Consider the following 57,671-nt stretch of genomic DNA (forward strand, 5'->3'; position numbering starts at 1 on the left):
CTGCTCATGCTATTTACTCCTTGATTTGCTGGTAACAAACCGAGGCAGTATTTAGCATGGGCATTCTACGGGCAAAGCCCCACATGAACGATCACCACCTCCATAGGAGGTGGTTTAAGATTGATAATAAAAAAGGGCCAGCCAACCGGCCAGCCCTTTCTAACAGGATGTCGCCTGAGCGATATCTTAGTTAAGACGCTCTTTGATACGAGCAGCCTTACCAGTACGCTCACGCAGGTAGTACAGTTTAGCTTTACGAACGGCACCACGACGTTTAACAGCAATGCTGTCAACAACCGGAGAGTGAGTCTGGAAGACACGCTCAACGCCTTCGCCGTTGGAAATTTTACGAACAGTGAATGCAGAGTGCAGACCGCGGTTACGAATAGCGATAACCACGCCCTCGAATGCCTGCAGACGTTTCTTGGAACCTTCAACAACCCATACTTTCACTTCCACGGTATCACCCGGACGGAAGGAAGGTACGTCCTGCTTCATCTGCTCTTGTTCAAGTTGCTTAATAATGTTGCTCATAATTTAATCTCTTATCCTGGGTAAACTGATAATCGGGAGCGTTTTTACGCTTGCCCATCATGTTTATGTTGCTGTTGCGCGTGTTCCGCTTTGAACTCCGCCAGCAACCTTGCTTGCTCTTCAGTCAGAGCCAGGTTTTCCAGAAGTTCAGGTCTTCTAAGCCAGGTGCGACCCAGCGACTGTTTTAAGCGCCAGCGACGTATCTCAGCATGGTTTCCTGACAGTAACACTGCCGGGACGTCCATCTCTTCTAACACTTCAGGCCGGGTATAGTGCGGACAATCCAGCAATCCATCAGCAAAGGAATCTTCCGTTGCCGATGCCTCATGACCCAGAACCCCCGGAATAAACCGGGACACGGAGTCAATCAGTACCATTGCAGGTAACTCTCCACCGCTGAGAACGTAATCGCCGATTGACCATTCTTCGTCAATTTCGGTCTGAATTACGCGCTCATCTATGCCTTCGTAGCGACCACACACCAGAATCAGCTTTTGATTCGTGGCCAGTTCGCTGACGCCCGCTTGATCAAGCTTGCGTCCCTGAGGTGACAGATAAATCACCTTAGCGCCTTCACCCGCCGCGCTTTTTGCTGCATGAATGGCATCCCGTAAAGGTTGCACCATCATTAACATCCCCGGTCCGCCGCCGTATGGACGATCGTCCACGGTACGGTGCCGGTCATGCGTGAAGTCACGAGGACTCCAGCTCTGGATGTTCAGCAGGCCATTTTTAACAGCCCGGCCAGTTACCCCGTAATCGGTAATTGCACGAAACATTTCTGGAAACAGGCTAACGATACCTATAAACACAGCCAATCCCCATCACGCCGTCATTTACCGCTTATCCGGTGGTTTAAAAACCAGGATCCCAATCTACTTCGATAGTTCGCGTAGTGAGATCGACTTTCTTGATAACCTGCCCATCGAGGAACGGCACGAGGCGTTCCTTGATACCAAACGCATCTTTCAGGTTTGCCTTAATGACGATCACGTCATTCGATCCGGTTTCCATCATATCGACGACTTTACCGAGATCGTAGCCTTCCGTTGTCACTACCTGGCAGCCCATCAGGTCTTTCCAGTAATAGTCACCTTCGGCAAGCGCAGGCAGTTGCGTAGAATCTACGACAATTTCGCAATTGGTCAGCAGATTCGCAGCATCACGATCGTCAACGCCTTCCAGCTTGATGATCAGATCCTGATTGTGGTGCTTCCAGCTTTCCAGCTGGACTTGCTGCCACTGACCCGCCTTCTGGATAAACCAGGGCTGATAGTCAAAAATGCTTTCGGCGTCTTCAGTGGAAGAAAACACTCTGAGCCAACCACGAATACCGTAAGACGATCCCATTTTCCCTAAAACAATCGGGTCAACGGGTGCTTGCGCGGTGAGTTGCTTGCTCATCATGACCACCGTGACAGATTAAGCTGCTTTATTTACTTCTTTGATCAGCGTAGCTACGCGATCAGAAATGGTTGCGCCCTGGCCAACCCAGTGAGCGATGCGATCCAGATCCAGGCGAGTGCCTTCTTCTTTTTCGCTAGCGATTGGGTTAAAGAAGCCAACGCGCTCAATGAAGCGACCGTTACGTGCGTTACGGCTGTCAGTAACAACAACCTGGTAGAACGGACGCTTTTTAGCGCCGTGACGAGCTAAACGAATAGTTACCATAACATCCTCTTGTGTGAATAAAACAACCGGGCCCCATCGAGGAACGGAGCCCGGTGTCATATTAAAAGCCCGAAAATTTTACTGATTTCTGGGGAAATTGCAATCAGCAGTTAATAACACTGTGGCAAAAGGCCGTCGGCGGTGCAGCCAGTTCGGCACCGGCGTGCGCGCAGCCACCGGAGCGTACACGCAGTACGTGAGGATGGCGAGCACACCCCGGTGCCGAAATGGCAAATGAGCCAGGCCTTAAAGATTAGCGGCCCGGGAACCCTGGAGGCATCATCCCCTTCATACTTCTCATCATTTTTGCCATCCCGCCCTTCTTCATTTTCTTCATCATGCGCTGCATGTCGTCGAACTGTTTGAGAAGGCGGTTAACGTCCTGCACCTGCATGCCGCAGCCTTGCGCGATACGGCGTTTACGGGAGCCTTTAATGATTTCCGGTTTCGCGCGCTCTTTCAGCGTCATTGAATTGATGATCGCCTCCATCCGCACCAGCACTTTATCGTCCATCTGCGACTTCACGTTATCCGGAATCTGGCCCATGCCCGGCAGCTTGCCCATCAGGCTTGCCATACCGCCCATGTTTTTCATCTGGCGTAACTGTTCCAGGAAGTCGGTCAGGTCAAAACCGTCGCCCTTCTTCAGCTTCGTTGCCAGTTTCTCCGCCTGGGCGCGGTCAACTTTGCTTTCGATATCCTCGATCAGCGACAGCACGTCGCCCATACCAAGAATACGTGACGCGATACGGTCCGGGTGGAACGGCTCCAGCGCGTCGGTTTTCTCGCCAACGCCGAGGAATTTGATCGGCTTGCCGGTAATGTGGCGAATGGACAGCGCGGCACCGCCGCGAGCGTCACCGTCGACTTTCGTCAACACCACGCCGGTCAGCGGCAGCGCTTCATTAAACGCTTTCGCGGTATTCGCCGCGTCCTGACCGGTCATCGCATCGACCACAAACAGGGTTTCTACCGGATTGATAGACGCATGAACCTGTTTGATTTCGTCCATCATCGCTTCATCAACGTGCAAACGACCAGCGGTATCCACCAGTAGCACGTCGTAGAATTTGAGTTTGGCCTCTTTCAGCGCGGCATTCACAATATCGACCGGCTTTTGCCCAACATCGGACGGGAAGAAATCAACGCCAACCTGCTCGGCCAGCGTTTCCAGTTGTTTGATCGCCGCCGGGCGATACACGTCGGCAGAGACGACCAGCACTTTCTTCTTGTGCTTCTCACGCAGAAACTTCCCGAGCTTCCCGACGCTGGTCGTTTTACCTGCCCCTTGCAAACCCGCCATCAGCACCACGGCTGGCGGCTGTGCGGCCAGGTTCAGGCTCTGGTTCTCTTCGCCCATCGCCGCCACAAGTTCGTTGCGAACAATTTTGACGAACTCCTGGCCTGGCGTCAGGCTTTTATTAACTTCATGTCCAACCGCTTTCTCTTTTACGCGATTGATAAACTCTCGCACTACCGGCAGCGCAACGTCAGCCTCCAGCAGCGCCATGCGCACTTCGCGCAGCGTCTCTTTAACGTTGTCTTCAGTAAGGCGTCCACGGCCACTGATGTTGCGCAGCGTGCGCGACAAACGATCGGTTAAATTATCAAACATTGTCTCTCGCCTGGGGTGGAAACGGTTGGTCGCAGGTGCGACACATGAACAGAATTTTGTCGCAGTATAACATGAAGCCGCCTTTGTTGTTATGCAACGGTTGGAGCCGCGGTCACGTAACGTTATACTGCTTCTCTTTCTCACTGGCCAATTGTCGACCCTACTATGCCCGTTTTTGCCTTGCTCGCTCTTGTCGCCTATTCCGTCAGCCTTGCGCTGATTATTCCCGCGCTGTTGCAAAAAAACAGCGGCTGGCGGCGTATGGCTATTCTCTCTGCGGTAATCGCGCTGGTGTGCCACGCCTTCGCTCTGGAAGCCCGCATTCTGCCGGGGGGCGACAGTGGACAAAACCTGAGTCTGCTGAACGTCGGTTCGCTGGTCAGCCTGATGATCTGTACGGTGATGACGATTGTCGCCTCACGCAACCGCGGCTGGCTGTTGCTGCCGGTGGTGTATGCCTTTGCGTTGATCAATCTGGCTTTTGCGACCTTTATGCCGAACGAGTACATCACGCATCTTGAAGCCACGCCGGGAATGATGATCCATATCGGATTGTCGCTGTTCTCGTATGCAACGCTGATTATCGCAGCCCTGTATGCACTGCAACTGGCGTGGATCGATTATCAGTTAAAAAACAAAAAGCTGGCATTCAACAATGAGATGCCGCCGTTGATGAGCATTGAGCGCAAAATGTTTCATATCACGCAGATTGGCGTGGTGCTGCTGACGCTCACACTGTGTACCGGCCTGTTTTACATGCACAACCTGTTCAGCATGGAAAATATCGACAAAGCCGTGCTCTCCATCGTCGCATGGTTTGTCTATATTGTTCTGTTGTGGGGGCATTATCATGAAGGCTGGCGCGGTCGTCGTGTTGTGTGGTTTAACGTCGCGGGCGCAGGCATCCTGACTCTGGCCTATTTTGGCAGTCGGATATTGCAGCAGTTGGTCAGTTAAGCCTTAAAGGAGGCGCCCCTGGAACACATATCCACCACCACGCTGATCGTTACCCTGATCATCATGGTGGTCATCTCAGCCTATTTTTCCGGTTCCGAAACCGGAATGATGACCCTTAATCGCTACCGCTTACGCCACCTGGCCAAACAGGGTAATCGTCCGGCAAAACGCGTTGAAAAACTGCTGCGTAAACCCGATCGCCTGATAAGCCTGGTATTGATTGGCAACAACCTGGTCAATATCCTTGCCTCCGCGCTCGGCACCATTGTCGGTATGCGTTTATATGGCGATGCGGGCGTCGCCATCGCCACTGGCGTGCTGACTTTCGTGGTGCTGGTTTTCGCGGAAGTGCTGCCTAAAACCATCGCGGCGCTGTATCCGGAAAAAGTGGCTTATCCCAGCAGCTTTCTGCTGGCGCCGTTGCAAATTCTGATGATGCCGCTGGTCTGGCTGCTTAACACCATTACCCGATTATTAATGCGCATGATGGGGATTAAAACCGATATCGTGGTCAGCGGATCGTTGAGTAAAGACGAACTCCGTACCATCGTGAATGAATCCCGCTCGCAAATCTCCCGGCGTAACCAGGACATGTTGCTGTCGGTACTCGATCTCGAAAAAGTCAGCGTGGATGACATTATGGTGCCGCGCAATGAAATCATCGGCATTGATATCAACGCTGACTGGAAGTCTATCGTGCGCCAGTTGTCGCACTCCCCGCACGGACGTATTGTGCTGTACCGCGATTCGCTGGACGATGCCATCAGTATGCTGCGCGTGCGTGAAGCCTGGCGGCTGATGTCAGAAAAGAAAGAGTTCACCAAAGAGACCATGCTGCGCGCCGCCGATGAGATTTACTTCGTCCCGGAAGGCACACCGCTCAGCACGCAGCTCATCAAATTTCAGCGCAATAAAAAGAAAGTCGGCCTCGTGGTCAACGAATACGGCGATATTCAGGGGCTGGTGACGGTTGAAGATATTCTTGAAGAGATTGTCGGCGACTTTACCACCTCAATGTCACCCACGCTCGCAGAGGAAGTAACGCCGCAAAATGACGGTTCAGTGATTATCGATGGCAGCGCCAACGTGCGGGAAATCAATAAAGCGTTTAACTGGCATTTGCCGGAAGACGATGCAAGAACTGTCAATGGCGTGATTCTGGAAGCGCTGGAAGAGATACCGATTGCGGGTACGCGGGTACGCATCGGCCAGTATGATATCGATATTCTGGATGTTCAGGAGAATATGATTAAACAGGTCAAAGTCATCCCGGTAAAACCTCTGCGGGAAAGCGTCGCGGAATAACAACAACGGCCCGCAGACTCTGCAACGGGCCGTAATCCGGACAGGCGTCAGCGCCATCCGGCAATATCAATAGCCCAAATCAGCCTTTCGCTTTCGCAACGGTCACCATCGCAGCGCGGATCGTACGGCCGTTCAGCGTATAACCCTTCTGCATAATACCCAGCACGTTGCCCGGTGCGACATCTTCAGATTCGACCATCGCGATAGCCTGGTGGACGTTCGGATCCAGCGCAACGTTGGTTTCCGCGATCACCTCAACACCGAACTTACGCACAACATCCAGCATGGATTTGAGCGTCAGCTCAATGCCCTCCACCATTGCTGTCATGTCCGGATTGGTTTTATCCGCCACTTCAAGTGCGCGATCCAGACTATCAATGACCGGCAACAGTTCGTTGACGAATTTTTCCAGCGCGAACTTGTGCGCTTTCTCAACGTCCAGCTCGGTACGACGGCGCAGGTTTTCCATCTCCGCTTTCATGCGCAACAGGCTGTCACGTTCACGGGTCTCTGCTTCAGCAAGCTGCGCTTCCAGATTCGCAATTTTTTCATCGCGCGGATCCACCTGCTCAGCAGAAGCGTCTGACTCAACCGCCTCAACTTCTTCGTGCTGATCCATGATAATTTCTTCCGGGGCTTGCCCCTCAGGCGTTTTCTGTTCTTTACTACTCATGAATTTCTCCGCGTTTTTTTTCGCATTCATCTCGCTAACTTCGCTTATTATGGGGATCAGATTCAGGGTTTCAAGGGAAGCACTCACATTGTCATCAATCTTCGTCACAAGGACCTCGAAAAAATGAATAATCATTTCAAGTGTATCGGCATTGTGGGACATCCACGTCATCCCACTGCACTCACGACACATGAAATGCTCTACCGTTGGCTCTGCACCAAAGGCTATGAGGTCATTGTCGAGCAGCAGATCGCTCACGAGTTACAGTTGAAGAATGTGAAAACCGGCACCCTGGCGGAGATTGGCCAGCAGGCGGATCTGGCAGTTGTTGTCGGCGGTGACGGCAACATGCTCGGCGCAGCGCGCACGCTGGCGCGCTATGATATTAAAGTGATCGGCATCAACCGTGGCAATCTGGGCTTTCTGACCGATCTTGATCCTGACAATGCACAACAACAGCTCGCTGACGTATTAGAAGGCCATTACATTTCAGAGAAACGCTTTCTTCTGGAGGCGCAAGTATGCCAGCAGGACTGCCAGAAGCGCATCAGCACCGCTATCAATGAAGTTGTCCTGCATCCGGGCAAAGTCGCCCACATGATAGAATTTGAAGTCTATATTGATGAAAATTTTGCCTTCTCCCAGCGTTCCGATGGTCTGATCATCTCAACCCCAACCGGTTCAACGGCCTATTCCCTGTCGGCGGGCGGCCCGATTCTCACCCCCTCTCTGGACGCCATTACGCTGGTGCCGATGTTCCCGCATACGCTGTCTGCACGCCCGCTGGTCATCAACAGCAGCAGCACCATTCGCCTGCGTTTTTCGCATCGTCGAAACGATCTCGAAATCAGCTGCGACAGCCAAATCGCACTGCCTATTCAGGAAGGCGAAGATGTCCTGATCCGGCGCTGTGATTACCATCTGAATCTTATTCACCCGAAAGATTACAGTTATTTCAATACCTTAAGCACGAAACTGGGGTGGTCAAAAAAATTATTCTAATTTAACGCCAGCCTCTTTACTGTACAAAAAACCCGTTTATACTGTATGTAATTACAGTTATGGTTTTTCATACAGGAAAACAGCTATGTTGGCACAACTGACCATCAGCAATTTTGCTATCGTTCGTGAACTTGAAATTGATTTTCAGAGTGGAATGACCGTTATCACCGGTGAAACCGGGGCCGGTAAGTCCATTGCGATTGATGCGCTCGGCCTGTGTCTCGGTGGTCGTGCTGAAGCCGACATGGTTCGGGCCGGCGCCAGTCGTGCCGATCTGTGCGCCCGTTTTTCGCTGAAAGATACGCCTGCCGCCCTGCGCTGGCTGGAAGAAAATCAGCTTGAAGACGGACGTGAGTGTTTACTTCGCCGCGTGATCAGTAGCGACGGGCGTTCCCGTGGCTTTATCAACGGCACCGCCGTCCCTCTCTCACAGCTTCGCGACCTCGGTCAGTTGCTGATCCAAATTCATGGGCAGCACGCACATCAGCTCTTGACCAAAACTGAGCATCAAAAATCCCTGCTTGATGGCTACGCAAACCAATCCTCGTTGGTTCAGGAAATGGTTACCAGCTATCAGCGCTGGCACCAGAGCTGCCGTGATTTAGCGCACCACCAGCAGCAGAGCCAGGAACGTGCCGCACGTGCCGAGTTGCTGCAGTATCAGCTTAAAGAGTTAACCGAGTTTACCCCACAGGCGGGTGAGTTTGAGCAGATTGATGAAGAGTACAAGCGGCTGGCAAACAGCGGTCAGCTTCTCTCCACCAGCCAGAATGCCCTGGCGCTGATGGCTGACGGAGAGGATGTCAATCTGCAAAGTCAGTTACATACCGCGAAACAACTGGTCAGCGAGCTGGTCGGAATGGACGGCAAACTCTCTGGCATCCTTGATATGCTGGAAGAAGCGACAATTCAGATTACGGAAGCCAGCGACGAACTGCGCCACTACTGTGACCGTCTGGATTTAGATCCCAACCGTCTGTTCGAACTGGAGCAACGTATCTCTAAACAAATATCGCTTGCCCGTAAACATCACGTCAGCCCGGAAGCGTTGCCAGAGTATTATCAATCTTTACTGGACGAGCAACAGCAGCTCGACGATCAGGCCGATTCACTGGAAACGCTGACGCTGGCGGTTAACAAGCAGCGTCAACAGGCGCTGGAAGCGGCAAAAGCGCTGCACGAACAGCGCCAGCACTATGCGCAAGAATTGAGTGACCTGATTACCGAGAGTATGCACTCACTCTCTATGCCACACGGTCGTTTCACCATTGATGTAACATTTGATGAACACCATTTGAACCAGGATGGTGCGGACCGCGTTGAGTTTAAAGTGACAACGAACCCGGGTCAGCCCATGCAACCTATTGCAAAAGTCGCTTCTGGTGGTGAACTGTCGCGTATCGCCCTCGCCATTCAGGTGATTACGGCACGTAAGATGGAAACCCCAGCGCTGATTTTTGATGAGGTTGATGTTGGTATCAGTGGCCCAACCGCTGCGGTGGTCGGTAAACTGCTGCGCCAGCTTGGCGAGTCCACGCAGGTCATGTGCGTCACACACCTTCCGCAAGTGGCAGGATGCGGACATCAGCATTTCTTTGTCAGCAAAGAGACGGACGGTGAAATGACTGAAACGCATATGCAATGCCTGGATAAACGCGCGCGTTTACAGGAACTCGCTCGTCTGCTCGGCGGTAGCGAAGTGACGCGCAATACCCTTGCTAATGCGAAAGAACTGCTGGCGGCGTAAACTTTTTTGCACCTTCACGGTCAGAGTAGACAACAAAACGCCGTCGGACCCGTAAGCAAAAGGTTTTAAAGTGATGAAAGGTCTATTATCATCGGCATATTACAGATGAGCCACGTACTGCTCGGGCCCGAAAAGGAATCAAATCACTATGCGCTGTAAAACGCTGACTGCTGCCGCAGCAGTACTATTGATGTTGACCGCAGGCTGTTCCACTCTGGAGCGAGTGGTTTACCGCCCTGATATCAACCAGGGGAACTATCTGACGGCGAACGATGTATCCAAAATCCGCACAGGTATGACGCAACAGCAGGTCGCTTATGCTCTGGGTACACCGTTGATGTCTGATCCATTTGGCACCAACACCTGGTTCTATGTGTTCCGTCAACAGCCAGGTCATGAAGGCGTCACGCAGCAAACGCTGACGTTAACCTTCAACAGCAGTGGTGTACTGACCAACATCGATAACAAACCTGCGTTGACTGACAACAAGTAAGCTTGTTTCTGGAATTTAAAAAGGTGCTCATTGAGCACCTTTTTGTTATCCGCTATTTGTTCGCCGATTTCTCCGCCCGCTGTCTGCGTAACGCTTTCGGATCGGCAATCAATGGTCGATAAATTTCTACCCGATCCCCATCCTGTAACGTATCCGCCAGCTTAACCGGACGGCTATAGATACCCACTTTGTTTTTCGTCAGATCGATGTCGGTACGCAACTCCAGTAAACCCGACGCACGAATCGCCTCTTCAACCGTTGCCCCTTCCTGCAATATCACGCGTTGCAGGTATTGCTTCTCAGGCAGCGCATAGGCCACCTCAACCACAATTTTAGGCGACACGGTAAACCTCTTTCGCACGAACGGTAAAGGCTTGCACCATATTGGCAGCCAGATCTTTGAAGATGCGGCCAAACGCCAGTTCTATCAGCTTGTTGGTAAACTCGAAATCAAGATGAAACTCAATGCGGCACGCCTCGCTACTCAGGGGCGTAAATTTCCAACCGCCTATCAGTTTTTTGAAAGGGCCATCAACCAGATGCATCAGGATACTCTGATTATCGGTTAACTGATTTCGCGTGGTGAATGTCTTGCTGATTCCCGCTTTAGACACATCAACCGCCGCAGTCATCTGTCCTGGCGTGGACTCAAGAACGCGGCTGCCGGTGCAACCCGGTAAAAACTGGGGATAGGACTGAACATCATTCACTAACTGATACATCTGTTCCGCACTGTAAGGGACTAACGCGGTTCGACTAATCTGCGGCATAGCTATTTCCATCAACAAAAATCGAACAAATAATACCATTTATCCCCGGGTAAAAAAAACGCTATCCCACAAGAGGGTATAACCTTGTTCATGCTAAGATATCCCCTTGCACCCCGGAGGAGGAAATGGGGTGTTTTTCGATTCCAGATTACCTATACTGAGCGGCACTATGACGAAGAAAAAAGCACACAAACCTGGCTCAGCCACCATCGCGCTTAACAAACGCGCTCGACACGAATACTTTATCGAAGAAGAGTTCGAAGCGGGACTCGCGCTGCAAGGCTGGGAAGTGAAATCCCTGCGTGCAGGTAAAGCCAATATTGGCGACAGCTATGTGATCCTGAAAGATGGCGAAGCTTACCTGTTTGGCGCCAACTTTACGCCGATGGCAGTCGCCTCCACGCACGTGGTCTGCGACCCCACTCGTACCCGCAAGTTGTTGCTCAACCAGCGTGAACTTGACTCGCTATATGGCCGCGTTAATCGTGAGGGGTATACCGTTGTCGCCCTGTCCCTGTACTGGAAAAATGCCTGGTGCAAAGTCAAAATTGGCGTGGCGAAAGGTAAAAAACAACACGATAAACGTTCAGATCTGAAAGAACGTGAATGGCAGTTGGATAAAGCGCGCATTATGAAAAATGCTGGACGCTAGTGGTATAGACGTGATCGGCCTCGCATTCCGGGGCTGATCATAATTATCTACTTATTGAATCTTCAAAAATATATTCTCCCCTTAGCGCTCACCATTAAGCTGAATCGTTAAAACGTGCAAGAATATATCCTCAGACATTACTTCCATTCTTTCTTAGCTCAAATACCGCATACTTCAAATAAATATTTTTTCCATTACCAATGAATCATAAATAACAATACACTTTGTAGCCGTAATTAACTCCCTTTTCATTCATAAAAACAAAACCCTATACTTAACAATCAATTAGAAATAACAAATATTATCCAGTTTAAGAACCGCACCAACACATAACGCAAATCAATATATATTTAGTGAGACTAACAGGTTCTGTAATAAGGCTTAAGTTGCAGAAAACGTTCTTTCTGACTATATCATCTAATACAAAAGTACCAGTGGGTCTCTAAAACAAAGGGTTATTCAGCACAGCACAAACAGCCAACTTCGCGACCTGTACAGTGAAATCACCAATAAACATTCATCGACATGATGAACGGGAGCGCTCGTCCCGCATTTTCCCCGAAAGGTGGTTTTAAAGAATAAATGCACTGAGCAAGCCATCAGGAGTAAACATATGCGTCTTCTCGCCGTTGTATCTAAATTGACGGGCGTTTCCACCCATGTCGAAACCTCTGAAGTCACACTGAATACCCCCTCTATTGTGAAATTATCCGCACAACGAGAGGAAATCAGCCAGCTTGCTCGTGTCAATCAGGATTTAGTCATTACCTTCAGTTCAGGTGAAAAACTCACCATCAAAAATTTCTATGTGACCAATGACCTGGGCTCAAGCCAGTTGGTGCTGGAAGACGCTAACGGCGCTCTGTGGTGGGTGGAAAATCCAGAAACCGGACTGCACTTTGAGCAAATCTCCAGTATTGACGATCTGCTGGTCACAGCGGGCGGCTCTCACGAAGGCGGCGCGATCTGGCCATGGGTGCTGGGAGGCGTCGTTGCCGCAGGCGGCATCGCAGCGATTGCGTCTTCAGGCGGTGGTGGCGGAGGCGGTCATCATGACAGCGATAGTCGTAATTCCGGCTCTGGCAACGGTTCCGGTTCCGGTTCCGGTTCCGGCAGTACACCCGATCAGGGATCGGTTAATGGAGGGAGTAACACCAGTGGGGGCAATAACGGGGGAGGCGAACCCGGCACCAACCCGCCGGACATGGGAAACACAACCCCACCAGCCACGCCCGTTATTACTGGGGCAACGGATGCCGTCGCATCCATTACCGGCGCAATTCAGGAAAACCAGCCCACGAACGACGGCCAGCCAGTCATTACAGGGACAGGGCAAGCAGGCGCCATCATCACCCTCTATGACAATGGACAGGAAATTGGCATCACTATTGTCGATGAAATGGGTAACTGGAGTTATAAGCCTGACGTTCCACTTTCACAAGGTGAGCATGTCCTGACCGCTACCGCCACGGATGACAATGGCATTACCAGCGGCGTATCCGGTGGCTTCACCTTTACCGTGGATACCATTGCTCCAGATGAGGTTACCGGATTAACCATTACCGAAGACGGATTATGGGTCTCAGGTATCGCCGAAGCTGGCTGCGTCGTCACTATCTATGACAGCCAGCGCAACGTTCTTGCCACCCTCCTGGTTGATGACACGGGAACATTTACCGTTCGCCTCAGCTCAGCACAAACGAATTCGGAACAACTCTTTGCTGACATTTCTGACGCCGCCGGTAACGCAGGTGCCGAAGCTGACTTCACCGGTTCCGACTCAGGTTTCCCTGATGCCCCAATGATTACCGGCATTATTGATGATACCAGACCCACTGCCGTCACCTTAAGCAGTGGTCAGTTTACGAAAGACACAACACCAACGCTGACCGGGACGGCGCTAGTGGGCGCAGTGGTCACCATTTATGAAAATGGGACAGCGATCGGTAGCGCTATTGCCGCTGATGGCACCTGGACATATCCGCTGAGTAATGTTCCGGAAGGGTTACACAGCTACACGGCGACGCAAACCACGCTGGACGGCGTCAGCGGCTACACGGTGGGATTTGCAGTCATCGTCGATACCACACCGCCAGGCGCCCCCACCGATCTGCTCGTGTCACAAAACGGGACCGTACTCAACGGTAGCGCAGAAGCCGGTAGCACAGTCACTATCAAGGACAGCAACGGCTCCACGCTCGGCACTGCCACGGCAGACAGCACAGGAAAATTTAGCTTCCCGCTCAATCCGGCCCTCGTAAACGGCGAAGTGTTGACCGCCATTGCGACTGACAGGGCGGGAAATGACAGCGCATCAGCCAACGTCACAGCGCCGGATACCACTCCCCCGCTGGCTGCGGGCAATCTGGACGTTTCTGACGATGGGACAACGGTAACCGGGACAGCGGAACCTGGCACGACCGTGACCATTTACGGCAGCGACAATACACCGCTGGGATCGGCGCTAGTGCAACCTGATGGTTCGTTTACCGTCACGCTGAATACGCCACAAACCAACGGCGAAATTATCACCGCCATCGTGAAAGATACCGCGAATCTGACCAGTCCTCCCGCCACGGCCATCGCCCCGGATACGACGCCTCCACAGCCCGCAGCCAACCTGGATGTCTCAGATGACGGCACCACGGTGACCGGCACTGCCGAACCTGGCAGTACGGTGACGATTCGCGATCCGGGCGGTAGCCCTATCGGCAATGCCAAAGCCGATAGCGGGGGGAATTTCACCGTCACACTGGACACACCGCAGACTAATGGCGAAACGCTGACCGCCATCGTCACCGACCCGGCGAACCAAAACAGCCCCCCCGCCCCGGTCACCGCCCCGGACATCACCGCGCCGCAACCGCCGACGGCGGTGATTGCGGTAGACGGCAGTACACTGACCGTCACTGCTGAACCCGGTAGCGTGATCACGGTGAAAGACAGTGACGGCGCTACTCTCGTGGTTTCCGGACAGGTTCCGCAGAATGGCACCCTCATCATTCCACTGGTTCCCCCTCAGGCCAACGGGGAAACGTTAACCGTCACCGCGACAGATGGTGCAAACAACATTAGTCAGCCCACTAACGTCGTGGCACCGGATATCACAGCACCGGATGCCCCCGTCATCAATGCGATCATTGATGATGTCGGCACGCAAAAAGGCAATCTGAGTGACGGACAGCGAACTGACGACAACCAACTGACGTTCAGCGGTACCGGCGAACCGGGCGCCACCATCACCCTGCTGGATGGAGGAACGCCGCTGGCGGGCAGTATCACCGTTGGTAGCGATGGTAAATGGACGCTGACTACCCCTGTGCTGGGTGACGGCGACCATACTTTCACCGTCACGGCAACCGATGCGGCAAACCAGACCAGCACACCTTCAGCCCCTGTGACGATTACGGTCGATACAACGCCGCCGGCCATCCCGGTGGTAACGATTACCGATAACACAGGCAGCAATGCGGGTGATGTACTTGCCAACAACGCCGTCACCGACGCCACACAGCCGGTGTTGAGCGGAACCGGCACTGTCGGAGATACCATTACGGTATACGACGGGACAACCGTCATCGGTACGACACAGGTGATTGCAGGCGGAACCTGGAGCTTTACCCCTAATCCTGCGCTGGGCGAAGGCGCTCACACCTTAAGCGTCACCGCCAGCGATCCGTTGGGCAACACCAGTCTGAAATCCACCGCCATCACCATTACGGTGGACACCACGGCGCCAGATACGCCAGTGCTCACGCTGAAAGACAGCGCGGATGCCCCTCTGACCAACGGCCAGGCCACCAACGAAACCCAGCCGGTTCTGAGCGGCACCGGCGTGAATGGCGATACCATCAGCATTTACGATAATGGCGTGTTGGTCACGACCGTCCCGGTGACCAACGGCATCTGGAGCTACACGCCAGGCGCGCTTGGTGAAGGCAATCATGTCTTTACCATCACCAGTACCGATCCGGCGGGAAATATTAGCGATCCTTCTGCGCCAGTCGGCATTCTGGTGGATACGACACCCCCTGGCGTGCCTAACCTGACCATTACCGATAACGTCGGCAGCCAGACGGGGACCCTGGATAACGCACAGTTCACTGACGATACGTTACCGCTACTGAGCGGAAGCGGTACGCCAGGAGATACCATCACCATCACTATTGATGGCGTTAACCTGCCGCCACTACTGATTGATAACTCAGGAAACTGGAGTTTCCAGACCACAGCGCCCCTGTCACCAGGCGATCACATCGTGACCGTGACCGCAACCGATCCAGCCGGAAACAGCACGACCTCGCCGGATCGGATCGTTCGCGTGGATACCCAGGCGCCGACTACGCCAACGCTTGCCGTCAATGATGACGGCGGGCCACTCAGCGACGGCGCACAAACGAACGATACCACCCCCACCCTGAGCGGAGCGGGTGAAACGGGCAGCATTGTCAGCATCTTGAATAACGGTGTTGAGATAGGCACCGCCGAAGTGATCGGTGGCGTCTGGAGTTTTACGCCAGACCCTGCCCTGACAGAAGGCAACTACAATTTTACCGTGACGGCGAAAGATGCTGCCGGGAACACCAGCCAGCCGTCGCAAGCCATTGGCTTAACCATTGATACCACTGTACCCGCCGCGCCGTTTATCACCTCGCCAGGCAACCCGGCAGTGACAAATCAGACGGAATTGCCTGTCAGCGGTACCGGCGAACCGGGTAGCACCATCACGCTGTTAAATGGCAGCACGGTGATCGGCACCGCCGTGGTCGCACCGAACGGGAGATGGACCATTACCCCCAACTCGCCGCTTATCGAAGGAAGCTATACCCTGACGGCGACAGCAACCGATCCGGCAGGAAACGTCAGCCCACCGTCTGCGTCTATTACGCTACAGGTTGATCTCACTGCACCCGATGCACCGGATAACGTCACGATCTCGCCTGATGGCGCAACGGTTAGCGGCAGCGCAGAAATCGGCAGCACGGTCACCATTCGCGATACCAACGGGAATGTTATCGGTACAGGCGTGGCGACGACGGACAGCACGTTCCAGATTCAGGTCACACCAGCCCAAACCGGCAACAACGCACTCAGCGCAACGGCGCAAGACGCAGCGGGTAATAACAGTTCACCCACGGCTTTCACGGGCTCCGGTACCGGGCTACCGGTTATCAGCGCCATTGTCGATGATGCTGGCACCGTGCAGGGCGATCTGAGAAGTGGTCAAACGACGGACGATACCCTGCCGGGACTGCGCGGCGTTTCGACACCGAACACCACGGTCAACGTTCTGGTGGATGGCGTGGTCGTCGCATCAAATGTTCCTGTCGATGGCAATGGTGACTGGAGCTGGACCGCAACCACTGCGTTAACCGAAGGGCTTCACACCTTCCAGGTTGTCGATAGCGTGGATGGCAGTAAAGCCTCCGCGGTGGTCAACATCACCGTTGATCTCACGCCGCCGGCGCAACCTGCCATTGGCAGCGTGACAGATGATGTCGCACCCGGTACGGGCACGCTCACCAACGGGCAAACGACCAATGATACTCGCCCAACGCTGAATGGCACAGGCACCAACGGGGACACCATCACCGTTTACGATGGGAGTACGCCCATTGGCCAGGCGCTGGTCGTTAACGGCGTATGGAGTGTTACGCCGACGAGCGCGCTTGGCGAAGGCAGCCACACTCTGACAATCACCGCCACCGATGCAGCAGGGAACACCAGCGTACCGTCGCAGCCCTTTGTGGTCGTAGTGGATACCACGCCACCGAACGCCCCCGCGATAACCACTGCGGTAGATAACAGCGCTCCGCAGACCGGCGTTATCAGTAACGGCGGCAGCACCAATGACACCACGCCCGACTTTAGCGGCAGCGGTGAAGAAGGCAGCACGATCACCGTCTACGACAACGGGGTAAAAATCGGGACTACCCAGGTCATCAACGGGCTCTGGAGCTTCACTTCACCGGCCCTCGCCGCGGGTTCACATACCGTTACCGTGACGGCGACTGACGCAATGGGTAACGTCAGCGCGCCCTCTACGGCCTATACAGTGATCGTCGATACCACCGCCCCGGGAGCGCCAGTGCTCCAGAGCGTTACCGATGATACCAGTCCGGTATCCGGCGTTCTGGCTAACGGGCAGAGCACCAATGATACGCAGCCCACCTTCCAGGGTACGGCGGAACCTGGCGCCACCGTCACGCTGTATGACGGTGCCCTGGCCGTGGGTAGCGTAGTGGCGGGAACTGACGGAAGCTGGTCGCTCACGCCGAATACCCCATTAGATAGCGGTCTGCACAACCTGACCGTTACCGCAACGGATGCGGCGGGGAATGAAGGTCCGGCAGCCTCCTTCTCGCTGAACGTGGATACGCAGGCACCCACGGTTCCCGTCATCACGTCAGTCACCGATGACGTCGCCGCCAACACCGGCACATTGAACAACGGACAAAGCACCAACGACACGCGCCCCACTCTTTCCGGGACCGCCGAAGCCAACAGCACCGTCAGCGTTTATGACGGGACAACGCTGCTGGGGACGGTTCAGGCGGATGGACTGGGGGCATGGACCTTTACTCCCACCACCGCACTGGGCAACGGTTCGCACACATTCAACGTCACCGCTTCGGACGCGGCCGGTAACGTCAGCGCAGGCGCGACCTTTAGCGTTGTGGTTGATACCATTGCGCCCGTCGCGCCCGTCATCGTCAGCGTCACCGATAACGTCACGCCGGGAACCGGCAATCTGACCAACGGGCAAAGCACCAACGATACCCGCCCAGTGATAACCGGTAGCGGCGAACCCGGCGGCACCATTAACGTCTACGATGGCAATGTTCTGCTGGGTACGACCACGGTAACAGAAGGCGGAAGCTGGACTTACCAGCCTGCCGGACTTTCTCAGGGCGCTCACACGCTCAGAGTGACGGCGACAGACAGCGCAGGCAATACCGGTCCGGCGTCAACAGATTTTACGCTGACCGTCGATACCGTTTCGCCCGGCGCACCGGTTATCAGTAGCGTGACGGATGACGTTGGCCCTGTCACCGGTAGTCTGAGCAGCGGTCAAACCACTAATGACGCCCGCCCCACCTTTACCGGTACCGGCGAGCCAGGGGCCATCATCAGCGTTGCCGATAACGGCCTCTTCATCGGTAGCACCACGGTTGCAGCCAACGGGACCTGGACCTTTACGCCCACCAGCGATCTCAGCCAGGGCAATCATCCACTGACTTTCACCGTAACGGACGCAGCAGGTAATGTGGGGCCGGCAGCCAGTTTCGCCGTCACTGTCGATACCATCGCACCGCTGACTCCGGTGATCGTTTCGGTCGTCGATGACAGCGCGCCGCAGACCGGCAATCTGTCACCAGGCCAAAGTAGCAACGATACCCGCCCGACGCTTAACGGCACAGCGGAGCCGGGCACGACGCTGACCTTTACCGATAACGGTACGGTAATTGGCAGTCTTGTTGTCGGTACCGACAGCAACTGGACCTTTACCCCAACCACAGCGTTAAGCAATGGGCTGCATACCCTCGCCGTCACAGCGACAGACAACGCAGGTAACGTCAGCCCCGCCGCCAGTTTCGGCGTCACGGTAGATACCCTTGCGCCAAACGCGCCGGTGATCACCACCATTCTTGATGATGTCAATAACATCACCGGCCCTGTCGGTAGTGGGCAAAGCACAAATGACTCGCGACCAGAACTGCGCGGTACCAGCGAACCGGGCGCATTCATCACCCTCTACGACGGCGCAACGCTGCTTACGCCAACCCCCATTCAGGCGGACGCCAGCGGCGCATGGAGCTTTACCCCGTCCACTGCACTGACAGAAGGTTCACATTCATTTACCGCCAAAGCCACGGATGCCGCGGGCAACGTCAGCGCATCATCGGCAACGACCACCATCATAGTGGATACCACCCCGCCCGGCACACCGGGTAACCTGGCAGTGGTGAGCAACGGCAACTACGTGACCGGCACCGCGGAAGCGGGCAGCACGGTGACCATCACCAGCAGCAACGGCACCGTGCTGGGAACCGGCGTCGCGGATGGGACTACCGGTAGCTTTACGATTCTGATAACACCGGCGCAGGTCGGCGGTGAAACGCTGCAGGTTGTTGCCCAGGACAAAGCGGGCAACGTCGGGACATCCGGCAGCGTCATCGCGCCGTTCAGCGGTCTGCCTGGCGCGCCGTTGATTACCTCGCTGACGGATGATGTCGGATCAATCACCGGACTTATTCCCAACGGTCAGGCGACGAATGACGCCAGACCGCTGTTAAACGGAACAGGACAGCCATTCTCCACCATCACGGTGTACAGCGACGGCGTTTCCATTGGGACGGCGACTGTCGATGCGCAGGGTAACTGGTCGCTCACCCCACTGGCGAATATCGCCGACGGGACGCACACCCTCACCGCCACGGCAACGAACACGAACGGCACCAGTACTCTGTCACCGGGTTATAGCGTTACCGTTGATACCGTCACCACGGCCCCTACCGGCACCATCAGCGCCGATGGCGCCAGCATCAGTGGCACGGCGGAAGCGGGTAGTACAGTTACCATCACCCTCAGCACCGGCGTCACGGTGACAACCACGGCTAACAGCAGCGGAAATTACACCTATACCTTTGAGCGTAAGCAAACCAGCGGTGAAAACATCAGCGTCAGCGCCACTGACGCGGTCGGCAACGTTTCTACGCCGACACAGGTCGTTGCGCCCACGCTCCCCATCTCGGCGAGCGATAACGTCGAAAATCTGGCGTTAACCACCGATGCAATCGTCACCACCGAATACCTCAGCGACTATGGACTGTTGCTGGTTGGGGCGTTAGGTAACGTTGCCAGTGTGCTGGGTGACGACACCGCCGCCGTGCAATTCACCGTTGCGGATGGTGGCAGTGCGAATCTGGTGATTGACGCCAGCACCACCGGCGTGGTGCTCTCTCTGCTGAATACCCAGGAGGTGGCAATCCAGAAATACGATGCCGCGACCAACTCCTGGACCACGGTCATCGACACCGCGCAGGCGCAGTTTGCCAATCTGCTGACGCTTGGCAGTAGCGGCGTCACGGTCAATGTTTCCGGACTGGAAGGCGGTACTTATCGGGTTCTGACCTACAATACAGCACTACTGGCAACGGGTTCTTACACAGAGCTTAACGTCAGCGTCGAAGAGACCAGCGCTGGTACCGTCACCGCTGCCGCACCACAGACCGGCAACGTGCTGAATAACGACAGCGCCCCGCTGGATACGGTGGTGACCACTGTCACCAATGCCAACGGGCAAAGCTTTACGTTGAGCGCGGGCAGCAATACGATTTTGGGTCTGTACGGCACACTCACGATAAACCAGGACGGTTCATACAGTTACGCGCTAAACCCGAATAGCCCAGCCTCGGTCATTGGTCGAACAGAGAGTTTCACCTATACGATTAGCGGCGGCGGTAACAGCGCGTCGGCGAAACTGGTTATTACTCTGGGGAATGACACCCCCGCCAGTAGCGTCACGGCTGTCGACAACGTCGCCACTCTGCCCTACGACACCCATGTCGAAACCATCAATAACGGGCCTTCCTCTCAGAGCGGCTTTACGGTGGTGAACGTTAGTCTGGGCAATGTGCTGGATGTCGGCGTACTGGACAAACTGAGCAACCCGATAATCTTTGACGTTGAGCAGGGTTCAACGCGAACCATGACGCTGCAATCCTCTATCGGCGGTGTCGCGGTAGCCTCCAGTTTTGATCTGTATATCTATCGCTTTAACGACATTACCCAGCAGTTTGAACAGTGGAGCGTCGAGAAAAACTGGCTGAATGCGCCGCTGTTGGGCGGTCAGTCCAACCCATTGACGTTAAACCTGCCTGGCGGCGAATACCTGTTCCTGCTCAACCCGTCCTTTGGCGTCACCGCGCTGACAGGCTACACGCTGAACGTCCTTGAGGACCACATTTACAGCGTTGACAGCCTGACCACGACGACCCAGGGCAACGTGCTCAGCGACGACATTGCCCCCGTCGGCACGCTGGTTACCCAGGTGAACGGCGAGGCGATCGCCGCCACCGGCACCACAACCATTGTCGGCACCTATGGCACGTTGACCATTGATGCCCAGGGCAACTACACCTACACCCTGAAAAGCGGCGTGGGCGCAGACAGTACCACTGCCCCGGACAGCTTCATTTACACGGTCAAAGCGCCAAACGGAGATACCGATACCGCCTCGCTCAATATCCAGCCCACCGCGCGTCCGCTGGATGCGGTGAACGATATCAGCGATACCCTGATTGCTACGTCGGTACAGGACACGACGAGTTACCTGGACTCCACCGTTGGAAGCGCCAGTTGGGGGATACTCGGCAAAACCGGAAGCGGTAGCGGCACCTTCGATGTTGCTGCCGGCACCGCTCTGAAGGACGCCGCAATCGTCTTTGATGTCTCAACGCTGGTCACCCTCGGCAACCTGACCATCAACTGGTCAATTCTGGAAAATGGTGTGCTCATTCGCTCGGGCACAGTACCGGTCTCCAACATTACGCTGGGTGGCGCGACAGTGACCGTCAATTTAAGCGGGCTGGAACTGGACGGCGGCACCTATACGCTCAACTTCACGGGGAACAACACCCTTGTGGGCGCGGCAACGATTACGCCGAAAATTACCGGGACAACGGTGGATCTGGATAATTTCGAAACCTCCGGCACGCACACCGTCAATGGCAACATTTTTGACGGCAGCGACTCTTCCGGCGCGCTGGACCAGCTCAACACCGTTGATACACGCCTGACCATTACCGGCTTCAACGGCAGTACCGCCACGCTGGATCCCTATTCCAGCGCCACCACGACGATTCAGGGTCACTACGGTTCGCTGCAAATCCGTGCCGATGGTTCGTATACCTACACGCTCAATAACGGCGTGGCGCTTTCATCTATCACCACCAGGGAGACCTTTACCTACACGCTGAACGATACCCACGGACATACCGATACGGCCACACTGACGGTCGATATCGCGCCACAGGCTGTCAGTACTTCGCAAAGCGACGTGCTGGTGGGTTCGGTTTACGGCGACACCTTGATTTACAACCTGCTCAACGCCAGCGATGCCACAGGCGGCAACGGAACAGACACCTGGAAAAACTTCTCGCTGGCGCAGGGCGACAAAATTGATATCGGCGACCTGCTGGTGGGCTGGAACGGACAAACCGCCTCGCTTGGCAACTATCTCAGCGTCAGTACCAGCGGCGGGAATACCACTCTCTCCATTGACCGGGACGGAACGGGCAGCACTTACCACTCCACCCAACTGGTTACCCTGGAAAATGTACAAACCACGCTGACGGAGCTTATCGAACAAAACCACATTGTGACCTGATAAAAAGAGCCAGAACAACAACACAACGACCCCGGGCGCACGTTCGCCCGGGGCAAAAAATAACGCTAAATTAGGGAAGAAAAATGGGAAAACGACAGCTTACATTTTGGTGGCTGGCGGGACACCTGTGCGCAATGCCGGTCATCGCCGCCGAAGCGCCCCCCCGCATTGCCCCGCAGCAGTGGGTTGAACAGCAGGAACTGCCCTCGCTTGACGGCCCTATGCCACTCACCGGCGACAACGCCGCGCCAGGTGAATTAACCCTTTCGCAGGCGGTCAACCGCGCGGTCTCCTGGCATCCGTCGATCGCAGAAGTGGTCGGCAAATTGTATGCCCAAATCCAACAGGTCGATGTCGCCAAAGCCAAATATTATCCGCAGGTCAACGCGGGGATAAATAACGGCTATACCAACAGTTATTCCGACAGTGGCTTTAGCCCTTCACTGGTGTTGTCGCTGTCTCAAATGCTTTATGACTTCGGTAAAGTCGCAAGCCAGGTGCGGGCAGAGAACGCGGGTGTGGCGCAGGAACAGGCCAACGTGCTGGTGAGCATTGATACGGTGAGCCATGAAACGGCGACCGCCATTGTACAGGTGCAAACCTGGCAACAAATGGTGGAGGTGGCGAAGGAGCAACTTGACGCCCTGAGCGCCATCGGCAAGCTGGCCAGTCAGCGCAATGATGAAGGCGCCAGTTCGCTGTCGGACGTTGTACAAACCGATGCGCGTATCGAAGGCGCGCGCGCCCAACTGGTGCAATATCAGGCCAATCTGGAAAGCTCACAGGCGACGCTCATGACCTGGCTTGGCTGGAAGGATCTCAATACCATCAGCAACGATTTTCCGCAAAAACTGAGCCGCAGTTGTGAACGGGCAAAGACGGACGACAAACTGGTGCCCGCCATTCTTGCCGCCTGGGCACAGGCCAATGTTGCTCAGGCCAATCTCGACTATGCCAACGCGCAGATGACGCCAACAGTCTCACTGGAGCCGGAAGTACGCCACTATCTGAATGACAATTACGCCGGGCATGAATCCGTTGACCGCACCCAGTATTCGGCCTGGGTCAAAGTGGAGATGCCCATTTATCAGGGAGGCGGCTTAACTGCGCGACGCAATGCCGCCAGCCACGCGGTGGAATCGGCGCAGTCAGCCATTCAACGGACCCGGCTTGATGTCCGTCAGAAGCTGCTTTCGGATCGCAGCGAAGCAATGAATCTGGCGACATCGTTACAGATCCAAAAACGCCAGCAGACGCTGAGCGAGCGGACGCGCGAGCTGTATCAACAGCAGTATCTTGACCTCGGCTCGCGACCACTTCTCGATGTGCTTAACGCCGAGCAGGAAGTCTATCAGGCGCGTTTCGCACAACTGCAAACAGAGAGCCAGTTGCATCAGCTACAGCTTAACTGTCTGTACAATACCGGCCAGATGCGTCAGGCGTTTGGCCTGGAAAACCGCACGATCCAGTCAGTGGAGATCCAGCCATGACCCACGCCGATATTCCTGCTGACGAGCGCATTACCGCGACAGCGCTGGCTAACTGGGCGCGGGCGATAAGCCATATCGCCGCCCACTATCGTATTAGCTGTTCGCCCGGCGCGTTGCAGGCCAGCGCGCCCTGGTTCCAGGATAAACCGATGCCCCAGGCGCTCAGCCAGTTGGCTCGCCAGGCGGGGCTCTCTTTTCAGCCGCTGGCCCCTGACGAACAGTCGCTCACCCGCTGGCGTCTGCCGGTGGTGATTCAACTTCACAAAGGCGAACTGGTGCTGGTTGAACAATTCGATGGCGAGGACCAGCTTGACGTCAGTTTCGTTGACGGCGAGCTGCAACGTAACCGCATCTCCCTGCGCGCGCTGTTGCCAACGATCCGTTTTATCATTGCCTTACGCCCGCTTTCTGCGGTGAAAGACAGCCGGGTGGATGCGTACATCTCCCGCTTTAAGCCCGACTGGCTGAAAAGTCTGGTGCTAAAAGATCTTCGTCCCTACGGCCCGGTAATGCTGGCGGCACTGCTTATCAATATTCTGTCGCTTTCCGGGATCGTCTTTTCGATGCAGGTCTACGACCGGGTGATCCCGGCGCAGTCCTGGCCGTCACTCTATGTTCTCGCCACAGGCGTACTGATCGCCATGCTGTTTGGATTTCTGCTGCGTCTTGCGCGTGGGCACGTCATGGATCTGTTAGGTAAGCGGGCTGATATGCGGGTTTCCGATCGCGTCTTCAGCCATGCGTTGCGTCTGCGCAACAGCGCGATCCCCCGCTCCACCGGCAGCTTTATTTCGCAGTTACGCGAGCTGGAGCAGATCCGCGAGATGGTGACCTCCTCAACAATTTCAACGATTGTCGATCTGCCCTTCTTTTTTCTCTTTATTGTCGTACTGGCGATCATCGCCCCGCCGCTGGCCTGGATTGCGCCGGTCGCCGCTTTACTGATGATCCTGCCCGGTCTGTTGCTGCAAAAAAAGCTGGCGGAGCTGGCGAACCAGTCGGCGCATGAAGCCACGTTGCGTAATGCGGTGCTGGTTGAGAGCGTGCAGGGGCTGGAGGACATCAAGCTAATGCAGGCGGAGAACCGCTTTTTGCAACAGTGGAATAACTATATCCGCATTACTGCCGAATCCGGATTGCGTACCCGCGAGCTTTCGCAGGGGCTGATCAACTGGGGCGTGACGGTTCAGGGGCTGGTCTACGCCGCCATGGTGATGTTTGGCGCGCCGCTGGTGATTGAAGGTATTCTGACAACCGGCTCGGTGGTTGCCGCGTCAATGCTCGGTTCGCGGATGATCGCGCCGATGGGCAATCTGTGCGGAGTGCTGGCACGCTGGCAGCAGGTTAAAGCCGCCAAAAAGGGACTGGACAGCATTATGGAACTGCCCACCGAAACTCAACGTGACGAAACGCTGGTACATCAGGAGATCTTTCACGGCCACTACCTGTTTGAGAACGCGCAGTTTCGCTATCACAGCGAGGAGCAGCGAGTGCCGCTACGTATTAACCGCCTGGAGATCGCTGCCGGAGAGCGTATCGCGGTACTGGGGCGCAACGGCGCGGGAAAATCAACCCTGTTACAGGCACTGGCAGGCGGGGTGGATTTGGTCGAGGGTGATGCGCGTCTTGATAATCTCAGTCTGCCACATATCGATATGGCCGATTTGCGCCGCAACGTCGGTCTGCTCAGTCAGAACGCACGCCTGTTTTTCGGCACGCTGCGTGAAAACCTGACCCTCGGCGCACCGCACGCCAGTGATGAGGAGATTTTCGCCGTGCTGGAAATTTGCGGTGCGGCCAACTTTGTGAAGCGGCTGCCGAAAGGTCTGGATCACCCGATCATGGAGGGGGGTGCGGGGTTATCCGGCGGTCAGCGACAGTCCATTCTGCTTGCCCGCATGTTGCTACGCGCCCCCAATATCGTCCTGCTTGATGAACCCACCGCGTCGCTGGATGAGCACGCCGAACGCGAGTTTATCCAGCGGCTGGGGGAGTGGCTCGGCAACCGCACCCTCGTGGTCGCCACGCACCGCGTACCCGTGCTTGAACTGGTAGAACGGGTAGTGGTGCTCAAAGAGGGACAACTGGTGATGGATGCGCCGAAAGCGCAGGCGCTGGGGCAAAGTCGAATGGCCGCGCAGACTAACGCACGGGAGTGGAAAAATGAAAACCAGTCAGCCTGATGCAACCCGGGATGCGCTCGACGACAGTGGCGAGCGCGAATTTTCTGGGGCCAGCCGCATTATCTGGCTCACCGGAATCTTATGTCTGATCCTCACCGTGTGGGCCTGGTTCGGCATTCTTGATGAAGTGTCGACGGGTACCGGCAAGGTGATCCCCAGTTCGCGCGAACAGGTATTACAGTCGCTCGACGGCGGTATTCTCGCGGAATTGATGGTACATGAAGGCGACCAGGTTCAGGCGGGACAAGTTCTGGCACGAATGGACCCCACACGTTCGGAGTCGAACGTCGGCGAAAGCGCGGCCCGTTACCGCGCTTCGCTTGCCTCCAGCCAGCGCCTGACGGCAGAAGTCAGTGACAAACCGCTGGTATTTTCTAAAGAACTCAACGCCTGGCCCGATCTGCTCGCTTCGGAAACACGGCTCTACAACAGCCGTCGCGCACAGCTTGCAGACGCGCAATCTGAACTTAACGAAGCGCTGATGCTGGTGAATAAGGAACTGGCGATCACCGAACGTCTGGCAAAAAGCGGGGCCGCCAGCCACGTCGAAGTGCTGCGTCTACAGCGGCAAAAGAGCGATATCGGTCTGAAACTGACCGATCTTCGCTCCCAATACTACGTTCAGGCACGTGAAGCGCTGTCCAAAGCCAATGCCGAAGTGGCGATGCTGTCAGCCATTATTAAAGGACGTGAAGATTCCGTCACCCGTCTGACCGTACGCTCACCGGTACGCGGCATTGTGAAGAACATTCAGGTGACAACCATCGGCGGGGTGATCCCGCCGAACGGTGAGATGATGGAGATCGTGCCGGTTGACGATCATCTGCTGATTGAAACGCGACTTTCGCCGCGCGATATCGCCTTTATCCATCCGGGGCAACGCGCGCTGGTCAAAATCACCGCTTACGATTACGCCATTTATGGCGGTCTGGAGGGCGTCGTTGAAACCATCTCGCCCGATACCATCCAGGACAAAGTTAAACCGGAAGTCTTCTACTATCGTGTTTTTATCCGTACCCACCAGGATTACCTGCAAAATAAACTGGGACGCCGCTTTTCCATCGTCCCGGGCATGATTGCCACCGTGGATATAAAAACCGGGGAAAAAACCATCGCCGACTATTTAATCAAACCGTTCAATCGGGCGCGAGAAGCGCTGCGAGAGCGGTAAATCCTAGAGGGTTAGAGTAAATGGTTGGCAAATATTGCGAGTAAAGCAGCCAATGGTTCTTTGGGCATAGGAATAGCTGCTGCAACTCAAGCAGCAACAGCGGCTCTGAAAAAATACTACGGTCTATCATACCATCATGGGGTGTCAGGGCCCGGAGGTTCAAACCCTCTCACGCCAACAAAAAAAATAACCATATTAATTGCTCACAACTGCACTAAATGGATAAATAACGTTATCAGCATTTACAGTTTTTCCCTAAAGCCAGTGCTTCGTTCATGTGCCACGCTTAATCTCGCTAATAACTTATAACGCTAAGCGAGGATATTATGAAAAAGACAATTATCGCATTATCTGCAATTCTGCTGGCTTCTCCCGTTATTGCCGCAACAACACACGCAACCGATAATGATGTAGTCGCCGCACACGAAAACGCCAATACCGCAAAAGAAAAACTGCATCAGGCACAGAATCAGGGCGAAGAGCAAAAATTAAAAGCCAAACATGTTGCTGAAGGTAAACAAGATGACCTGAGCAGCAAGGTGAGTGAAGGATCACAAAAAGCCTGGAATACCACCAAAGAAGGTACTGAAAAAGCCTGGAATACAACAAAAGAAGGTGCTGCCGCCGTTGAGAAAAAAGTCAGCGAATAATCTTCCAAACATTGAATAATAAAAAACCGCGAAAGCGGTTTTTTATTATTAGGAATAAGCCGCAATCCAGCATCGGCACCTCATCCTAATTGGTTTCTACAGTTAAACCAGATCAGGGCCACTGTAACGTACTGCCCCTGGCTCCACGTGTGGCGACAGCGAATCCTCTTTCACTGTCGCCAAACGCTTTCACCCTTAATTATCAGACGGATACTCGTGATTAATCCACGCATGTTCATCTTCCCAGGTAAACATCCATTTGCGTAGCGGACCCGCCATCACGTTGAGGTAGTAGCTGTCATATCCTGCCAGGGTTACCACCGGGTGATACCCTTTTGGTACCATCACCACGTCGCGGTTATAGACTGCCATACACTCGTCAAGCGACCGGTCATCGGTGTACACCCGTTGCATACAGAATCCCTGCGACGGGTTTAGGCGATGGTAGTAAGTCTCCTCCAGATACGTTTCCTGCGGCGGGTTATCGGTGTCGTGCTTATGGCTCGGGTACGAACTGGTACAGCCTTCGTTGGTCCACACCTCCACCACCAGCAGGCTATCAGCGGGTTTATCTTCCGGTAAAATATTATGCACATAACGCTGGTTGTGACCTTTGCCGCGCGCTTCCCCGTCGATATCCTGCGGGGCAATCAGCCGCGTCGGATAGGTGCCCTTGCCCGGCGCGGCGCAGACCGCCAGCTCCAGTCTGGTTACCGCCTGAACCTGTATTGTCTCACCAGAGGTGACATAGACCGCCCACGGCTTGATCCGTTCGAACGGGCTCATCCGCTCGCCGATATCCGTAAAGGTTGCGCCCGGCGTGGTGACGGTCGCGCGTCCGGCAACCAATACCAGACAACGTTCTTCGCTGACGGCGGGCAGCGTAAGCTGCTGCCCTTCTTCCAGTTCATACGCTTTAAAGCCAACATATCCCCAACCGGCGCTTTCCGGCGTCACTGACTGCGTACGCCCCTGCGCGTCCGGCTGCTGCCAGCGTGATAATAAACGTGACATATCACCTCCTCAGATAAGCCCGGCATCCCGCGCCAGACGACTAAGGTTGTTATAGCCCAGACGCGCATACGTCAGCGGATGCGCGATGGCTGGATCCTGCTCCGCCTCCACCACCAGCCACTCCTGATACTGGTTCGCCTTCAGCAATGCCATGATTGGCGGATAGTCAACGCAGCCATCTCCCGGCACGGTAAAGACGCCGCTCAGCACCGCATCGAGGAAGCTGGTTTTGCGGTTTTTGACATCCGCCAGCACGTCGGCACGTACGTCTTTGCAGTGAACATGGTTGATACGTGATGCCCAGCGCTGCGCGACTGCCAGCGGATCGGCACCCGCAAAGGTCAAATGCCCGGTGTCGAGCAACAAGCCGACTTCATCACCGGTATACGTCATCAGATTATCCACATCTTCAGCAGATTCAATCACCGTTCCCATGTGGTGGTGATAGGCAATCTGTACCCCCTGCTGTTGGGTGTAGCGCGCAAACTCGGTGAGCTTTTCACCGTACTCTTGCCAGCGCTCTTGCGGGAAGCGCGGACGCAGATGTACCGGCGTCTGCTGCTCGCCGTGAATGCAGCCACTGACTTCGGCAAAGACCAGCACCTTCGCTCCCAGTTCGCGCAGTAACGTCAGGTGCGATTGCACGGCGGCAATCTCCTCCTCCACGCTGCGTTCCAGCAGACGTCCGGAATACCAGCCGGAAACCAGTTGCAGGTCGTGGCGCTGCAAAATGGGGCCGAGCAGTCGCGCCTCGCGCGGGAATTTGTTGCCCAGCTCGAAACCGGCAAATCCGGCCTCTTTGCCCTCGCTCAGACACGTATCAAGCGACGTCTCAGCGCCCAGTGAAGGAAGATCGTCATTCGTCCATGTCAGTGGATTAATACCTAATTGTACCGTCATCATCTTCTCCTGAATTATGCTTGTCCGCGCTCGCGCCACCAGGCGATAAGCTGCAGGTAGTTATCTTTAATGCGCGCCACCAGCTGCGCATCGTCAATATCGTGTTTCAACCACGCGCGGGAAGCGTCGCCGAACAGCGTGCGTCCCACGGCAAATCCTTTCACCACCCCATGACCCGCAGCCGCTTTAAAATCAGCACGCAGTTGCTCTGCCGGTGCGTCCAGACCCAGGATCACCACGCCACGGCAGTGCGGATCGCGCCGTTCGATAATGTCACTCAACGCCGTCCACCCAGCAGAAGTCAGCGGTGGGAGTTTCCACCAGTCGGGGTAGATCCCTAAGTTGTAGAAGCGGGAAATGGCGCGCAAATACAGTTCATCACTGCGCGGCATACTGGCCGGTAAAATCACCTCCAGCAGCAGCTCATGACCGGACTGGCAACAGGCGCGATACACCTCGGCGATTTTCTGTTCTTGTTCCAGACGCAACGCGTGGGCATCTTCCGGATGGAAAAAAACCAGGCACTTCACCACATGTTCCTGCGGCCAACTGATGAGCTGCGAGCCTATATTGCCGTGTTCCATCTCCAGCGGGCGCGATCCCGGCAGTTCGATAGGGCGACCTATCCACCAGCCCTCTCCGGTTATCGAATTCAGCGCATCCTGACCAAACGTGCCATCGCACAGCAGTCCGGCTTTACCTTCCAGCCCGGCGCTGTTGGCCGCTTCACGGCTGGCCTGCAAAATAAGCTGTTTCAATGCCGGAATACGCTTCAAAGACGCGCCACACTGCAACGCCATCTCTTCAAGCTGACTGCGGTGATCGAAAGCCATCACGCACAGTTCGGGCCATGTGCGACGACGGGTCGTCACGCGATGCAAGTGGTTGAGATGCGGATCGAGATCCGGACGTGGAACCTCTGCAGCGCGGGAAAGATAATCATCAAGCTCAATTTTGCTTGGCATCGCCGGCGCACAGCCGTGACGTGATACCACCAGCGCACCGCAGGCATTAGCATAGCGACACGCCTGCTTCCACCCCTCATCGTTGAGATAGCCGCGCAGCAGACCGGACATAAACGCATCCCCCGCCCCCAGCACGTTCAGCACCTCAACGCGTACGCCGGTGACCGTCAGGCCATCGTCCAGCCGGGCCGGGATCGCGTCGGTATACACCGAGCTGCCGAGCGCACCGCGCTTGCAGACCAGCGTCGCATTACTCACGCCGCGAACCTGCACCAGCGCCTGCAGCGTATCGGTACTGCCGCCCGCGATATGAAACTCCTCTTCAGTGCCAACAATCACATCAAAAAGATGCAGCACCTCCTGTAACTGGCGGGTGACCTGATCGGCGGCGATAAAGCGCGTTTCGCCGTCTCCTAAGGAAGTAAGCCCCCACAGCACCGGGCGATAGTCGATATCCAGCGCCGTACGCACGCCGTGACGCCGGGCGTATTTGAGCGCCGTCAACACCGCCTCGCGGGTTTGTGGATGAGAAAGATGCGTCCCGGTGATGGCAAGACAACGAGCAGACGCGATGTACTGTTCATCAACATCGCTGGCGGTAATTGCCATATCCGCGCAGTTATCACGGTAAAAAATCAGTGGGAAGGTGTCCCGGTCTTTAATGCCGAGAAGCACCAGCGCCGTCAGGCGGTCTTTATCAGTGATCAGATGACTGGTATCGCACCCTACCTGGTTTAATTCTTCACGCAGGAAACGCCCCATATGTTCGTCGCCAACCCGCGCCAGCATTGAGGAACGCAGTCCCTGGCGTGCTGTACCGTAAGCCACATTACCGGAGGAGCCGCCAAGGTATTTGGCAAAGCTCGACACATCTTCCAGGCGTGCGCCAATTTGCTGACTGTAGAGGTCAACCGCCACGCGGCCCATGCATATCACATCAAACTGCTTTTCCACGTTGATACCTCTTCAGACAATGTCGTTCACGTTCAGCCAGCGGCCTTCCTGGTGCGAGAGTGCGATAGCGTCAAGCACGCGCGACACCTTCCAGCCCTCTTCAAAGTCCGGCCACATCGGCACATCGGCAGCAATGCCGTCCACCAGGTCGCGTACTTCCACAGTTTTCTGGTCGTTAAAGCCGATACCATGCCCGGCTCCCATGCAAAACGCGCCGTAGTCCGGGTGTGCCGGACCAACCAGTAAAGTGCGAAACCCCTGGCGGTTGACCGGATCGTCATGCAGATAGAGCTTCAGCTCAGCCATGCGTTCCTGGGTAAAACTGATGGTTCCTTTGGTCCCGGTAATCACATACGACAACCCCATCTTGCGGCCACAGGCAACGCGGGAGGTTTCAATCACCCCTTGCGCACCGCCTACAAAGCGCACCATCGCATGGGCCTGATCTTCGTTTTCTACCGTCACCATTTGCGAGGAACCGGCCTTCGCCGGACGCTGTGGCACCACGATCTTCAGGTCGCCGCAGACCTGCTGAATATCCCCAACCAGGTACTGCGCCATATTGACGATATGCGCAGCCAGATCGCCAAGCGCCCCAAGTCCGGCGGTCTCTTTAAAACAGTGCCAGTGGATCGGCGCAAGCGGATCGGCCATGTAGTCTTCGTTGTGGGTGCCGTAGAAATGGATCACCTCGCCAATTTCTCCGCGCTCAATGATCTCTTTCGCCAGTTGCGCCGTTGGGTTCTTCATATAGTTGAACCCCACCAGGGTTTTCACTCCTGCCCGCTGTGCAGCCTCAACCATTTCACGCGCGTCGTGGGCGTTCAACGCCAGCGGCTTTTCTGAGTACACATGCTTGCCGTGGCGAATCGCTTCCAGCGCCATCTCTTTATGCAGATGATTAGGAGAACAGATATCCACGACATCAATGGCCGGGTCGGCCACCAGCGCACGCCAGTCTCCGGTTGAGCGGTTGAAGCCAAACGTCTGCGCCCGCTCGGCAGCGAGCTCTGGAGAGACTTCCGCCACCATTTCGCGCACCAGTTTGCCGCGCAGGTTGAACACCGTTGGGGCCTGGGCATAGGCGATAGCATGCGCCTTGCCGATATACCCGGTACCAATCAATCCAATACGAACTTCTTTCATCATGATCCTCACAATGCGCCGCGACGGCTCTTGGCGTAGGTATCGAACGCCACCGCCAGAACGATAATTAAGCCGGTAATAATTTGTTGGTAGTAAGCCGAGACGTTCATCAGCACCAGACCGTTGATCAGGATGCCCATGATGATCGAGCCGATAATGGTGCCGCCGATACGCCCATAGCCGCCCATCAGCGAAGTACCGCCAATGACCACCGAGGCGATAACGCGCAGCTCAAATGAGATCCCGGCAACCGCTTCCGCACTGCCCAACCGCGCGCTGAGGATAAAACCCGCCAGCCCCGCCAGACAGCCAATTAACACGTAGACGCTCACCAGCACGCGCTTCACGTTGACCCCTGCCAGGCGCGCCGCCTCCGGGTTACCGCCGATGGCGTAGACGAAGCGGCCCCAGCGGGTTTTATGCAACGCCAGATAGCCGCCGAGGGCGACGATGGCGAAAATCCAGATCGGAATGGAGATACCGAGCAGCTCCCCGCGCCCCCACCAGCGGTAGCCCTGATCGAAACCGGCAATCGGCGCGCCGTCGTTGATCACCAGCGTCAGGCCGCGCCAGATGGTCATCCCGCCAAGGGTCACGATGAACGGCGGCAGGCGCAGGCGGGTCACGCCCAGACCGTGCAGGAAGCCAATCGCCGTGCCCATCGCCAGACAAATCCCCAGCCCAATCAGCCAGCTCATGCCGCCCCAGGCGTTCGGGTCGACGGTGGTGAAGTTGTCGCCCTTGATCACGTACGCCGCGGTCATGGCGCAGACTGCCAGAATGGAGCCCACGGAGAGGTCAATCCCGGCGGTCAGGATGACAAACGTCATCCCCACCGCCATGATCCCGTAGATGGAGACTTCGGTCAGAATGTTGAAAATATTGCGTTCAGAAAGAAAATTACTGTTCTGCAACTGAAAGAAAATCAGCAGCAGGATCATGAAAATCAGTACCCCAAAGCGTTCAAAAAAGGCAATGGGATCAAGACGTCCGCCGCGTTTGGCAGGAACCTGCGTTTTAGAAATAATCTGCGTCATGAATCACTCCATTATGCCGCATTCAGGGCGTTGTGGTTGATGGCCATCATCGTCATTAGCCGCTCTTCATTGGCGTCGTCACCGTGGATCTCGCCGGTTACCCGACCTTCACTCAGCGTGATGATCCGATCGGAAACCGCCATGACTTCCGGCAGATCAGAGGAGATCACGATCACCGCCACGCCCTTTTTCGCCATATCAAACAGCACCTGATGGACTTCTGATTTGGTGCCAACATCAATGCCGCGCGTTGGCTCATCCACGATCAACACCCGGGGGTTAAGCGCCATGCAGCGCGCAAGGATCACTTTCTGCTGGTTCCCACCGGAGAGCTTGCGCACCTCCTGCGCACTGTTGACCATTTTGATCTGCAGCGCCTGGCGGTATGACTCGATAAGGGCATCCTCTTTGCGGGTATTCACAAACCAGCGCCAGTGCAGCAGTGACGAGAGGCTGGAGAGCGACAGGTTGTCGCGGATCGACAGCCCGAGAACCGCGCCCTCTTTTTTGCGATCTTCCGGTACCAGTGCCAGCCCCTGCTCCAGCGCAAACAGCGGATCGCGCGGCTGATATGGCACGCCATCAAGTTCAAAGCAGCCGGAAGTAAAACCGTCGGCACCAAACAGGCAGCGCGCCACTTCGGTGCGCCCGGCCCCCACCAGTCCGGCAATGCCTAACACCTCGCCAGCATGCACGTGGAAGCTAATGTCGTGCAGCGCGATACCATGCGGATCCAGCGGCGGTTTTTCGCGGCTAAGCCCCTTCACCGCCAGACGCACAGGTTTATCTTCATGGTGAGTTTCGCTGGCCGGGCGGCGATTAAAGGCCACATCTCGCCCCACCATCAGGCGGATCAGCTGTTCAACGGTGGTCTGTGCAACCGCTCCGCTCCCGGTAAAACGTCCATCCTGGAAAACGGTGAACTGGTCACAGAGTTGAAAAACTTCATGCAGGCGATGGGTAACATAAATAATGCTCACGCCACGACCTTTAAGTTCCCGCACCACCCGGTGCAGACTTTCCACTTCGCTGTCGCTTAATGCCGCGGAAGGTTCGTCCATAATGATCAGCTTTGCATTCAGCGTCAGCGCCCGCGCAATTTCCACCATTTGCTGCTGCGCCACGCTCAATCGGGCCACGGCCGTGGTTGGTGCAACGTTCAGTTGCAGGTAATCCAGAATCACCTGCGCCTCCTGATTTACCGCCTTTTCGTCAACAATCAGATTACGTTTGCGCGGTTCGCGTCCGAGGAACATATTCTCGGCGACGGTCATGTTGGGCAGCAGGTTAAACTCCTGATAAATCGTAATAATGCCCTTGTTTTGCCGCTCTACCGGAGAATCCTCTACCGACAGTGTTTCGCCGTTAAACCAGATTTCACCACTCGTTTGTGGTTGTGCCCCTGCCAGTGCTTTCAGCAGCGTGGATTTTCCCGCGCCGTTCTCACCGAGCAGCGCATGAATTTCACCCCGCCCCACCGCCAGTTGCGCGTTACTCAGCGCCCAGACGCCAGAAAAACTCTTCGTCAGCTCGGTAACATTCAGTAAAGGTTGCGACATCAGTCTGCTCCTTCTTTATTGCGGGCCGACGCATCAGCGACGGCCCGGAGTAAATCAGTTACCGCCGGCTTCGCCGATACGCTCAGCCTGTTGCAGGTTTTCTTTGGTGATCAACGTCGGCGGATAATCCGCGCCGGTGATGGCTTTTTTCTCACGCACGCTTGCCACCAACTGGCTCATGGCCGTTTTCACCGCAAAGCCAGGACGTTGATCCGCCGTCACTGCCAGCCAGCCGTCGCGCACACGCGCCAGTGCTTCCGGCACGGCATCGAAGCCCGTGACCAGAACTTCACCCGGTTTCAATCCTTGTCCCTGCAACGCTTCGATCGCGCCCAGCGCCATATCGTCGTTAGCGGAGAGGATCACCTGCGGACGCTTTGGCAACGAAGGCAGAACGCTTTCGACAATGCGCATCCCTTCAGAACGCATCCAGTTACCGGTCTGATCGGCAACGATCTTGTACTTTTCACCGCCCGCCTTCAGGCTGTCGCGAATGCCTTTAGTACGTTCAATGTTGGAGGAGGAGCCTGGCTGGCCGGTCAGCAGAATAATGTCTGCCCCATCAGGGAATTTGGTTTTGACAAAGTCGCCAATCGCCTGACCGCCTTTGTAGTTGTTCGCGCCGAAGTGCGGCACCTTTTTCTGGCTGTCAACGGAGCGATCGAGGGTGACCACGGGCAGTTTCGCATCCTGAATTTCATCTACCGCGCTGGATACCGCGTTGACATCGTTTGGTGAAACAATAAAGCCCTGTGCGCCACGGGTGATGGCGTTCTCCAGGTCGGCGACCTGTTTTGGCGAGCTACCCTGCCCGTCCAGGACCTGTAAATTCACGCCCATCTCTTTTGCGGCTTTCACCGCCGTGCGCTGCATGTGAACTTCAAATGGCATCGCCAGGTTTGGCGTACTGAAAACAATTTGCTCGTTTTCAGCAATGGCTGCCCCGGATGTCATGGCGATGAGGACAGCTAAGATCAGTTTTTTCATTATTATGTCTCTCTGTGTAGGGTAGGTTGTGGTGACAATCAGAGGAGAACTTCACGCTGGCTATGCAGTGACTCCAGCGCTTTATCCGCCAGATACAGCGCACGCTCGCCATCGTCCCCGCTGCAATCAGGGACCGCTTCGCCGCGTAGTATCGCAACAAAGTGTTCCCATTCCGCGGCATAGGCCGATTTATAACGCTGCAAGAAGAAATGTTCAGGTAACGCGCTGGTACAGCCGGTCTTCGCGTAGTGCTGCACCTGGTTTTCGAGAATGTTGCCCGCGCACAGCAGCCCTTCAGAACCGTGCAGCTCAAGGCGCTGATCGTATCCGTAAGAAGAACGGCGGCTGTTGACGATGGTCGCCATCGCGCCGGAAGCATATTTCAGTACGATGAATGCGGTGTCGATATCGCCCGCCTCGCCAATCGCCGGATCCACCAGATTGCTGCCCTGGGCATACACCGAAACCGGCTCTTCGCCCATGATAAAGCGCGCCATATCAAAATCGTGGATAGTCATATCGCGGAACATACCACCGGACACACGCACGTATTCCGCAGGAGGCGGCGACGGGTCGCGGGAGATGATCAGCAGCGATTCCGGCTTTCCGATACGCCCGGCCAGTGCGTCAGTTTTTACACGGCGGAACTGCGGGTCGAAGCGGCGGTTGAAACCGATGAACAACGGTACGTCGTACTCTTTGACCACTTTCAGGCAGTCGCGCACACGGGCCAGATCCAGGTGGACTGGCTTTTCACAGAAGATGGCTTTGCCGTGGCGTGCGGCCATTTCAATCAGATCCGCGTGGGTATCGGTCGCGGAGGCGATCAGCACGGCGTGAACGTTAGGATCCGTCATCGCCTCATCCAGGCTTTGCAGGCGAGCCTGGTACTGAGTGGCAAGACGGGTGGCAAATTCCTGATTCGGGTCGACGATGGACCAGAGAGTAGTGGCACTGTGACTGGCAATGTTAGCTGCATGTACCTGGCCAATTCGGCCAGCGCCCAGTAAAGCAATGTTAAACATAACGGCTCCCGGTGTTGGTGAATGCGATGAACTAACGACCCCTTAAATAAAACATTTATTTCATTTTTATAAATAGTGAAAATTATGTTTTTGAGTGCAACTTAACACTTTTGAGACGATCGAGATAAAATTTGTTATCAATATCACAACATAAAGGCAGAGATAATGCAGGAATTGGCCCCCTTCCGTTCAGGAAGGAGGCGATGGATGAAGAGAAAGGAAAAATGAAATGAAAATTTCGTTGTTGCAGATTGCCGGATGGCGGCGCGAACGCCTTATCCTGCCTACAGGTTAGAATTAGTTGTAGGCCGGATAAGCGCAGCGACATCCGGCATTACCTGGCGTCAGTACTGACGAGCGTTTTTCACCTGTTCAAACGTCTGCTCGGCGGCTTTTCGCACCGACGGTGATTCTGCCACCTGCGCATCGCCAGTGCGCCACCAGGCGGCGTAATCGTGGGTCATGGTTTTCGGCAGGACTTTGATGTCCAGCAGCACAGGTCCCGAATGCGCACGGGAGGCTTCCAGCGCCGCCAGCAGGCTTTGTTCATCATGTACCCGCCAGGCGCGACAGCCGTAGCTCTCGGCGTTCTGGGCAAAATCAACCTTCACCAGCGGCCCATCCAACCGTCCGGTTTGCGGGTTGCGGTGACGGTTTTCCGTGCCGAAACTCCCCATCCCGTGCCCCATCTGCAAATTGTTAATGCACCCGAAGCTGGCGTTATCAAACAGCAGGATAGTAACTTTTATCCCTTCCTGAACGGCGGTTTGTAGTTCGGAATGCAGCATCATGTATGAGCCATCCCCCACCATGGCATAAACCGGCTGCTGCGGCTGCGCCAGCCTGGCCCCGATGGCCGCCGCAATCTCATAGCCCATACAGGAATAACCGTATTCCAGGTGATAGCTGTCCGGAGTTTTGACCTGCCAGATACGCTGCAAATCGCCGGGCAGCGATCCGGCGGCCCCCACGACGATAGCGTTATCTTCAATGTGCTGATTGATAAGTCCCAGCACCTTCGTCTGGGTCAACCGGGTGTTTAGCGTGTCGCCATATTCCGCCAACTGAGCGTCAAGATGCCCTGCCACTTCGGGTTCATCATCGGGGCGCCAGTCGCGATCCCATAAACGTTGGCACTCATCGCGCCAGGCCTCTTGCGCCTGCGCGACCTCCTTCCCCCAATCGCTGCGGTAGTCTTTCAGCGTTTCGGTTAATGCCGTAAGCCCGGTACGGGCATCGGTGATAAGCGCAGTAGCATCAAGTTTCAGTGCGTCAAACTCCGCGACGTTCAGCAGCAGGAACTCAACCTCCGGATGAGAAAACAGCGCTTTCGAACCGGTGGTAAAGTCAGTGAGACGCGTACCGATGCCGATCACCAGATCGGCTTGCGGTGCGAGCTGATTCGCTGCCATCCCTCCAGTTACCCCAATGCCTCCGAGGTTAAGTGGGTGGTCACTAACCAGCGCTCCCTTTCCGGCCTGAGTTTCGGCAAACGGCAGTTGCAGCGTTTCAACAAACGTACGAAACGCCTCATGCGCGCCGGAATATCGTACCCCGCCGCCGCATACCACCAGCGGGCGGCGTTTGCGGGCAATCAGCGCCCGCGCCATCGCCAGACGCTGCGGGTCGGGCGGTCGACGTTCGATCAAATGAACGCGGCGCACAAAGAAACTTTGCGGATAGTCCCAAGCTTCTCCCTGCACATCCTGTGGCAGGCAGATGGTTACGGCACCAGTATCTGCGGGGTCAGTAAGCGTTCGCATCGCATTTAGCATCGCGCTCATTAACTGCTCCGGGCGGTTAATCCGGTCCCAGTAACGCGAGACCGGGCGGAAGCAGTCGTTGGTGCTGATGCCCAGGTCATGGTATTGCTCAATTTGCTGCAATACCGGGTCCGGCTGACGGCTGGCGTAGACATCGCCTGGCAACAGCAGCAGCGGAATACGGTTCGCCGTCGCGGTTGCCGCGGCGGTCACCATGTTTGCCGCTCCCGGCCCAACCGATGACGTCACGGCAAAAATACGCTGGCGCCGATGCTGTTTGGCAAATCCGGTCGCCATGTGCGCAATTCCCTGCTCATTACATCCCTGCATCACCTGCAAATGACCGGGTGCCTGCTCCAGCGCCTGGCCGATACCAAGTACGTTACCGTGACCAAAGATGGTGGCGACACCCTCGACAAAGGGCGTTTCCACGCCATCGACACAGATATATTGTTGATTAAGGAATTTGACCAGCGCCTGAGCCATGGTCATACGTTCGGTTTGCATAAACCCTCCTGTCAGCCCAGCGTCGGCATGGAGAACGCTGCCCCTGTGTCCTGCAGCATCTCCGGCCAGCGTGCGGTGACGGTTTTCATCCGGGTGTAGAAGCGCACGCCATCGTTCCCATGAACGTTAAGCGCACCAAAAATGGACCGCTTCCAGCCGCCAAAACTGTGGAACGCCATCGGCACCGGAATAGGCACGTTTACGCCCACCATGCCCGCCTGCACGTCTTCGCAGAAGCGACGCGCACAGCCGCCATCACGCGTGAAAATCGCCGTGCCATTACCATATTCATGACGGTTAATCAGTTCCACCGCGCTGCTGTAATCTGCTACGCGCACCACAGAAAGCACCGGTCCAAAAATCTCTTCTTTATAAATGGTCATCTCCGGCGTGACGTTATCAAACAGGGTCGGCCCGACAAAATAACCCTGCTCATGGCCTTTGACACTAAAACGCCGACCATCAACACGCAGGCTGGCCCCCTGCGATTCTCCACTGTCGATATAACCGAGCACCTTATTACGGTGTACCGAGGAGATAAGCGGCCCCATTTCATTTTCCGGTGTCTGATCAAGCCCCGGTCCGACACGCAGCACCGCAATCTGTTTTTCCAGTCGCGAGCACAGCTCGTCTGCCGTTTTATCCCCTACAGCCAACACCACGGAGAGTGCCATGCAGCGTTCACCCGCCGCGCCGTACGCGGCCCCCATAATGGCGTTGGTCGCCATATCCATGTCGGCATCCGGCATTAAAATGCAGTGATTTTTAGCGCCACCTAACGCCTGACAACGCTTACCGTGGGCTGACGCCGTCTGATAAATGTATTCCGCAATCGGCGTAGAGCCGACAAAGCTCACGGCCTGCACGCGCGGGTCAGTTAACAGCACGTCAACGGACTCTTTGTCCCCCTGCACAACGTTGAACACACCCTCCGGCAATCCGGCTTCTTGCAGCAATTTCGCCAGTGCCAGCGCGAGAGAAGGGTCTTTTTCCGAGGGTTTCAGCACAAAGGTATTCCCGGTTGCCAGCGCGATAGGGAACATCCACATCGGTACCATTGCCGGAAAGTTAAACGGCGTGATCCCGACGCAAACCCCGAGAGGTTGCATCAGCGAATGGCTATCGACGCCGGTCCCTACGTTGGCTGAGTGTTCGCCCTTTTGCAGATGTGGAATGCCGCAGGCAAACTCCACCACTTCCAGGCCGCGGGTCAGCTCACCAACTGCGTCAGAGAACACCTTGCCATGCTCTTCGCTGATAATGCGAGCCAGCTTCTCCATGTTTTCTTCCAACAGCGCCTTAAAGCGGAACATCACTCGCGCTCGTTTTAACGGAGAATGGCGAGCCCACCCGGGGAATGCGTCGTGCGCTGCCGCAATGGCCTGCTCGGTTTCCTGTGTCGTACTCATCACCACCTGGCGGATCTGCTCGCCGGTGGCCGGGTTGAAGATTGCCTGAACGCGCTGGCCTGAACCGGTGACACATTCGCCGTGGATAAAATTCGCTACTGTCTCCATCCTTAACCTCTCGCTGTTGATACGTGACTGTTACCTGAACACTGTTATCTGTGTACTATATATGAAACAAACATTCCATTTTAAGCTGAAATAAAATAAATAATGATTAATGTGATCAAGAATGGGTTTTTATGTTAACAAGCGGAATCGCATGATTAGCGTGTACTGGCAGAACGTTTCAGCGAACGACAAGCCTGAAGCTTTTGTTTCGTTTTTACAGCCAGATGAATGAGTGACATTTCAAAGACGCGGTTTTGCGTTTAGAATCATAAAACTATGTACCAGGAGGTAAAATGACAACAGCAACCAGCCTGAACGAGCTGCAGCAGCAAATCCGCGATCGCTACGATAGCCTGAGTAAGAGGCTGCAGCAGGTGTCCCGCTATGTGCTGGATAATACCAATAGCGTGGCCTTTGATACGGTTGCCGTCATTGCTGAACGTGCCGGAGTGCCACCCTCTACGCTGATCCGCTTCGCCAATGCCTTTGACTTCACCGGCTTCAACGAAATGAAACAGTTGTTTCGTATGAACCTGGTGGAGGAAACCGCCAGCTACAGCGACCGCGCGCGCATGTTCCGCGAGATGGAAAGCGGAGCCGTGCCGGAAACCCCGCTCGATATCCTGCAGGAGTTCGCCCGTTCGAATACCCAGGCGCTCCAGCAGTTGGCAGCCCGTGCCGAACCTGAAATGCTGGAGCGCGCCGTACAATTGCTGGCAGAAGCCGACACCATTTACATCGCAGGTCTACGTCGTTCGTTTAGCGTAGCGGCCTATCTCACCTACGCCCTGAGCCATCTTGAATGTCGCCCTATTTTGCTCGACGGCATGGGTGGAATGCTGCGCGAGCAGATTAACCGCATCAAAGCGCACGATATCGTCGTGTCGATTAGCTTCTCGCCTTATGCGGAAGAAACAGTGATGGTCAGCGAAACTGCGGCCAATGCCGGCGCGCGCCAGATCGTGATTACCGACAGCCAGATAAGCCCGCTGGCCACATTCAGCGATCTCTGCTTTGTGGTGAAAGAGGCGCAGGTCGACGCGTTTCGCTCCCAGTCAGCGACGCTGTGCCTGGTACAGTCACTCGTGGTGGCGCTGGCTTACCGGCTAGGTGACGGAAGCCATGAAAACGGTCATTCTGTCGGGTGATGAGCGCCGCGAAAATTGATGATCCGCTTTATTACATTCCCGCCAGCGTGACGTGAAATCGTGATGTCTGCCGTTACTTTTATGGTCGTTGAAAATATCGTCCTCATTCAGCGACCAGATGAAAGACAATCCGTTATTACCATAAGCTACAATTATATTAATTGTGGGGAGCGCCTTACTACGCCAATACAGTCACTCAGGTAACTCCGGAGCTAGTGAAATAATCCCAGAGGTAAGATGGCGCGACTATATTCCGGAGTCAGGTGTTGGCAAATATCCCTTCTCATCACCCCGCGTTTATCTTATTCCGCCATCCTGCTTCATGAGATCCTTCGCTTAACATGCGTTCTTCCTGTTACAGATAATTTTTAACCGCTAATTCTTTAGCGAAGAAATGAGCTTTACCCTTCTCATACCTGACTATCTTTTGTTATTTACCGACAACTCCCCCACCCTGCATGTCATAAAAGAACATTTGTGTTTACACATTATTCAGGGATTACTATGAACAGAAAATGCTTACTGTTGATACCATTATTCTTTAGTAGCGTCATCATCACCGCCTGCGATAATAAACCTACAGTAAAAACCGCCATGGAGCCCGAGGTCGGCGTTGTTACCTCGCCCATTGATGGCATTAGCGGCAAATCTTCCGTGACCGTGGGTGCCCTGGTGACTGCCAATCAGGAAAACGCGCTGGTCACCGTTCAGAGATTAGATCCGATCTATGTTGATTTAAAGCAGTCAGTACAAGACTTCCTATGCCTGAAAGAAGAGAAAGCCAACGGCAAAATTGCCCAGCAACAAGGCAAAATTCCGGTTGAGCTGATGCTGGAAAACGGCAAACCCTATCGCCATACCGGTACGCTTGAGTTTTCCGATCCCGCTGTTGATGAGACCACCGGTTCGGTAACCCTGCGCGCCGTATTTCCCAATCCTGAAGGTGAAATTTTACCCGGCATGTATGTCACTGCGTTGCTGGACGAAGGCAGTCAACAAAACGTATTGATGGTCCCCAGCAAGGAATTACGCATAACGAGCAAGGAAAAGCCACCGCGCTGATCCTTGACCAGGAAAACGTAGTGCAACTGCGTGAAATAAACGCAGTGAAGGCCGTTGGTAATCAATGGTTAGTGACCGCGGGATTGCGCCCTGGCGATCGGGTCATTGTGTCCGGATTACAAAGAATTCGTCCGGGAATCAAAGCCCGGGTTCTCCCTTCAAAACTGAACACCCCGGACACGGTAGCTGAACAGTAATATTTCAGGCATTAAGGACTCTTTCTTCATGGCCAACTTTTTTATTGAGCGCCCGGTTTTCGCTTGGGTGCTCGCTATTATCATGATGTTTACGGGGGTATCGCAATCATGAACCTGCCTGTCACCGCGTGATATCGCGTTCATCCATCCCGGCCAGCGGGCGATGGTCAAAATCACCGCTTACGATTACGCCATTTATGGCGGTCTGGAGGGCGTCGTTGAAACCATCTCGCCCGATACCATCCAGGACAAAGTTAAAGCGGAAGTCTTCTACTATCGTGTTTTTATCCGTACCCACCAGGATTACCTGCAAAATAAACTGGGACGCCGCTTTTCCATCGTCCCGGGCATGATTGCCACCGTGGATATAAAAACCGGGGAAAAAACCATCGCCGACTACTTAATCAAACCGTTCAATCGGGCGCGAGAAGCGCTGCGAGAGCGGTAAATCCTTGAGGATTGGGGGTGGCAAGGGCTGTCACAAGTCTGTTATACTTGCTGCAACACATTGGGGCTGATTCTGGATTCGACGGGATTTGCGAAACCCAAGGTGCATGCCGAGGGGCGGTTGGCCTCGTAAAAAGCCGCAAAAAATAGTCGCAAACGACGAAAACTACGCTTTAGCAGCTTAATAACCTGCTCTGAGCCCTCTCTCCCTAGCTTCCGCTCTTAAGACGGGGATCAAAGAGAGGTCAAACCCAAAAGAGATCGCGTGGATGCCCTGCCTGGGGTTGAAGCGTTAAAACTAATCAGGCTAGTCTGGTAGTGGCGTGTCAATCCGCAGGTGCCAGGCGAATGTAAAGACTGACTAAGCATGTAGTACCGAGGATGTAGGAATTTCGGACGCGGGTTCAACTCCCGCCAGCTCCACCAAAATTCTCCATCGGTGATTACCAGAGTCATCCGATGAAGTCCTAAGAGCCCGCATGGCGCAAGCCCTGCGGGCTTTTTTGTACCTGCAATTTGTCCCGCGAAGTCTGATGCCAACTAATTAAATCCGAACCTTTTAGGCACCTTGTTAGGCACCTCGTAAAGCTTTATTGTTTTTGAGGTGCCTAAAACTATGGAAACCCGGCAATGGCAAGACAAACCAAACCTCTATCCGTTAAAGAAATCGAATCTGCTAAACCCAAGGAAGCGGACTACGTTCTCTATGATGGCGATGGCCTTGAGCTACTGATTAAATCCAGCGGGAGTAAAATCTGGCAGTTTCGCTACATTCGCCCTGTCACTAAGAAACGTGCGAAGAAGAGCATAGGCCCCTACCCGTCAGTTACGCTTGCCGATGCCAGAAACTATCGAGCAGAATCTCGCTCTCTCCTGGCGAAACAAATCGATCCTCAGGAGCATCAGCAAGAACAACTGCGCAGTTCGCTTGAAGCCAAAACAAATACTTTCCAGCTCGTAGCTGAACGATGGTGGAATGTGAAGAAAGCCAGCGTGACAGAGGACTATGCGGAAGATATCTGGCGCTCTCTTGAAAGAGATGTCTTTCCTGCGATTGGCGACGTTAGCGTTACAGATATTAAAGCTCACACACTGGTTCAGGCCGTCCAACCGGTTCAGGCCAGAGGAGCACTGGAAACCGTTCGTCGCCTGTGCCAGCGCATTAATGAGGTCATGATCTATGCCCAAAACACAGGGCTGATTGATGCTGTTCCCAGCGTTAATATTGGCAAAGCCTTCGAGAAGCCTCAGAAAAAGAACATGCCCAGCATTCGACCGGATCAGCTACCTCAATTGATGCAGACAATGCGAACAGCCAGCATTAGCCTTTCCACACGCTGCCTGTTCATGTGGCAACTTCTTACTATTACCCGCCCTGCCGAAGCGGCTGAAGCTCGCTGGGAAGAGATAGACATAGAAGCACAAGAGTGGAAGATTCCTGCAGCACGCATGAAAATGAACCGCGACCATACTGTTCCATTGTCAGATGAAGCAATTGCGATACTAGAGATGATGAAGCCGTTAAGTGGAAATCGAGAATTTATCTTTCCCAGCCGCATCAAGCCAAACCAACCTATGAACAGTCAGACCGTAAACGCATCGCTAAAACGCGCAGGTTTTGGTGGAGTGCTCGTTTCACACGGTCTGCGATCTATCGCCAGTACAGCCCTTAATGAACAAGGCTTTCCGCCTGATGTTATTGAGGCAGCACTGGCCCACGTGGATAAGAATGAGGTACGTCGAGCATATAACCGCAGCGATTATCTTGAGCAGAGACGCCCGATGATGCAGTGGTGGGCTGACTTCGTTATGGCTGCTGATCACGGAAGTATGATTGGAGATGGCATTCGAGGTATAAGGCTCGTCGGATAGTATTTATATAAGCGCCTCAAACTGGCGCTTATATCTTTCACTCAAATCCGAAGCTCCGATTAATAACTGATTATTTTTTTCTTACATTCGCATCAAAAGCTTGTTTAATACTTTCATTATTTTGCGACCAAGATTTTATGATAGTTTCAGCTAAAGCATCTTGACTAGCAGTTGCTAATCTATATTTTTTACTTTGGTTATCAATCATAAAATCTGATTCCTCAACAAATTCCCACAAAGGTTCAATGAGAACTCTCACGGCAGCAGCTTTACTTCCCCATCCCTGCTCTGGGGCTAAAACATTAATAAGCTCCACAAGCTTTCCTTGGATAATTCCATAAACTTCAGCTTTTTTCATCCCTCCTTTTCGCCCAGACTTCTTTCTGATACTTAAAAGTTTATTTCGTTTATCTACAGAAGTTTTATACCAAACCATCCCCATGCTTTTATCAAATAACTCAGATGCTTTTTTAAATGCTTCAAATGCAACATCCTCATTGTCTGATATAACTAATTCACCCCATTTATAGCACTTCTGTGCATACCTAAGATGAAATTTAAAGAGTTCATCCATAGAGATATATTCAGGGATAATGACAGCAACATTATCCCTCAGAAGTTCAGCCTCTAATGAACTCCAATAACGTTCAATAAGCGTAGCTAACTCAGTGCTTTTCTCATTTGATGGAAAGTCCTTATGAGAGTCAGTGTACCTATGCTTTTTCAGATAAGAGGATGAATACAATAATATTCCCGGACCAAATTTTTTGGAGTTCCAGGCCCGCTCTTTCATCATAGTCAGTTCAGCCTGCATGTATGTATGCTTTTCATCCAGAATTTGGGCATACATGCGCCATTCACAGTCTTTAATCTCACTGGAGAGAGCACTGCGTTTTCGACTAATTTCTTCACTAAAAACTTCAATAGAAAACATTTAGCCCCACAATATCAACAAGTTAAACCTGTTAAAAATAAACCTTTGCTAGCCGTATTTTTTCGAAGAATCCTTGCAGCTATTCTTTGCTGGAACCAAACTGAGCTAACAAGAGGCAAACTAGTATGAACACTTCATCAGCAGTCAGGATACTCCGCTTACCTGCTGTTATCCATAAAACAGGTATCTCGCGAGCCACAATTTATGACTGGTTGAACCCGAGGTCGCCACGATATGATCCAACTTTTCCGAAGAAAAGAAAGCTTGGAACACAATCAGTTGGATGGCTTGAATCAGAAATTGATGAATGGTTGTTACATCGTAGTCTTATTAATTAATTATAAAGAGGAGTTAGATAGGATGTATGTCTAAAAAAAACAGCTCAACGCAAAATAAAGAACTTGGACTAAAGTTCCAGACGCTTCCCACTTTTGCACAACGGTTAATAAGCTACATACATTATAAAACAGGAGCCGCCGCTGAACTTATTTTAATAGTCTTACTTGGGGTAATGGCACTTGCCTGCCAGGACAAATTTGATATTCAGCTTAAAAATGGGAGAACCTTTACATCACTTTATCTGATGCTATTGGCACGCTCAGGTAGCAGGAAATCAACGGTATTCAGGCTGTTGATGGGGGAAATTTATCAACTGGAAAAAGAGCTGCGAAATGATTTTCTGTTAAAAGAGAAAATTCATAAGCTTAAACTAGTATCCTGGGAAACCGAGCTAAAAGAGCTTAAAAAACAATTTGGCAAAGCTGTTCGTCAGAAGGTTGATGTAACTGAGGCACTTGAGGCGTTGGAGGAGTGCCAAAGAAGAAAACCATCTGTCCCAGAAAGAAAGTATCTTACTAAAAATGATTCGACAAGTGAGGGACTTAGAAAGGCATTAGCGCTGGGTTCTCCATCATTGATGCTCGGCTCTGATGAAGCCGGTGGGGTGATTGACAGCAATCTTTTTCGCAATATATCAGTTTTTAACTCTCTTTGGGGAGAAGGGAGAATCTCTGACAGCAGAGCATCTCGTGACAGCTACGATGTTGATGATGTCCGGCTGACCGTATTGCTGTTGTTACAACCTGAATTGTTTAACGACTTTATAAGTAAGCGGGGGAAAAAATTAAGAAAATCAGGATTCTTAGCGCGTTTATTATTGATTGATCTGGAGCAACTTCCTGAACTATGCAACATCCCTGATGCGTGTTCATGGTCTGATGAACCAGGACTTGATGGTTTTTTCTCTATTCTCGTTAAGCATTTGCAAGACGGGATAGAGCGTAGAGAAAAAAATGAAGAACGTATCTGTATTACTTTATCTGAAGAGGCGAAAGCGTCATGGGATACACAAAGTAAACGAATCAGGGAACTAATGCAAAAAGGAGAGGAGTTGCATCACTATGATGATTTCGCCTCAAGAATTATGGAACAAGCTACGAGAATCGCAGCAGTAATGCAAATGTTTATTACACCCGACTCACCAATAATTACCAAGGAAACTTTAATGTCAGCTACTAAAATAACACAATGGATTATTAATCACCTTATCACTAAGGTCGATACTACCCGAGAACCTACAACTGCAGAAAAATTGGTATGGTTCATGGAGGAGCATCTTGTTAGTAATGGTTCTTACGATTTCAAGAGGAATGATATCATTAAAAAAGGTCCATATTCAGTCAGGCGTTCAGAAAGTCTGAATTCTGCTTTAGAAAAACTTGAATCTGAAGGAATAGTACAACTATTTGAACGAGGTGGGGTTAATTATGTCAAATTTATTGGTTCCAAAATGGAACCTAGCGAACTAGCTGAAAAAACCAATATCCCGTTGTTAGACTCAGGAACAGTTGCGATGAGTAAACTACGTTTACCTGAATAACTTCAGAGTAAGCTGGCTCTTTCTGATTAATTTTTTTTGTTCTTAAGACAAGTAACACTAAGGATTCAGCTTAAATTATTGAGGAGGACAGCTCATGAGTTTTAATCGGTAGATGTAATATACCTTTATCAAAGGTCTACTCCTGTACAAACAATCATCAAGAGTGACAACCCCTACAGAAGTTATATCCAACATCACGTGGGTAGCGTGAGGGCTACCCACGATCCAATGATTAATATTTACAGAATGAAGGATTATTATGGAATCACTATATTCACTTACCAATGAAGAAACCGATAACTTGGTAGAAATAGCCTCCAGAAAGTATAGATCGCCTATTGACCTCGATATTCTCAATCCACTACTCAACATGGTCTACGGCACACTGGAGCAGCATAACCGAATACTAGCTATTCGTACTGACACAAGGTTCGCTCAATCCTATGTACCGGGAGAGCCTGATCTACCAATATGCTTCCAGCGCGATGATGCGCAGGCAATCACTCGCTTCTTCGAGTCACTGAAAAGCCAGTTACGGGCAGATCATCACCGGTCCAAGAGACCGGGTAACCCGACATTTCCATCTTATGGGTGGTGTAGGGAACGTGATGCAAGCGTACATCCCCATTATCACCTGATGTTGTTGTTTAATGCAGATGTATATGGGTACCTAGGCAACTACCAAGAACTCAATGCTAAAAATATGGCAACCCGAATACAGAAAGCCTGGTGCAGTGCTGTAGGGCTTGCTCACGAAGATTACGCAACATTAACTGAATTCCCACCAAATTCTGTTTATAGGTTTAGCATCTTCGATACTTTGGATCGTAACCCAGTCTACTGGGATTTCCTGATTCGACTGGCGTATCTGGCAAAAACTAGGACTAAAGATGTCCGCAGCGGTTACCGCAACTTTGGCACAAGCCAGTATCCACGCTTAGGCGGATTAGCCTGTTAATAGCACTCTGGGTGAGGTATTTATCCTCACTCTGTCAATTAACATCATTGACACATTTCTCGGTAGAAAATTCGATACAGTGTCTCGGTATCCTGCTACAGCTGCTACATGTAGCAGCTGTAGCAGGGGGTTAAGAGATAACCCTACGGCTTTGTTCTTTAAGATTGGCTTTTCATTATGCTGTATTCATACCCATTGCTGTAGATATGGATGAAGCCAGATTCTGCACCTATGACATCACATGAGTGTATCGAGATTGAGCGTATTAAGCGGACATTGCCAATGTCGCTATAAATTAATCAGTGACGAGCTGATCAAAATGATAATAATTACATGTAATGTACATCATTTTTTCTGTGCATCACAGCATGCTGGTTTTGCCACCTTCCTATAATCACATGCTGATTTAAGGTTTTTGTTATAGAAACATCCTATAAATACATCTAGAATTAACTTAAATTCTTATCCCACCAATTTATGTCATTCGGCACCATGAAAACATAGTTCAGTTGTGCTATAAAATATATTTATCTTCCGTGATTGATTCAGGTCATTATGTTTATAACGTTAGATTGCTTTTTATGTGTGAGCTACAATGAAAAAGACAAGTGAAAACATTAAGGCGATAGCGACATGTAACATTAATTTAGATTTACTTTCTCTATGTGGTGTTAATAATGAGTTTTTTGACAGATCATTCCATTCCGCAATAATTTCACTGGATTGAATACCCATGTTATCTCTGTTAATGATTTCAGCGTTTATTTTTAACTGAAGCACCTCTATCTTTCGTGCTAAATTAGCGTATTGAGCGCCTGAAGAGCGATGAATCTCAGCTCTTTCTCCATACCTTGCCTGAGTAACCACTCCAGAAATAACTGCTGAAACGCACCCAATTAGTACAACTATATGCTGTTTAGTTATACCAAATAAAAAAATCACTGTTGTATTTGGTGTGAAAAAAGAAAACACCGTAACAAAGACTGTTGAATATATAAGCATGTACCCCAGAATTTGTGAGCGATCAAATAAAGTCTCTGCTCTTTTATAATGACCATCACGAGCCTCTTTACAGCGTTTTAACCAAGAGTTAAGCACGCAAATGAGTTCTGGCACTGTGAAGTCATCCTTAATGTTAGTCATTTTCGCCTTAACCTAAATTGTAGACCTACCGAATGGTGCTATACACCCTACACTTTTAGTGTCGAGTTTGAATTGCCTAAAATCAGACAGCAACCTGCTGTCTGATAGGTTATAGATTTTCAATCCCTGTAGTCAACTACAGCTGACTAATTATCGCGCCTTGTCGTGCGATAAATTACCCTAGATGGCGCAAGGCGCTTACCGTCATCCGCAAGTGACCAACTCTGCACGGAATGGCGCTAGTCCTTGAAATCACAACAAAGAGATCGTTAGCTCACTAATTTTTGAAGGAATTCCGTCAGTGCTTTCTTTGAATCGTCCTCTTCTGAAACAATCATTTCGATCCCCCACTGACTCAAAACTTCCTTCGCTACAGGATTCGGTCGATTCGTGAAGACGTATGACTTTGGTCTAGCAGATGGCAGCACCGAGCGTCCCCACATCTCAGTCAGTCGGTAGAACAAGAGTCGGATATTGATATCTGAAATACTATATCCGATAAAGAGTACTGAATTCCCCAAAATATCGTTGCTGAGCTTAATATCCAGTGGAGAGTCATAGTTCAATCGCTGAAAGTAGCTTGTTTCGTCAAGAACGATAGAATCTTCATCATCAAAGTCCCCATGGAATTTAACTATTTGACGCCGCCCCTCGGTGGCAGATACGAGATCGGAAACGTTAGCGATCTTGTCGTATGGCACCTCGAACTTATCGTGGGCCATTTCCAACCAACGATCATAGTTTGTTGTATAAATTCGTGAAAATCGTCCATGAGTTATCAATCGGTGGATTTCAGAAGTTGAGACATCTGTACTGGGCTTGTGCCATTCGCGATCCATCCAACTTCGAAGTGGCCCAAGTGTACCTTTTTTTCTCTTGTAATATTCAGCAAGAGCAAGTGGTGTTCCGTAAGTGGAGAAAATCTTCGGATCGTAACCCAAGTCCTGAGCTATGCGACCTATTAGCTCATTCCAGGTAGGCAGGTTAAGATTGGCTGACACTCCAGCACCTACAAAAAGCATGAGCTTGCCGGTGCGGTACGCTTGCAGTAACTCAGAGTTCATCTTACATCCTCAGAAGTTTTGAGATATTCGGCAAACAGATCGAGAGCTTTACGGCGCATGGAAATGGCATCCTTCTCTGAGCCCATCTCAGCAAAAGTTTGGGTACATCCGTTCGGGACAAAAACACAGTCCCATTGAAAGTCCGCTGGGCCCGCAGGTTTAATAGGTACTGTTCCCTCGATAGAGCCTTCAAACAATTGAATCTCCCGGCCATCGCAATACCCGAGAACTGTTTTCGCGATCACTTTAGCATCATTTAGACCAGCAACTAGCTTAACAAATCGCTCCGCCTCTAGCTTATCCCAGAATATCTGTGTTAATCCTGCCGGAAGCCCATTGAGGCCGCTTAGATAAAGTCCGGTGTGTTCGACAAAGAGCGGTCGACCTATCGCTTCAAATGCTTTTGTTACCTTATCTCGCACTAGGCTATGAACATCTTCAGTTTGTAACTCTTCAATTTTTCGTGACACCGGTACGACTTCAACTCCGACAGGAGTAAGTATTCGCTGGACTTCGTTGATCTTGTGCTGATTTCCGGACATAAATCGAATTTTCAATCTAAACCCTCTATAAATGAGTACCGTTTTGCGACGTCGAATTGTTCGTAAATATCTCTGGCTGATAGCCCTTCATTCATAGCCGCCATATGATCATCTGCTAGGCCTCGTTGATGAATCGCGGGGTTGTCTGAGCAAATCACGAAAGGGACCCCATGACGTTGGAATGCAAGCAAAGGATGGGCTTCGTTTTTGAGAACCGCTCCAGTTAATCTGTTGCTGATCGGACAAACTTCAATACAGATATCCTTCTTTGCTAAGAAATCTAGTAGTTGAGGGGCCTTGCTAGCCGCTGTTCCATGACCAATACGATCCGCACCAAACAATTCTACTGCTGTACGAACGTTATCCACACGTCCAGTTTCTCCCGCATGGATAGTGATTCCTAGCCCGAATCGATCCTTCGCCTTACGAAATAGAGAAGGTAATTCGGCTGGGTAGGTAATTTCCTCGTCGCCTGCCAGATCCAGCCCCACCACATCACTTGGCTGGCCGAGATCTTGGTAGGCTTGAAGAAGGGTGGACAAGGCTACTGAGCTGTAATCACCACGTGTCACTGTGAGTATTAAACCAGTTCGTATACCGAAGCGGCTGGATGCAGATCTAGATGATTCTAAAAGACGCTCAAGCGCATGAGCAGGAGCACAATTTTGCAAGCTAGCGAGATATAAAACGCTGCTTCGCAGTTCAACAAAACGCACGTTGTTCTGCGACAAACTCTCAAAAACGGCTAGGGACAGAAGATTTAGATTTTCGCGTTTTTTGGGAAAAAGTCGTAGTACTTGCCAAGGTGTCAAGTATGACGCCAACGACTGGCAAGGTTTGTATCGCAGTATATCCCGCTCAATCAAGAAACCCGCTGGCAATTCTGTTGATTCGTCCGCAAAAATGTCTTGAATAGTTGAGAGCGGGATCGATCCGTTCATGTGTACGTGAAGCTCTGCTCGGTCTATGTCGCTAAATTTCGCCTTTGTACTCTCATACTGCTCAATACTATGTTCGCCAGTCCAACTATACTTCTTTGCCGAGTCATTTTTACATTGATTCAATCTCTATCCTTAGGCCAGCCGCAAGTTTCATTACACTGTGATGCAACAACGTCAACCAACATCCTATGATGGTATCAACCAGTCAGCTTTCTAGTCTATTGCTTCATTTTCATTATTTTTCACAGCTACACGAACTGCTTGCTGGATGCAATGCGTTTGAAACAGTTGTGACCTTCATCACGCTGAGATAAACACTACGAGGCATATCAAAGAAATCCACAAAAAAGATAGGGTGGTGACTAATTATTCTGCTACAAACACTTACTCCAATGAACAGCAAACTTGGCTGCTTCAACTGATTTTTTACGGTAGCAATGCGATAGAAAGAGGTTGCTGGTTTGACATGCTATTCGGGATAATGCTGCCGAATGTAAAGTCCTGCAAAAGAAGTCCGGCGACAACACCTATAAAAGGAGAACTATGGAAACGTTCCACAATCCTGATCGGTTTATGTCTGATTTGCGACAGGTACTGTCACAGGGCAGGAAGCGTATTGGAATTCTTGTTGGTGCAGGAGCACCACTCGCAATCCGCGTAAATGATAAGAATGAGATAGACCCAGATGGTAAGTCGCTTATTCCGGGTGTAGAGGCACTGACACTGCAAGCAACCTCAGGGCTGACAGACATTCAGACAAAGGCGGTCGAAGCAATAAAAGAAAGCTTAGGAAATACCGCTAACATTGAATCAGTTTTATCACGTATTCGTTTATTAGAACAAGCGTTGGGGAAAACGAAGGTAGAGGGGCTCAATTCAGAAGATTATAGGCAATTAGGCAAAGATATCTGTAAAAAGATCTCTGAAATTGTCGGGGTTTATTTGCCCAAAGAACGAAACGCATATTCTGATTTAATCGCATGGATTACTGGTACCGTTCGTTCAAATTCTGTAGAAATTTTCACTACAAACTATGATTTTCTTTTCGAAGAGGCGTTTGAAAGAGTAAGGTCTCCTTACTTTGACGGTTTTTCAGGAGGCAGTAAACCTTTCTTTGATCCTGTTTCGGTAGCAGGTGATGACTTACCTGCGCGATGGGCAAAATTGTGGAAGATGCATGGTTCCCTTGGCTGGGCATTGGAAGACGGAGCTGTTGTCCGAGGACATGGGCGAGAAGCTGCCGAATTAGTTTATCCAGACCATTTAAAATATGATTTAACTCAAAAACAGCCTTACTCCGCTCTCTTTGAGAGACTTAAAAGATTTTTACTTACTCCTGACTCTTTGTTACTCACGATTGGATTTTCTTTTAGGGACGCACATATTTGTGCTGTTCTTGATGAAAGTTTAGCGATGAATGCCAATACAGCTGTATTGGCATTTCAATATCAAGTTATTGCAATGGAAGAGCCTGCCGTAAAATTAGCAAGTGATAGACCTAATCTGAGCGTCTACGCAGCGGATGGAGCTGTCATAGGAGGCGTCCCAGGAAAATGGCGTCCAGGGGAATTACCTAAAAACTGGGGAAGTATTCGCGAAAGTTTTTGGGCTCCACGATCTTCGAAAGAGCCAAACCAATTTTTATTAGGGGATTTTGCAGCTTTTGCTCGCTTCTGTGCATTAGCCCAAGCAAATGATTTGATAGCACAATCTTTGAAAAGGGATGAACCAGATAGAACGGAGTATGAAACTAATGGAAGCGGCAGAAATGAGGTTGAGCTAGAGGAAAGCCAAAATGAGCGGTAATGATCCGACATATTTAGGTGTCGTTAGTGCTGTTTCAGGTGCCACCCTCACTATTAAACTTGCTGAGTCCTTGGACTCTGGTTTTGCCGTCATTAAAGGACATACATATCGAGTTGGCCAAGTGGGCAGTTTTGTCAGAATTCCTCAGGGCTATCAGGATCTATTTGGTATCGTTTCTGAGATCGGGGCCACTGCCGCACCCTCACAATCTGATATTTCTGAAATCGACTCAGGTAGGTGGATGACTGTCCAGCTTGCCGGTGAAACAGTCGGTGGGCAATTCGAAAGAGGCTTAAGCCAGCATCCTAATATAAATGACTCAGTACACTTGGTTACCGAAACTGATCTAAGAAGAATTTACGGTTCAATCGGTGATGACCAAGTGAAAATAGGGCATCTTGCGAGCGCGGAAAACATTGACGTGCGTCTTTCTTTAGATGCTCTTGTAACGCGCCATTCAGCAATATTAGGGTCTACTGGGGCAGGTAAATCCACAACTGTTGCAAGCCTCCTGAGATCAATTATTCGAAAAGATGAAACTCAGGGATCACCTGGCGCTCGTATCCTTATGCTCGACATACATGGCGAGTACACTAAGGCTTTGGAAGATGTATCGACTGTTTTCAGTGCAACCCCTAGTCAGGATCAAAAGCCATTATTTGTTCCCTATTGGGCCTTAGAAGCTGGTGAACTTCTAGATTTCATAACAGGAGGGCTTTCTGAAGCTCACGAAATTGCCTTTACAGATAAAATTGTGGAGTTAAAAGACAAGGGTATTCAAGTAAATCCAAGAGCGGGTATTGATTCCAGAACTCTTACTGTAGATAGCCCAGTACCGTTTAGCTTAAAACAACTTTGGTATGAATTAGTTGATTTTGAAACAACAACTTATATCGGTGTAAATCGTGATGAACCTGCACTTGAAGAATCCGGAGATGCAGAAACCTTGGTCGCACCAAAATATCAACCTCACGCTATGGGCACCAAAGGGCCATTCACAAACACAGCAGCTAGAGGTATTCGAAGACCATTAAATTTACTTCGTTCTCGCCTACTAGATCGCCGCTATGATTTTCTTCTTCACCCCGGCGATTGGGAGCCTGATCTCACGGGAACAGTTAAAACAGATCTCGATAAACTGTTAGAAGGTTGGCTAGGTCATGATAAACAAATCACTATATTGGATTTGTCCGGAGTCCCTAGTGGAGTTTTAACTCGACTCATCGGCTCTATTTTACGTATTGTTTATGAAGCACTTTTTTGGAGTCGGGAAAAATCTGAGGGAGGTGTAGAGCGTCCTCTTTTAGTAGTGATGGAAGAGGCTCATCGTTATCTAGGACCTGATGCTGGAACTGTCGCCTCTGAAGTGGTAAAACGCATAGCAAAAGAAGGTCGTAAATATGGTGTAGGGGCTATGATTGTGTCCCAGCGACCAGCAGAAGTAGATGAGACCGTTTTATCTCAATGTGGCACGATCATCGCGCTTCGGTTATCAAATCCTGTAGATCGTGCACGCGTGAAAGGAACTTTGCCGGATAACTTAGCCGGGCTGATGGACCTCTTGCCCGTGTTGAGAACTGGTGAAGCAATCATCACCGGTGAAGCGGCTCGACTCCCTGTCCGTTGTCGCATTACCTTGCCCTGCCAAAAGCACTTACCCCGTAGTAACGATCCCAAAGTCACCCAGGCTTGGGCTAGCAGGCGTTCAGCCGAAGGCTATGACCGCGTGGTTGCCTCTTGGCGTAGCCAGCAGACTAACGCAGTTGTCCAAAAACTTAAAATCACCCGTTCACCAATCGAAGATGAACCTGAGGAGAGCTAAATATGCACCGCGACGCCGTATCATCATCAAACATTATGTCTGCTGGTTATGATTCTGCCAGTGAAACCATGGAAATCGAATTTAAGGATGGAGCTGTTTACCAATACTATAATGTTAATGAGCATCTTTACGAACAATTCAAATCAGCCCCTTCTAAGGGGCAGTTCTTTAATATAT

At 52.5% G+C, this 57,671-nt stretch carries 42 protein-coding genes, 1 other RNA gene and 3 pseudogenes (1 of these 46 running past the window's edge); 23 read left to right on the plus strand and 23 right to left on the minus strand.

The annotated features are described in order from the left end of the window. Positions 1-186 precede the first annotated feature (186 nt). The 5 genes from rplS to ffh form a co-directional block, all read right to left on the minus strand. Positions 187-534: a 50S ribosomal protein L19 gene (gene rplS / locus WB371_RS20695; RefSeq protein ID WP_012134695.1), complete on the minus strand. Its 348-nt coding sequence runs from the start codon at positions 532-534 to the stop codon at positions 187-189. Between the two features lie 44 nt (positions 535-578). Further along, on the minus strand, positions 579-1,346 hold the full coding sequence (trmD, locus tag WB371_RS20700) for a tRNA (guanosine(37)-N1)-methyltransferase TrmD (RefSeq protein WP_336221914.1): 768 nt from the start codon (positions 1,344-1,346) through the stop codon (positions 579-581). 43 nt (positions 1,347-1,389) lie between these two features. Continuing rightward, entirely contained in the window at positions 1,390-1,938 is a 549-nt protein-coding gene (rimM, locus tag WB371_RS20705) for a ribosome maturation factor RimM (protein ID WP_336221942.1), read from the minus strand. An 18-nt stretch (positions 1,939-1,956) separates the two neighbouring features. Continuing rightward, entirely contained in the window at positions 1,957-2,205 is a 249-nt protein-coding gene (gene rpsP, locus WB371_RS20710; RefSeq protein ID WP_046485404.1) for a 30S ribosomal protein S16, read from the minus strand. 253 nt (positions 2,206-2,458) lie between these two features. Beyond that, complete coding sequence (gene ffh / locus WB371_RS20715) at positions 2,459-3,820, minus strand: signal recognition particle protein (protein ID WP_012906735.1); 1,362 nt, start codon at positions 3,818-3,820, stop codon at positions 2,459-2,461. A gap of 165 nt (positions 3,821-3,985) precedes the next feature. Between ffh and WB371_RS20720 the strand changes: the two genes are divergently transcribed. Beyond that, positions 3,986-4,777 carry an inner membrane protein YpjD gene (locus WB371_RS20720; protein WP_336221915.1) on the plus strand — a complete coding sequence of 264 codons (792 nt, stop codon included), beginning with the start codon at positions 3,986-3,988 and terminating at the stop codon, positions 4,775-4,777. Between the two features lie 18 nt (positions 4,778-4,795). After that, positions 4,796-6,082, plus strand: coding sequence for an HlyC/CorC family transporter (locus WB371_RS20725; protein ID WP_336221943.1), 1,287 nt, complete (start codon positions 4,796-4,798; stop codon positions 6,080-6,082). 79 nt (positions 6,083-6,161) lie between these two features. On the opposite strand, the gene grpE is transcribed toward WB371_RS20725, so the two are convergent. Further along, a complete protein-coding gene (gene grpE, locus WB371_RS20730) occupies positions 6,162-6,755 on the minus strand; it encodes a nucleotide exchange factor GrpE (RefSeq protein WP_336221916.1) in 594 nt (197 codons plus the stop codon). A 123-nt stretch (positions 6,756-6,878) separates the two neighbouring features. Here grpE and nadK point away from each other — a divergent pair, with 123 nt between their 5' ends. The 3 genes from nadK to bamE all read left to right on the plus strand — a co-directional run bounded on the left by nadK (position 6,879) and on the right by bamE (position 9,997). Continuing rightward, on the plus strand, positions 6,879-7,757 hold the full coding sequence (gene nadK, locus WB371_RS20735; protein ID WP_336221917.1) for an NAD(+) kinase: 879 nt from the start codon (positions 6,879-6,881) through the stop codon (positions 7,755-7,757). Between the two features lie 85 nt (positions 7,758-7,842). Then, positions 7,843-9,504, plus strand: coding sequence for a DNA repair protein RecN (gene recN, locus WB371_RS20740; protein WP_336221918.1), 1,662 nt, complete (start codon positions 7,843-7,845; stop codon positions 9,502-9,504). A 148-nt stretch (positions 9,505-9,652) separates the two neighbouring features. Continuing rightward, a complete protein-coding gene (bamE, locus tag WB371_RS20745) occupies positions 9,653-9,997 on the plus strand; it encodes an outer membrane protein assembly factor BamE (protein ID WP_336221919.1) in 345 nt (114 codons plus the stop codon). A gap of 52 nt (positions 9,998-10,049) precedes the next feature. Here the strand turns inward: bamE and WB371_RS20750 are convergent, their stop codons facing one another. Then, on the minus strand, positions 10,050-10,340 hold the full coding sequence (locus tag WB371_RS20750) for an RnfH family protein (RefSeq protein WP_336221920.1): 291 nt from the start codon (positions 10,338-10,340) through the stop codon (positions 10,050-10,052). Beyond that, a complete protein-coding gene (gene ratA / locus WB371_RS20755) occupies positions 10,330-10,806 on the minus strand; it encodes a type II toxin-antitoxin system toxin RatA (protein WP_336221921.1) in 477 nt (158 codons plus the stop codon). Before ratA ends, WB371_RS20750 begins: the two co-directional genes overlap by 11 nt. A 130-nt stretch (positions 10,807-10,936) precedes the next feature. Between ratA and smpB the strand changes: the two genes are divergently transcribed. From smpB to WB371_RS20785, 6 genes are all read left to right on the plus strand, one after another. Continuing rightward, entirely contained in the window at positions 10,937-11,419 is a 483-nt protein-coding gene (smpB, locus tag WB371_RS20760) for an SsrA-binding protein SmpB (protein ID WP_042325938.1), read from the plus strand. Between the two features lie 613 nt (positions 11,420-12,032). Continuing rightward, a complete protein-coding gene (locus WB371_RS20765) occupies positions 12,033-22,811 on the plus strand; it encodes a BapA/Bap/LapF family large adhesin (protein ID WP_336221922.1) in 10,779 nt (3,592 codons plus the stop codon). Between the two features lie 134 nt (positions 22,812-22,945). Next, positions 22,946-24,301, plus strand: a complete 1,356-nt coding sequence (locus tag WB371_RS20770; protein ID WP_336221944.1) for a TolC family outer membrane protein — start codon at positions 22,946-22,948, stop codon at positions 24,299-24,301. Continuing rightward, positions 24,298-26,484, plus strand: a complete 2,187-nt coding sequence (locus WB371_RS20775; protein WP_336221923.1) for a type I secretion system permease/ATPase — start codon at positions 24,298-24,300, stop codon at positions 26,482-26,484. The genes WB371_RS20770 and WB371_RS20775 overlap by 4 nt, the downstream gene beginning before the upstream one ends. Next, a complete protein-coding gene (locus tag WB371_RS20780; protein ID WP_336221924.1) occupies positions 26,465-27,655 on the plus strand; it encodes an HlyD family efflux transporter periplasmic adaptor subunit in 1,191 nt (396 codons plus the stop codon). Before WB371_RS20775 ends, WB371_RS20780 begins: the two co-directional genes overlap by 20 nt. 326 nt (positions 27,656-27,981) lie before the next feature. Continuing rightward, on the plus strand, positions 27,982-28,305 hold the full coding sequence (locus tag WB371_RS20785) for a hypothetical protein (protein ID WP_336221925.1): 324 nt from the start codon (positions 27,982-27,984) through the stop codon (positions 28,303-28,305). Between the two features lie 195 nt (positions 28,306-28,500). Here WB371_RS20785 and iolB read toward each other — a convergent pair whose 3' ends face one another. From iolB to WB371_RS20835, 10 genes are all read right to left on the minus strand, one after another. Continuing rightward, a complete protein-coding gene (gene iolB / locus WB371_RS20790; RefSeq protein ID WP_336221926.1) occupies positions 28,501-29,319 on the minus strand; it encodes a 5-deoxy-glucuronate isomerase in 819 nt (272 codons plus the stop codon). A gap of 9 nt (positions 29,320-29,328) precedes the next feature. Next, positions 29,329-30,219 (minus strand): myo-inosose-2 dehydratase, encoded by an 891-nt coding sequence (gene iolE / locus WB371_RS20795; protein WP_336221945.1) that lies wholly within the window; start codon positions 30,217-30,219, stop codon positions 29,329-29,331. Between the two features lie 14 nt (positions 30,220-30,233). Beyond that, the gene (locus WB371_RS20800) at positions 30,234-32,138 is read right to left on the minus strand and encodes a bifunctional 5-dehydro-2-deoxygluconokinase/5-dehydro-2-deoxyphosphogluconate aldolase (RefSeq protein ID WP_336221927.1); all 1,905 of its coding nucleotides are present in this window, start codon (positions 32,136-32,138) and stop codon (positions 30,234-30,236) included. Between the two features lie 12 nt (positions 32,139-32,150). Further along, a complete protein-coding gene (locus WB371_RS20805) occupies positions 32,151-33,284 on the minus strand; it encodes a Gfo/Idh/MocA family oxidoreductase (RefSeq protein WP_336221946.1) in 1,134 nt (377 codons plus the stop codon). An 8-nt stretch (positions 33,285-33,292) separates the two neighbouring features. Then, positions 33,293-34,321, minus strand: a complete 1,029-nt coding sequence (locus WB371_RS20810) for an ABC transporter permease (RefSeq protein WP_336221928.1) — start codon at positions 34,319-34,321, stop codon at positions 33,293-33,295. An 11-nt stretch (positions 34,322-34,332) separates the two neighbouring features. Beyond that, positions 34,333-35,880 carry a sugar ABC transporter ATP-binding protein gene (locus WB371_RS20815; protein ID WP_336221929.1) on the minus strand — a complete coding sequence of 516 codons (1,548 nt, stop codon included), beginning with the start codon at positions 35,878-35,880 and terminating at the stop codon, positions 34,333-34,335. A gap of 54 nt (positions 35,881-35,934) precedes the next feature. Next, positions 35,935-36,867 (minus strand): substrate-binding domain-containing protein, encoded by a 933-nt coding sequence (locus WB371_RS20820; RefSeq protein ID WP_336221930.1) that lies wholly within the window; start codon positions 36,865-36,867, stop codon positions 35,935-35,937. 38 nt (positions 36,868-36,905) lie between these two features. Then, positions 36,906-37,892, minus strand: coding sequence for an inositol 2-dehydrogenase (iolG, locus tag WB371_RS20825; RefSeq protein WP_336221931.1), 987 nt, complete (start codon positions 37,890-37,892; stop codon positions 36,906-36,908). A gap of 344 nt (positions 37,893-38,236) precedes the next feature. Then, complete coding sequence (gene iolD / locus WB371_RS20830; protein WP_336221932.1) at positions 38,237-40,162, minus strand: 3D-(3,5/4)-trihydroxycyclohexane-1,2-dione acylhydrolase (decyclizing); 1,926 nt, start codon at positions 40,160-40,162, stop codon at positions 38,237-38,239. A gap of 11 nt (positions 40,163-40,173) precedes the next feature. Next, positions 40,174-41,679 (minus strand): CoA-acylating methylmalonate-semialdehyde dehydrogenase, encoded by a 1,506-nt coding sequence (locus WB371_RS20835; protein WP_336221933.1) that lies wholly within the window; start codon positions 41,677-41,679, stop codon positions 40,174-40,176. A 293-nt stretch (positions 41,680-41,972) separates the two neighbouring features. On the opposite strand from WB371_RS20835, the gene WB371_RS20840 reads away from it, so the two are divergent. The 6 genes and pseudogenes from WB371_RS20840 (at position 41,973) to WB371_RS20860 (ending at position 46,405) form a co-directional block, all read left to right on the plus strand. Further along, positions 41,973-42,827, plus strand: a complete 855-nt coding sequence (locus WB371_RS20840) for a MurR/RpiR family transcriptional regulator (protein ID WP_336221934.1) — start codon at positions 41,973-41,975, stop codon at positions 42,825-42,827. A 612-nt stretch (positions 42,828-43,439) separates the two neighbouring features. Next, positions 43,440-44,086, plus strand: a pseudogene (locus WB371_RS20845) (efflux RND transporter periplasmic adaptor subunit); the annotation flags it as partial. Positions 44,087-44,114: 28 nt separating this feature from the next. After that, a pseudogene (locus WB371_RS23900) lies at positions 44,115-44,209 on the plus strand (efflux RND transporter permease subunit); the annotation flags it as partial. After that, positions 44,199-44,534 (plus strand): annotated as a pseudogene (locus WB371_RS20850) (secretion protein HlyD); the annotation flags it as partial. The pseudogenes WB371_RS23900 and WB371_RS20850, both read left to right, overlap by 11 nt. 62 nt (positions 44,535-44,596) lie before the next feature. Beyond that, positions 44,597-44,959: a transfer-messenger RNA gene (ssrA, locus tag WB371_RS20855) on the plus strand. A gap of 204 nt (positions 44,960-45,163) precedes the next feature. Further along, positions 45,164-46,405, plus strand: a complete 1,242-nt coding sequence (locus WB371_RS20860; protein WP_038434476.1) for an integrase — start codon at positions 45,164-45,166, stop codon at positions 46,403-46,405. 70 nt (positions 46,406-46,475) lie between these two features. On the opposite strand, the gene WB371_RS20865 is transcribed toward WB371_RS20860, so the two are convergent. Beyond that, positions 46,476-47,339 (minus strand): hypothetical protein, encoded by an 864-nt coding sequence (locus WB371_RS20865; RefSeq protein ID WP_219989639.1) that lies wholly within the window; start codon positions 47,337-47,339, stop codon positions 46,476-46,478. Positions 47,340-47,464: 125 nt separating this feature from the next. On the opposite strand from WB371_RS20865, the gene WB371_RS20870 reads away from it, so the two are divergent. From WB371_RS20870 to WB371_RS20880, 3 genes are all read left to right on the plus strand, one after another. Further along, on the plus strand, positions 47,465-47,677 hold the full coding sequence (locus tag WB371_RS20870) for an AlpA family transcriptional regulator (protein WP_013365117.1): 213 nt from the start codon (positions 47,465-47,467) through the stop codon (positions 47,675-47,677). A gap of 26 nt (positions 47,678-47,703) precedes the next feature. Next, entirely contained in the window at positions 47,704-49,218 is a 1,515-nt protein-coding gene (locus tag WB371_RS20875; RefSeq protein ID WP_038434474.1) for a YfjI family protein, read from the plus strand. 259 nt (positions 49,219-49,477) lie between these two features. Then, positions 49,478-50,176: an inovirus Gp2 family protein gene (locus WB371_RS20880; protein ID WP_219989640.1), complete on the plus strand. Its 699-nt coding sequence runs from the start codon at positions 49,478-49,480 to the stop codon at positions 50,174-50,176. A 579-nt stretch (positions 50,177-50,755) separates the two neighbouring features. Here the strand turns inward: WB371_RS20880 and WB371_RS20885 are convergent. From WB371_RS20885 to WB371_RS20900, 4 genes are all read right to left on the minus strand, one after another. Next, positions 50,756-51,319 carry an SLATT domain-containing protein gene (locus tag WB371_RS20885; protein WP_071843241.1) on the minus strand — a complete coding sequence of 188 codons (564 nt, stop codon included), beginning with the start codon at positions 51,317-51,319 and terminating at the stop codon, positions 50,756-50,758. A 269-nt stretch (positions 51,320-51,588) separates the two neighbouring features. Further along, a complete protein-coding gene (locus WB371_RS20890; protein WP_038434473.1) occupies positions 51,589-52,383 on the minus strand; it encodes an SIR2 family protein in 795 nt (264 codons plus the stop codon). Then, positions 52,380-52,940, minus strand: a complete 561-nt coding sequence (locus WB371_RS20895; protein ID WP_038434472.1) for a non-canonical purine NTP pyrophosphatase — start codon at positions 52,938-52,940, stop codon at positions 52,380-52,382. Before WB371_RS20895 ends, WB371_RS20890 begins: the two co-directional genes overlap by 4 nt. Then, positions 52,937-53,989 carry an adenosine deaminase gene (locus WB371_RS20900; RefSeq protein ID WP_038434471.1) on the minus strand — a complete coding sequence of 351 codons (1,053 nt, stop codon included), beginning with the start codon at positions 53,987-53,989 and terminating at the stop codon, positions 52,937-52,939. The genes WB371_RS20895 and WB371_RS20900 overlap by 4 nt, the downstream gene beginning before the upstream one ends. Positions 53,990-54,409: 420 nt before the next feature. Here WB371_RS20900 and WB371_RS20905 point away from each other — a divergent pair, with 420 nt between their 5' ends. The 3 genes in view from WB371_RS20905 to WB371_RS20915 are tightly spaced (at most 2 nt apart) and all read left to right on the plus strand, a layout consistent with a single transcriptional unit that may run on beyond the window. Beyond that, a complete protein-coding gene (locus tag WB371_RS20905; RefSeq protein WP_068854569.1) occupies positions 54,410-55,672 on the plus strand; it encodes an SIR2 family protein in 1,263 nt (420 codons plus the stop codon). Further along, a complete protein-coding gene (locus WB371_RS20910) occupies positions 55,662-57,494 on the plus strand; it encodes an ATP-binding protein (RefSeq protein ID WP_038434470.1) in 1,833 nt (610 codons plus the stop codon). Before WB371_RS20905 ends, WB371_RS20910 begins: the two co-directional genes overlap by 11 nt. Before the next feature lie 2 nt (positions 57,495-57,496). Then, a protein-coding gene (locus WB371_RS20915; protein WP_038434469.1) for a KTSC domain-containing protein crosses the window boundary here: on the plus strand, positions 57,497-57,671 show its 5' portion. The gene runs 35 nt beyond the window's last position; only the first 175 of its 210 coding nucleotides appear in the window; the start codon lies at positions 57,497-57,499; its stop codon lies off the right edge, out of view.

The organism is Citrobacter amalonaticus, from assembly GCF_037053465.1.
Lineage (GTDB): Bacteria > Pseudomonadota > Gammaproteobacteria > Enterobacterales > Enterobacteriaceae > Citrobacter_A > Citrobacter_A amalonaticus_H.

Excerpts from the sequence above, each read along its gene's own strand:
- WB371_RS20910 (WP_038434470.1), top strand. The coding sequence starts at position 55,662 with ATGAGCGGTAATGATCCGACATATTTAGGTGTCGTTAGTGCTGTTTCA.
- WB371_RS20890 (WP_038434473.1), bottom strand. The coding sequence starts at position 52,383 with ATGAACTCTGAGTTACTGCAAGCGTACCGCACCGGCAAGCTCATGCTT.
- bamE (WP_336221919.1), top strand. The coding sequence starts at position 9,653 with ATGCGCTGTAAAACGCTGACTGCTGCCGCAGCAGTACTATTGATGTTG.
- recN (WP_336221918.1), top strand. The coding sequence starts at position 7,843 with ATGTTGGCACAACTGACCATCAGCAATTTTGCTATCGTTCGTGAACTT.
- rimM (WP_336221942.1), bottom strand. The coding sequence starts at position 1,938 with ATGAGCAAGCAACTCACCGCGCAAGCACCCGTTGACCCGATTGTTTTA.
- iolB (WP_336221926.1), bottom strand. The coding sequence starts at position 29,319 with ATGTCACGTTTATTATCACGCTGGCAGCAGCCGGACGCGCAGGGGCGT.
- smpB (WP_042325938.1), top strand. The coding sequence starts at position 10,937 with ATGACGAAGAAAAAAGCACACAAACCTGGCTCAGCCACCATCGCGCTT.
- WB371_RS20815 (WP_336221929.1), bottom strand. The coding sequence starts at position 35,880 with ATGTCGCAACCTTTACTGAATGTTACCGAGCTGACGAAGAGTTTTTCT.
- ffh (WP_012906735.1), bottom strand. The coding sequence starts at position 3,820 with ATGTTTGATAATTTAACCGATCGTTTGTCGCGCACGCTGCGCAACATC.
- WB371_RS20865 (WP_219989639.1), bottom strand. The coding sequence starts at position 47,339 with ATGTTTTCTATTGAAGTTTTTAGTGAAGAAATTAGTCGAAAACGCAGT.
- rplS (WP_012134695.1), bottom strand. The coding sequence starts at position 534 with ATGAGCAACATTATTAAGCAACTTGAACAAGAGCAGATGAAGCAGGAC.
- WB371_RS20785 (WP_336221925.1), top strand. The coding sequence starts at position 27,982 with ATGAAAAAGACAATTATCGCATTATCTGCAATTCTGCTGGCTTCTCCC.
- rpsP (WP_046485404.1), bottom strand. The coding sequence starts at position 2,205 with ATGGTAACTATTCGTTTAGCTCGTCACGGCGCTAAAAAGCGTCCGTTC.
- iolE (WP_336221945.1), bottom strand. The coding sequence starts at position 30,219 with ATGACGGTACAATTAGGTATTAATCCACTGACATGGACGAATGACGAT.
- WB371_RS20805 (WP_336221946.1), bottom strand. The coding sequence starts at position 33,284 with ATGAAAGAAGTTCGTATTGGATTGATTGGTACCGGGTATATCGGCAAG.
- WB371_RS20835 (WP_336221933.1), bottom strand. The coding sequence starts at position 41,679 with ATGGAGACAGTAGCGAATTTTATCCACGGCGAATGTGTCACCGGTTCA.
- WB371_RS20770 (WP_336221944.1), top strand. The coding sequence starts at position 22,946 with ATGCCGGTCATCGCCGCCGAAGCGCCCCCCCGCATTGCCCCGCAGCAG.
- WB371_RS20905 (WP_068854569.1), top strand. The coding sequence starts at position 54,410 with ATGGAAACGTTCCACAATCCTGATCGGTTTATGTCTGATTTGCGACAG.
- iolG (WP_336221931.1), bottom strand. The coding sequence starts at position 37,892 with ATGTTTAACATTGCTTTACTGGGCGCTGGCCGAATTGGCCAGGTACAT.
- WB371_RS20765 (WP_336221922.1), top strand. The coding sequence starts at position 12,033 with ATGCGTCTTCTCGCCGTTGTATCTAAATTGACGGGCGTTTCCACCCAT.
- WB371_RS20840 (WP_336221934.1), top strand. The coding sequence starts at position 41,973 with ATGACAACAGCAACCAGCCTGAACGAGCTGCAGCAGCAAATCCGCGAT.
- WB371_RS20720 (WP_336221915.1), top strand. The coding sequence starts at position 3,986 with ATGCCCGTTTTTGCCTTGCTCGCTCTTGTCGCCTATTCCGTCAGCCTT.
- WB371_RS20885 (WP_071843241.1), bottom strand. The coding sequence starts at position 51,319 with ATGACTAACATTAAGGATGACTTCACAGTGCCAGAACTCATTTGCGTG.
- WB371_RS20775 (WP_336221923.1), top strand. The coding sequence starts at position 24,298 with ATGACCCACGCCGATATTCCTGCTGACGAGCGCATTACCGCGACAGCG.
- WB371_RS20875 (WP_038434474.1), top strand. The coding sequence starts at position 47,704 with ATGTCTAAAAAAAACAGCTCAACGCAAAATAAAGAACTTGGACTAAAG.
- WB371_RS20870 (WP_013365117.1), top strand. The coding sequence starts at position 47,465 with ATGAACACTTCATCAGCAGTCAGGATACTCCGCTTACCTGCTGTTATC.
- nadK (WP_336221917.1), top strand. The coding sequence starts at position 6,879 with ATGAATAATCATTTCAAGTGTATCGGCATTGTGGGACATCCACGTCAT.
- WB371_RS20780 (WP_336221924.1), top strand. The coding sequence starts at position 26,465 with ATGAAAACCAGTCAGCCTGATGCAACCCGGGATGCGCTCGACGACAGT.
- WB371_RS20810 (WP_336221928.1), bottom strand. The coding sequence starts at position 34,321 with ATGACGCAGATTATTTCTAAAACGCAGGTTCCTGCCAAACGCGGCGGA.
- ratA (WP_336221921.1), bottom strand. The coding sequence starts at position 10,806 with ATGGTATTATTTGTTCGATTTTTGTTGATGGAAATAGCTATGCCGCAG.
- WB371_RS20880 (WP_219989640.1), top strand. The coding sequence starts at position 49,478 with ATGGAATCACTATATTCACTTACCAATGAAGAAACCGATAACTTGGTA.
- grpE (WP_336221916.1), bottom strand. The coding sequence starts at position 6,755 with ATGAGTAGTAAAGAACAGAAAACGCCTGAGGGGCAAGCCCCGGAAGAA.
- WB371_RS20820 (WP_336221930.1), bottom strand. The coding sequence starts at position 36,867 with ATGAAAAAACTGATCTTAGCTGTCCTCATCGCCATGACATCCGGGGCA.
- iolD (WP_336221932.1), bottom strand. The coding sequence starts at position 40,162 with ATGCAAACCGAACGTATGACCATGGCTCAGGCGCTGGTCAAATTCCTT.
- WB371_RS20860 (WP_038434476.1), top strand. The coding sequence starts at position 45,164 with ATGGCAAGACAAACCAAACCTCTATCCGTTAAAGAAATCGAATCTGCT.